Genomic DNA, 57,671 nt, shown 5'->3' on the forward strand with positions numbered 1-57,671 from the left:
GGGGCGGGCGTGCCGAGCGCGAATCGCATCACACTGTTGCGCGACGCCAATGGCGACGGCAGCGCGGAAACGCGCACGGTGTTCCTGCAGGGCCTGCATTCTCCGTTTGGCATGACGCTGGTGGGCAGCGATCTGTATGTCGCCAATTCCGATGGGCTGGTGCGCTTTCCGTATCGCAGCGGCGACACCCAAATCACCGAACCCGGCGTCAAAGTGGTGGATTTGCCGGCCGGCCCGATCAACCATCACTGGACCAAAAATGTAATTGCCAGCCGCGATGGTTCGCGCCTGTATGTAACGGTCGGCTCGAACAGCAATGTCGGCGAAAACGGCATGGCGAACGAAGTCAACCGCGCCGCCATCTGGGAAGTCGATCCGGCAAGCGGCGCTGCGCGCATCTTTGCTTCCGGCTTGCGCAATCCGAATGGCCTGGCCTGGCAACCGCACAGCGGCGCGCTCTGGACTGCCGTCAACGAACGCGATGAAATCGGCAGCGACCTGGTGCCCGACTATATGACCTCGGTCAAGGACGGCGCTTTCTACGGCTGGCCTTACAGCTATTACGGCCAGCATGCCGATACCAGAGTGAAGCCGCCACGGCCCGATCTGGTGGCGCAAGCGATTGCGCCGGATTATGCGCTGGGCGCGCATGCCGCCTCGCTCGGGCTGGTTTTTTATGAGGGCAATTTATTGCCGCAGCACTTTGCCGGCGGCGCATTCATCGGCCAGCACGGCTCCTGGAACCGCAAACCCCGCAGCGGTTACAAAGTGATTTTTGTGCCGTTCGCCGATGGAATTCCAGCCGGCCCGCCTGAAGATGTACTCACCGGCTTTGTCAGTGCGCAAGGCGATGCGCTGGGCCGTCCGGTGGGCGTGGCGGTCGACCGCAGCGGCGCGCTGCTGGTGGCCGATGACGTCGGCAACATCGTCTGGCGAGTGACTCCGGCTGTGGCGAAATAGGATTTCAGCAACCGTAGGATGGGTGAAACCCATCGCTGGTTGAACTTACAAGATGGGTTTCACCCATCCTACGGAATAATATATACATATATATGTATTTTTAATATATCAATTAAACAATGCGGTAATGCATGGTTTTTTGCATATACTCCTTATATTCCAATAGACGAATAAAAAACGGAGACAACGATGCCTGACAATAATGAAGCGCATGCGGCTGCCGGCGGCGGCAATAGCGAGCCATCGTCTTTTCCGCCGATACGCACGATGCCGGCGCTGCGGCCCTTGCACTGGATCGCACTCGGCTGGCGCGACTTGCGTGCAACGGGCGGGCGCAGCCTGTTCTACGGCCTGTGTTTCGCCGCCATGGGTTTGCTGTTGAGCGTGGTGCTGAGGCACGCGCCGGCTTACCTGTCGGCGCTGACCTGCGGTTTTCTGCTGCTCGGACCCTTCCTGGCGCTGGGCGTGTATGACCTCAGTCGCCGGCTGAAGCAACGGCAATCGGGCTTGCTGCCGACGCTATTCTCGATGCGGGGGCGCTGGAGCAATATCGGCGTGCTGGCACTGGTGCTGGCGGTGGTGATGATGGTGTGGGCGCGCGCTTCGCTGATCGTGTTCGCGCTGTTTTACAACCGCGGCATGCCTTCGATCGAGGGCTTTCTGCTGCAACTGCTGTCGGTCGATAACCTGCGCTTCATCAGCGTCTATTTTTTCGTCGGCGGCTTGTTCGCCGGCCTGGTGTTTGCCGTCAGCTGGGTTTCGATCCCGTTGATGCTGGAGCGCGATACCGACGCGGTCACGGCCATCATCATCAGCATCGGCGCCTTGCTGAAAAATATCCCGGCAGCATTGGTGTGGGGTGTGCTGATCATCGCTTTTACCGTGATCGGTTTTGCCACCTGGTATGTCGGTCTGATCGTGACGATGCCGCTGATCGGCCATGCGACCTGGCACGCGTATCGGGAGGTGGTGGGGCCGGCCGCAGAACATTGACGGGAGCGCAGAATTGCCGAATATTATCGGCACAGCGTATGCACGCCACAAAATCACATGCCGGGCGTGCAATCGGCGCAATGCGCGGCGTCGGATACGTGCTCGGTCAACTTTTCGTGCAGATCGCGCAGTGCGGTGCGCAAGCCTTCCTCGATGGTCGGATGGTAAAAAGGCATCTCCAACATCTGGTTCACCGTCATCCTGCTCTGGCAGGCCCAAGCCAGCAGATGCGCCAAATGCTCGGCCCGTGGCTCGACCATTTCGGCACCCAAAAAAAGTTGCGTGCCGGATTCGCCATACAGCCGCAACAGACCGCAATTGCGGTGCATGACGCGGCTGCGACCCTGATCCTGGAACGATACTTCGCCTACCTTGTAGCCGAGCGGTAATTGGTCTCCGGTGCAGCCAATGCTGGCGATTTGCGGTTCGGTAAATGCAATCGCCAGCGCGACCCGGCGCAGGCCCGGCAGCACTTGCGGGTAACGCCCGGCATTGTCGCCCGCAATGCGGCCCTGATCGACCGCTTCATGCAATACCGCACGCGCGCCATTTACGTCGCCGGCAATGAAGATGGCGCTGTTGCCGCATTGCATGGTGTGCGCATTGCAGTGCGGCATGCCGTGCGCGTCCAGCGCCAGACCGCTGTTCTCCAGCGCCAAACCGTCGAGGTTGGGACGGCGGCCGGTCGCCGCCAGCACAAAGCGAAAATGCTCGCTGCGTTCGCTGCCATCGGCGCCATCGGCGTTGCGGGAGCGCAGCAGCACTGCGTCGCCGTCTGGTTGCGCGGACACGATTTCGGTGCACAGACGCAAGTCCAGCTCCGCGCCCAGGCAACAGGTCGCGCAGGCGCGCACCGCAGCATCCTGCAGATGGGCCAGCTGATCACTGCGCCCGAACAGCGCGACCCGCACGCCCAGCCGGTGCAATGCCTGGCCGAGTTCAAGCCCGATTGCGCCGCTGCCGATGACGGCCACCGAGTCAGGCAAATCGTCCCAATCGAATAATGTGTCGCTGGTCGCCAGCTGCGCGCCGAGATGCGCGAGTGGGGCCGGAATCTGCGGGCTGGAACCGGTGGCAATCACGATGCTCCCGGCCGTCACTTCGGTATCCAAACCGACCTGCAAGCGGGTGGCGGCAATGAAGCGGGCTTGGCCGTGCAAGCGCTGGGCCGCCGGGATTTTTTCGATGCCGTCCAGCACGAAACCGATGAAGCGGTCACGCTCGGCCTGCACCCGCGCCATCACGGCCCTGCCGTCGATGCGCAGCGCGCCGCCATGCACGCCAAAGGTGGGTGCGTCGGTAACGGCGTGGGCCGCATCGGCCGCGGCAATCAACAGCTTGCTCGGCATGCAGCCAACCCGCGCGCAGGTGGTGCCGTAAGCGCCGCCTTCGATCAGCAACACCCGCTTGCCGTGCGCCTTGGCCGCGTGATAGGCCGTCATGCCGGCGCTGCCGGCGCCGATGACAGCGACATCCACTTTCAGGATTTTCATGTCAGTTTCCTTGGTCCGGCGCGCAGCGCACAGATACTGCAGCGCACTTTTCGTGGCTTCCGTGACCGCATTGCGCGAGGTTTTACCATGATGATTTGCGGTCTGTTAATTATTCCCTGACCGGTTACACTGACCATATACCATCGACCTGCAGCCAGCAAGCCGGGACGTCAAGCCGGAATTAGACAGTGTAGGTTGGAGCGCTGCCGTCCGGCATGGCAGGTTTTTATAACACTCATCTGTAACACTCAGGCGGTATTTCAAGTCAAAGTTCAGGCCGAATTCAAGGCACCATTTCAGGTCGTAATCAATCACCTCGAAGGAGCATGCGATGCACCACAATCTATTCGACAGTTTCCAATCATTTGACATCCCCGACGCTGGCAAAGCCAATTTTTACAGCTTGGCGGCGCTGGAAACGGCCGGCCTGGGCAAGATCAGCCGCTTGCCGGTATCGCTGCGCATCGTGCTGGAATCGGTGCTGCGCAATTGCGACGGCAAGAGCGTCACGGAAGACCATGTGCGCCAGCTCGCCGCCTGGCAGCCGAACGCACCGCGCCAGGATGAAATCCCGTTCGTGGTGGCGCGCATCGTGCTGCAAGACTTTACCGGCGTGCCGCTGCTGTGCGATCTGGCGGCGATGCGCGGCGCGGCGGCGAAACTGGGCAAAGACCCGACCATCATCGAACCGATGGTGCCGGTGCATCTGGTGGTGGACCACTCGGTGCAGGTCGATCACTACAATGCGCCGGACGCCTTCCGGCTGAATATGGAGATCGAGTTCCAGCGCAACCAGGAGCGTTACCAGTTCCTGAAATGGGGCATGCAAGCTTTCGATACCTTCAAGGTAGTGCCGCCCGGCATCGGCATCGTGCATCAGGTCAATTTGGAATATCTGGCGCGCGGCGTGTGGCAGAAAGATGGCGTGTATTACCCCGACACCTTGGTCGGCACCGACTCGCACACCACCATGATCAACGGCATCGGCGTGGTCGGTTGGGGCGTCGGCGGCATTGAGGCCGAGGCCGCGATGCTGGGCCAGCCGGTGTATATGCTGACCCCGGATGTGGTGGGCGTGCACCTGAGCGGCAAACTGGGCCAGGGCGTGACCGCCACCGATCTGGTGCTGACGGTGACCGAGTTGCTGCGCGGCGCAAAAGTGGTCGGCAAGTTTGTCGAATTCTTCGGCGAGGGCGTGGCGTCGCTATCGGTGCCGGATCGCGCCACCATCAGCAACATGTCGCCCGAGTACGGCGCCACCATCGGCTTCTTCCCGATCGACGACGCCGCGGTGGCTTACCTGACGATGACTGGACGCACCAAGGAAGAGGTGGCTGCGTTCCAGAGCTACTTCAAGGCGCAGGGCTTGTACGGCGTGCCGCAACAGGGCGAGATCGATTACAGCGCCACGCTGACGCTGGATTTGTCCGGCATCACGCCTTCGGTGGCCGGACCCAAGCGGCCGCAGGATCGCATCGCACTGCCTGCGCTGGGGGCAAAATTCGATGCGTTGTGCGTGGCGCCGGTCGAGCAGGGCGGCTTCGGCAAGCCGGCCGAGCAGTTGCGCAGCCGCTATCCGACCAAGTTCGCGCTTGCCAGCGCAACTGCTGCTTCCGCGCCGCCCTCGGCCGGCGGCGGCGATCAGAGCGCAGCGCAGCCGATGCCCGATAGCGAAGTCGAGATGGTGGACGATCATCCGAGCCCGACCCCGCCGCCTTCGGAAGAGAGTGTCTGCAGCTATGTCGACCTCGGCCACGGCGATATCCTGATCGCCGCCATCACTTCCTGCACCAATACCTCCAACCCCGGCGTGTTGCTGGCGGCCGGCTTACTGGCCAAAAATGCGGTGGAGCGCGGCCTGTCGGTCCGGCCCCACATCAAGACTTCGCTCGCGCCCGGTTCGCGCGTGGTCACCGAATATCTGCGCAACGCCGGACTGCTGACTTATCTGGAGCAACTCGGATTCGGGCTGGTCGGCTACGGCTGCACCACCTGCATCGGCAACAGCGGCCCGCTCGACCCATGCCTGGAAGAAATTGTCATCAATCGCGACCTGATTTGCGCGGCAGTGTTGTCCGGCAACCGCAATTTCGAGGCGCGCATCCACGCCAACATCAAGGCCAATTTCCTGATGAGTCCGCCGCTGGTGGTGGCCTTCGCCATCGCCGGACGGGTAAATCTGGATCTGGAGCACGACCCGCTGGGCCAGGGCAAGGACGGCTTGCCGGTGTATCTGAAAGACATCTGGCCGACCCCGGAAGATCTGGCAGCGGTACAGAAATTCGCCAGCGACCCCGCCATGTATCGACGCCTGTATGCCGACTTTACCCAGGACAATCCGCTCTGGAACAGCATCTCCGCCCCGACCGGCGACATGTACACCTGGGCGGAATCGACGTACATCGCCGAACCGCCGTTTTTCGAAGGTTTCGGCACTGCGGCCTTCAAGGTCGGCAACATTGCCGGCGCGCGTGCTTTAGGCATCTTTGGCGACTCCGTGACCACCGACCACATCAGTCCGGCCGGCTCGATCAAGGCCACTTCGCCCGCCGGCAAGTACTTGCTGGCGCATGGCGTGGCGCAGCCGGATTTCAACAGTTACGGATCGCGCCGCGGCAATCACGAGGTGATGATGCGCGGCACCTTCGCCAATGTGCGGATCAAGAACTTGCTGGTCCCGCTGAAAGCCGACGGCAGCCGCACCGAAGGCGGGATTACGCTGCACCAGCCGGACGGCGCACAGATGCCGATCTACGACGCCGCCATGCAATACGTTGCAGATAACGTGCCGACGATGATATTTGCAGGCGAGGAATACGGCAGCGGTTCGTCGCGCGACTGGGCGGCAAAAGGCACCCAGCTGCTCGGCGTCAAGGCGGTGATCGCCCGCAGTTACGAGCGCATCCATCGCTCCAATCTGGTCGGCATGAGCGTGTTGCCGCTGCAGTTCAAGGGGGCCGACAGCATACAGTCGCTGGCCATCAAGGGCGATGAAACCTTTGATCTGACCGGTCTGGACGGCACGCTGACACCCGGGCAGGATCTGACTCTGGTGATACACCGCAAGGATGGCACCAGCCAGGAATGCCAGTTGTTGCTGCGCATCGATACGCCGATCGAAGTGGATTACTACACCCACGGCGGCATCTTGCCGTACGTGCTGCAGCGTCTGGTGGCATAAGCAGAGCAGGGCGAGTGCAACCCGCGCTGAATCGGGAGAGTGTGTTACCGAGAATGCGCGCGGGTTGCACCCGCCCTACCTCCTGGGCGATTCATGCGGCAATTTGCAACTCTTCTACTTCTTTAATCGCGGCTTTAATGATGTCAACCGCGTGGTGCGATTGCGTCACTTCATGATGGTTTGATTCCACTTCGATGAACTTCACGTCCCGGCGGTTGTGCATGCTGTCGATGGTTACCACCCCATCGTTGGCAGTCGCCATCAGGTGGCTGTGGCCCTTGGTGGTGACGATTGCGGTCCAGGGAACCTGCAAGTCGATGCCGCGCCCTTGCGTGACCGGACTGGCTACCGGGTGGATGTCTTTGTAGATCTGTTGCGGGGAAAAGAAATTCAGCGTAAGCGCAGCCTCGGAGCCTCCATACGGAGTCGCCATGGTGACCGCGCCGACCACTTGATCGCCCAGCTTGTCGGCCAGGTGCAGCGCATACAGCCCGCCCAGGCTATGGGCGACAAAGAAAATGTCGGTTTCGTCTTTGAGCCGCTTGAGCATCGCCGCAAGATTGGCGGAAAAGCCGTTTTTGCTGTCATATTCCAAGCAGATCTCATCGTGTCCGACGACTTCCGAGCGGATGAAATTGAATGAATCGCTGCTCGCGCCGTGGCCGTGTAAATAGATTAATTTCATGCTGTGACGCCTTTCACTCAGTGTGGGTTCGGTGCTGGGAGTTTGGCGCTGGCGTCCACGTCAATTTTTGCCTTGGCCGAAGTTTTTGCGTGTCCGGTCCTCCCGGGTTTGCTAGTTTTGATTTGGGTATCGTGCGTATTCGTCTGTGCTGCAGCCGCCGCATCCAGTCCGGTGCCGATGGTGGTGCCGCTGCTGTTATTGATGCTTGCATTCGGATTGAAACCGGATGGCGCAATGCCAACGCCGACCTGCGCATTGGTGGCGGCGCCCAGGCTCAGGCCTTGCGCCACCGCTATGGAGGACATGGAGGCGGCCAATACAAAAGCCAACGGGCCTATGGTTTTTTTGAAAGTCATAAAAAATCCTGAAGTGAAAAAATGCATCACGGATGCAAGAGTTTCGATGGTGATGTGCCCACTAGTTCGGCAAAAGCCCCGACTGCGTGCTGAAATTATGCCAAATATGCATCTATATCTTTGAATTCAAACGAATTTAATGAAATGTAAAGGTATGTAACGCCGGCCTCGCCGGGTTGCGCGCCGTGCATGCATTGGGGGTCGGCGAGGATTAGCTTGCGGCTGGTGGGCAGGGCGTCACCGGGGAGGCAAGCGGTATTGGTCTTGGCGCTGACACTGATCGCTTAACCCGGTTTTCCGTTCCACTGCGCCTCAAACCCCAGGTTGGGGCAGGCACACGAGTGAACTGATCGAAGCTGCCAGCGACAGCCCCGACCAGCGTACGGTGTTTTGCGGCTCATGGATGGCGGTACGGCTATTTTGCAAAAGGCGATATCGGTGCCGCCGGGTTACATGTTCCACCACAGCTACCAGGCCAGCACGCGGGGACCGATCAAGGCTCCCAGCGTTGCCGGAATCAGCATCCCCAATACATACCAGAAGCCGACAAATACTGCGCTCATCTCCGGGCAGTGCAAGCAATACACCGCCGCCGCCGCCGCGCCCGAGGCCAGCCCTGCGGCGGCGCCCGCCAGGCGCAGACGTGTCGGCGCCTGGCCGCGCATGACGTGCAGCGCGGCGGCGAACACAGGCAAGGACATCAGCGTGATGAGCGGCGGACAATAACGCCAGGTGCTGCCCCAGAACAGCCCGGCGCGGGCTTCGGGCGCCGCTTCCAGCAGCGTCGCGCCCGCCACGCACCAGATCAGCAGCACCGGCGCGCCGATCCACAGCGGCAGCCAGGCGGTGCGCGCCCCCGGCGCCGACAAGCGCTTGGCCGCCAGCCAGCCAGCCCAGGCCAGCGCTGCCGAAAACACCAGTTTGATCCAGAAAGCCGGCAGCATCTCTGCCTGTCCCAAGTCCGGGCGCACGCCCAGCACGGTCAGCATGATGGCCGTACTGGCGAGCAAACCGCCCAGCAATGGCAACATGGCGCTGCGCGCCGGTCGCGGGGCGACGCCGACATCCGGGCCGCTGGCTAGCATGTTGATCAAGTCATCCGTTTTCAAGTCATACCTCTTAATGTAGTCGCCAGTGTTTTCAAGCCGCGATGCACCGACACCTTGACGGCCGCCTCCGACATCTGCAGGGCGCTGGCCGCCTCGCGTACGGACAAGCCGTCCAGCTTGGTATAAATGATTGCGTCGCGCTGCTTGTCGGGCAGCGTGGCCAGTAACTTGGCCAGGTCGCGGCGCGCCTCGCCGGCTTCCTGGTCGGCGTTGGAAAACAGCGCGTTCTCGTCGCCCAGCGGTTCGTGCAGGCTGTCACGCCGCGCATGCCGGCGCAGCCAGTCGATCAGTTTGTACTTGGCGATGGCATAGATCCATGCCGTCAGCGGCATGTCGGTGTCGTAGCTGAGGCGCTGATTGTGTATCGCCAACAACGATTCCTGCACCAGATCCTCGACTTCGTCCGGCCAACTGCCCAGACGCCGCCGCAGGAAGGCGCGCAAATACGTCGCCGTCGTCTGCAGGAAGCACCGGTACGCCTGCGCGTCACCATCGAGCCCTTGCAAAAACAACGCATGCAGGCGCAATTCGGTTTGGCGCAGAACAGTTACCTCTGTTATTCGTTGCATCGGCGCCTTAAGTAACAGCATGTGATAAATAAAAATTATTGTAAGAAATTTTCGTCCTACGCTGTAACCAATTTATTGATGGCTTCGAACTACCTGTCACTGTCACCCACAAACAGGCAATGCACCATGAAACCTTCTCTCATGCTCAGTCTCGGCGCCTCGCTCTGCGCCGCGTCGGCATCGTATGCCGGCGGCTGCGAAGTCAAAAGTGGCCCGGCCACCGCCGCTCTGGTTGAACTGTACACCAGCGAAGGCTGCTCCAGCTGTCCACCGGCCGACCGGCAACTGAGCAATCTGCGTCGCCAGCTCGATGCCAATGCGATCGTGGTGCCGCTCGCCCTGCACGTCAGTTATTGGGACCGGATCGGCTGGAAGGATGTGTTTGCGCAAAAAATATTCGACGCGCGGCAAAGCGAGCTGCTGGAAAAACGCCGCAACAAAGTCGTCTACACGCCGCAATTTTTCGTCAATGGCGACGAATTGCGCGACTGGAGCACGGCGCTGCCGGCCGCGATCCGCCGCACCAATGCCAAACCGGCGCCGTTGACGATCAGCCTCAAAAGCACGCCCGCCAACCTGGCGGCGACAACGGCGGCCGGCGCCATGCTGCTGGAGGCAGATGTCGCCGCGGTCGATCCGCACACCGCCGGCGCGCTGTATCTGGCCCTCAGCGAAAGCGGCCTGGTGTCGCATGTGCTGCGCGGCGAAAACGGTGGCGCTACTCTCAGGCATGACGATACCGTGCGCCTGTGGCTGGGGCCATTCCCGCTGGCGCAAGGCAAAACCCGCGTACGCCAGGAAATCAGCTTGCCGGCGGCATGGCATAGCGAACGCGTGCAGGCGGTGGCGTTTGTCCAGAGCGCAGACGATGCGCGCATCTTGCAAGCGGTCAGCACGGCGCAATGCCTGGCCGCGACGTCGGCACGGAGCCTGTGATGGGCCGCGATCCGCGCACCATTCATCCGGGTTGGCTGCGTATCACGCACTGGCTCAACGCCGTCGCCGTCGCGCTGCTGGTGACAAGCGGCTGGCGTATCTACAACGCCACGCGTTTTTTAGATTTCGGTATCCCGGGCGCCATCACGCTGGGCGGCTGGCTCGGCGGCGCCTTGCTGTGGCACTTCGCGGCGATGTGGCTGCTATTCGCCAACGGCATGCTGTATTTGTCGATCAACCTGTTCTCCGGCCGTCTGCGGCGGCAGTTCTTCCCAGTCTCGCCGCGCGAGTTGCTGCGCGACTTGGGCGCGGCGCTGAAAGGCAAGTTGACCCACGCCGACCCGCGCCACTACAACAGTGTGCAGCGGCTGGCCTACCTGTTCGTCATGCTCGATAGCGTGGTCTTGGTGCTGTCCGGGCTGGTGCTCTGGAAATCCGTGCAATTTCCGCTGCTGCGCGAGCTGATGGGGGGGTATGAAGCAGCGCGCCGCGTGCACTTTTTTGCGATGAGCGGTTTGTGCGCCTTCATCGTGGTGCATATCGTGATGGTGGCACTGGTGCCGCGCACCCTGCTGGCCATGCTGCGCGGTCGCTAAGCGCTTGAATCAAGGAAAACAGATCATGAAACTCTTCAAAAAACGTGACATTGTCATCCCCGGCGACGGCGCGGCGATGCTGGCAGACAGCATCGCCAGGATCGCCCAGCCGTCGCGCCGCGCCTTCCTGCAGCGTAGCCTGACTCTCGGCGGCCTGACGTTACTGACTGGCTGCTCGATCGGCGGCCAGGACAGCATCGACCAGGCGCTGACCGGCATCTCGCGTTTCAACGACCGCATCCAGGGGCTGCTGTTCGATCCCACCCGCCTGGCGCCGACTTATCCGGACAGCATGATCACCCGGCCGTTCCCGTTCAACGCCTACTACGGCGAAGACGAGGTCCGCGAGGTCGATGGCGGCGACTGGCGTCTGGAACTGAGCGGCCTGGTGGCCGAGCGCAAGCCCTGGACGCTGGCGCAGTTGCGCGCCATGCCGCAGCAATCGCAGATCACGCGGCATATCTGCGTCGAAGGCTGGAGCGCCATCGGCAAATGGGGCGGCGTGCCGTTCGCGCAATTCCTGCGCCACGTGGGCGCCGACCTGAGCGCGAAATACGTGGGTTTCAAATGCGCCGACGACTATTTCACCAGCATCGACATGGCCACCGCCCTACATCCGCAAACGCTGATGGCGCTCACCTACGACGACCAGCCCTTGCCGCCGCGCTACGGTTTTCCGATGAAGCTGCGCATGCCGACCAAGCTCGGCTACAAGAATCCGAAACACATACAGGCCATTTTTGTCACCAATACCTACCCTGGCGGCTACTGGGAAGACCAGGGGTATAACTGGTTCGGCGGCAGTTGATCGTGCATCGATCGCTGTCCCGGACCGCCTTTAACGCGGTACCCACGTTGTTTAACTTCACCTATCGAGGAACCATCATGAAAAAAATCACCATCGCACTGATCGCCGCTTGCCTGACGATGTCCGGCGCCGTGTATGCGCAGGACGCCATGAAAAAGGACGACATGAGCAAAGGCGTCATGGAGAAAGACGGCATGGCCAAGGATGGCATGAAAAAAGACGCCATGAAAAAGCCCCCCAAGCACAAGATGGCCAAGGACGGCATGAAGAAGGATGCCATGACCAAGGATGAGATGAAAAAGGATGAAATGAAAAAGGACGAGATGAAAAAGGATGAAATGAAGAAATAATCGTGATGCCCGGCTTTCAGGCCGGGCGTCCTCGGATGATGTTGTTCCAGCGGTGAATTGGGTGCCGCAGGTTGGCGCTGAGCTTGCGAAGCGCAACATGCGTTAGCGATATAGGTTCGCTCCACAGGTTGGGGTTTGCAGTCCAACCTGTGCGGCATTTATAAAATAGGGAGTATATGATAAAAATGTCATTTATACGCATACATAAATTGCGTAACAAAAAAATACAATAAGCAGTATATGTTCTCAAGTCCGGCTCCTCCTCTCAAACTTGGCACCCCGCCGCGTGGGCAGAGTTTGGACTACTCTTATAGTGGGCTGAATAATTAAAAATCGTTGTATTCTGAATCCGGTTCGTGTCTTGCGTGGACCATGTTTCGCCACAATGCATTGCGCAACATCGACGATGCAATGGCAGCCACCATCACCACTATCGAGGATCGTCATGCACGCCACCCTGCCATTGCTTCAGGCCACCGAGTTTCCCTCCTTGAGTCGCCATCAACTGACCACTTTGCAAGTCAATCTCGGCTACCGCTGCAATCAGACCTGCGTGCATTGCCACGTCAATGCCGGGCCCAACCGCACCGAGATGATGGATGCCGAAACCCTGGCCTTGATTCCTTCGATACTCACCGCACGCGGCATCGGCACGCTGGACCTCACCGGCGGCGCGCCTGAATTGCACCAGGGCTTCAGACAACTGGTGCAGGCGGCGCGCGCCTTGGGCGTCAAGGTGATCGACCGCTGCAATCTGACTATCCTGTTCGAACCGGATCAGGATGGCCTGGCTGAATTTTTGGCGCAGCATCAAGTGGAAGTGGTCGCATCGCTGCCCTGTTATTCGCTCGCCAACGTCGACCAGCAGCGCGGCGCGGGCGTGTTCGACAAGAGCATCGCTGCCCTGCAGCGGTTCAATGCGCTCGGTTATGGCCGCGCAGGTTCCGGGCTGACGCTCAATCTGGTCTACAACCCGCAAGGCGCTGCGTTGCCTCCGGCGCAAGCGCCGTTACAAGCCGCATACAAGCGCGAGCTGTTCGAGCACTTCGGCGTGGTCTTCAACGAACTGTTCACGCTGGCCAACATGCCGATTCAGCGCTTTGGTTCAACCCTCATTTCGAACGGGCAGTTCAACGATTACATGCGCTTGTTGAAGGAGAATTTCGCCGCGGCCAACCTCGCCAACGTGATGTGCCGCAGCCTGGTCAGCGTCGATTGGCAAGGCTTTCTGTACGACTGCGACTTCAATCAACAGTTGGGACTGGCCTTGCCCGGTACCGGTACCGGTGCCAGTGCCGGTGTCGGGCAAGGACGACCGCATTTGCGCGATCTGCTGACAGATGATCCGATAGGCCGCCCGATCCGCGTCGCCGATCATTGCTATGGCTGCACTGCCGGACAAGGCAGCAGTTGTGGCGGCGCGCTGCACGATTGATGTAGAAACGGAATAAGACCGAACGATGAAAAAACTACTGCTGCTCGTCGTCGTTGCGCTGCTGGTGCTGGCTTTTTTTGCGCTGGATCTGCATCGTTTTCTTACTCTGGACAGTCTCAAGGCAAGCCTGGGACAATTCGAAGTATTCCGGGCCGCTTCGCCAGTGTTTGTCGGGTGCGCCTTCTTTGCGCTGTATGTGGCGGTGACCGCGCTTTCCTTGCCGGGCGCGGTGGTAATGACGCTGGCAGCAGGCGCTTTGTTTGGCTTGCTGGCGGGCACGGTGATGGTGTCGTTTGCCTCCAGCGTCGGCGCGACGCTGGCTTTTTTGACCTCGCGCTATCTGCTGCGTGACGCGATCCAAAACCGTTTCGGCGGCCGGTTAAAAACCATCAACGACGGAATAGCCCGTGACGGCGCGTTCTACTTGTTCACGCTGCGTCTGGTGCCGCTGTTTCCATTCTTCCTGATCAATCTGCTGATGGGGCTCACCAAGATTCGCACCAAAACCTATTACTGGGTCAGTCAGCTAGGCATGCTGGCCGGCACGCTGGTGTATGTGAATGCGGGCACCCAACTGGCGCGGATATCCGGGCTGTCTGGCATTGTTTCGCCCGGGTTGTTGCTGTCGTTCGCACTGTTGGGGGTATTTCCGATGCTATCCAAATGGTTCTTGAAGTTTTTGCAGCGTCGTCGCATGTACGCCAAGTGGCAACGCCCGAAAAAATTCGACCGCAATCTGATCGTGATCGGCGCCGGTGCCGCCGGTCTGGTCAGCGCGTATATCGGCGCTACCGTGCGCGCCAAGGTGACGCTGATCGAAGCGCACAAAATGGGCGGCGATTGCCTGAACTACGGCTGCGTGCCGAGCAAGACGCTGATCAAGTCGGCCCGCATCGCCCATCAGATGCGCGATAGCGAGCGCTACGGACTGGCAGCGGTGGTGCCGGAATTCAGTTTCCGCAAGATCATGGCGCGGGTGCATGAAACCATCCGCGCCATCGCACCGCACGACAGCGCAGAACGCTACACCAAATTAGGGGTGGAAGTGCTGCAGGGTTACGCCCGCATCGTCGATCCCTGGACCGTGGAAGTGACGCTGAACAATGGTGGCAGCCAGCGCTTAACCACCTTAACCACCCGCAGCATCGTCATCGCCACCGGTGCCAAACCGATCGTGCCGCCGCTGCCCGGATTGGCGGATGTCGGCTATGTCACCAGCGATACGCTGTGGGACGAATTTGCCAAGCTGGACGCGCCGCCGGCCCGCCTGGTGGTGCTGGGCGGCGGGCCGATTGGCTGCGAGCTGGCGCAAAGTTTTGCGCGCCTGGGTTCCCAAGTCTCGCAAATTGAAATGACGCCGCGCATCATGATCCGCGAAGACCAGGAAGTCTCCGAACTGGCGCGCAATGCGCTCACGCGTGACGGCGTGGACGTTCTGACCAGCCACAAGGCGCTGCGCTGCGAACGTGAATCTGTGGATGGACGCGAGAGCAAGTTCATCGTCCTCGAACATAACGGCGCCGAGCTGCGCATCGAGTTCGACGCGCTGTTATGCGCGGTGGGGCGCGAGGCGCGGCTGACCGGCTTTGGCCTGGAACAACTGGGAATTGAAACTCAGCGCACGGTGGTAACCAACGATTACCTGGAAACGCTGTATCCCAACATCTTCGCCGCCGGCGACGTGGCCGGCCCTTATCAATTCACCCATACCGCCGCGCATCAGGCCTGGTATGCGACGGTCAACGCGCTGTTCGGCGATTTCAAGAAATTCAAGGCGGATTATTCGGTGATTCCCTGGGCCACTTTCATTGCGCCGGAAGTGGCGCGGGTCGGGATCAACGAACAGGAAGCCCGGGAAAAACGTGTGGCCTATGAGGTCACGCAATATGATCTGGCCGAGCTGGATCGCGCCATCACGGATGGCGCCGCGGATGGCTTCGTCAAAGTGCTGACGGTGCCGGGCAAGGATCGCATTTTGGGCGTGACCATCGTCGGCGAACATGCGGCTGAGCTGCTGGCCGAATTCGTGCTGGCGATGAAGCATGGACTTGGCCTCAACAAGATACTGGGCACGATTCACACTTATCCGACGCTGGCCGAAGCCAACAAATACGTCGCAGGCGAATGGAAACGGGCCCATGCGCCGCAATGGATATTTGCCTGGTTGGCGCGCTATCACGCCTGGAAGCTGGGAGCATAAGCCGTGAAGCTGTCCATCATCGTGCCGGTGCTGAACGAAGCGCAACTGCTGCCAGTGCTGCTGGAACGGCTGTCGCCGCTGGTGAAACTTGGCTGCGAAGTCATCATCGCCGATGGCGGCAGCGAAGATGGCTCGGCCGATTTTGCACAATGCGCCGGCTGCACGCTGGTGCGTTCAGCGCGGGGCCGCGCCCGGCAAATGAATGCCGGCGCGGCGCGTGCAAGCGGGAATGTGCTGTTGTTCCTGCATGCCGATACGCAATTGCCGGATGGAGCCGTGACCTTGGTCGCACAGGCGCTGTCAGGCGGGGAATTTTGCTGGGGCCGTTTCGATGTCTGGATCGCCGGCCGTGCGCTGATGCTGCGCGTGGTCGGACGCATGATGAATCTGCGCTCGCGCCTGACCGGCATCGCCACCGGCGATCAAGCCATGTTTGTCACTCGTGCGGCGTTCGATGCGGCGGGCGGCTTTCCGGATCAGCCATTGATGGAAGATATCGAGTTGTCCAGGCGCTTGCGCACGCTTTCGCGACCGGCCTGCGTCCATCGTTGCGTGACCACTTCGGGCCGGCGCTGGGAGACGCGCGGCGTCTGGCGCACGATCCTGTTGATGTGGCGGCTGCGCTGGCAATACTGGCGCGGCGTCCCGGCCAGCCAATTGGCACAGGCATATCGATGAAACCCGCGATGAAACCGCTTCAGCCTGTCCGTATCGTGATTTTCGCCAAAGCGCCCATGCCGGGGTTCGCCAAGACCCGTCTGATTCCGGTGCTTGGCGCACAGGGCGCGGCCGATCTGGCGCAACGCCTGTTGGCGCACACGCTGCACAAAGCCATCGCCGCCGATGTGGGCCAGGTTGAACTCTGCGTGACTCCGTCGGCGACAGACCTTGCGTGGCGGAAAATCGCGCTGCCGGATGCGGTGCAATGGTCGGATCAGGGGGAAGGCGATTTAGGAGAAAAAATGGCGCGTGCGGCGCAACGCGTGCTGGAGGGTGGCACATCGGCTGGCGAATCGATCTTGCTGATCGGCACCGACTGCCCGCAACTCAGCGTTGCTTACTTGCAGCAAGCCGCTGATGCATTGCTGCGCACCGATGCCGCGCTGTTTCCCACCTTTGATGGCGGCTATGCGTTGTTGGGCCTGAACCGGTTTCATCCATCCTTGTTCGCAGATATTGCGTGGAGCACCGACAGCGTTGCCTTTGAGACGCTGCGCCGGCTGGGGCAACTGGGCTGGAGCGTGCATAGCCAACCCATGTTGCACGACATCGACGAACCCGCCGATTTGCAGTGGCTGCCAAAAACATGGCTGGAGGCGGCGCAGGTGTGACAGAGTGGCGGGACAGCATACAAGGATAAGCGTCAAGCGTATCCGCTCCAATATACGCTCCAACGGTTGCATGACTTCGTGGTTCAGGTGCTGCCATTGTTCTTTCTTTATCAGGATGGTTTATGTCTTTCACCCGCTTGTTTTTGCTGACCCTGTTCGCGATGCTGTCTTTTGCCGGCAATTCGGTGCTATGCCGTCTTGCTTTTCGACAGACATCCATCGATCCCGCCAGCTTCACTGCGATACGTTTGCTGTCCGGGGCGCTGATGCTGACCTTGCTGGTCCATTTTCGTCGTGGCGCGGCCGCCGGCAAACCTGGCGGCAATCACGGCATTGGCGGCAACTGGCCGTCAGCATGTGCGTTGTTTGCCTACGCCGCCGGTTTTTCGTTTGCCTATACCAGTTTGACAACCGGCACCGGAGCCTTGTTGCTGTTTGGCGCGGTGCAGGCGACCATGATACTGGCAGGCTGGTGGTCCGGAGAGCGGCTCAATGCGCGCCAGGTGAGCGGCTTGCTGCTGGCCTTTGCCGGACTGGCTGCCGTCATGTTGCCGGGTTTGTCGGCACCGCCGCTGGGAGCCGCATTGCTGATGCTGTCGGCCGGCATCGCCTGGGGCATCTATTCGCTGCGTGGGCGCGGTGTGGTCGATCCGGCCGGCGCCACAGCCGGCAATTTCTTGCGCGCCGCGCCCTTGTCTGTACTGCTGAGTGCCGCGCTGCTGGCGCAACAGCAACTGGATGGATTGGGAATACTGTATGCAGTGCTGTCCGGTGCGATTGCTTCGGGCCTCGGTTATGCGCTCTGGTACGCGGCCTTGCGCGGATTGACGGCGACCCGTGCTGCCGCGCTGCAATTGAGCGTGCCAGTCATTGCGGCGTTGGCGGGCTTGCTGTTCCTGCAGGAGCCGATTACCTGGCTTCTGATGCTGGCCTCGGTGGCGATTCTGGGCGGCATCGCGATGGTGGTGTTCGACCGGCGGCTAGTGGCCTGATCAAAAAACTGACTATGGTTCAAACCCCGTCCGAAAGAAAGGTGAGCGACTAAGGAGCGACTCGTCGGGAGGGGATTCAAAGCCCAAAGCCCTTCCAACAGTGCTTAACAGTGCCTAGCAGTGCTTATTACCGGTCATAGGCCGGTCTGACGAATTGGTCCGGCTGTCAGTCATGCACCACGATGCCCACGGCCGGGTCGATGGCTTCATTCCAGGGCGCTTGCGCGATCCGGCTGCGCGCGAGTTCGCGCCCCGCCGTCCAGCGGGCTGCGATGCCGGCTGGCGTAAAGTCGATATCCTTGGTGTGATTTTCCCTTTCCAGTGCGGGCGTGCGCAACGGCAGTACGTGCATCACGGTGCCGCAGCCCCATCCGAGCAGTTCCCTGGCCTGCGGCGTGGTGCGTACGTTTTCCGGCAACAGGCGGCCCAGTTCGCGCACCACATGGCGCAGATGGTGAAGCTGTTGCTGACGCGCGGTGTGGCTCTCCGCCCGGCTGGAATACAGGATTTCCTTCTGGCGGCTGAGCACCTGCTCAATGGTGTGCGGGACTTCGTTTTCCTGCTGCCACAGGCGGGTGGCGAAGATCACGGAGTCGCGGCGCGGATTGTCGTCCATCACGACTTCGATCGGGGTATTGGAATAGATGCCGCCATCCCAGTACGGTTCGCCGTCGATCATGACGGCGGGGAACGCGGGCGGCAGCGCCCCCGAAGCCATCACATGATCGATGCCGATCACTTCATCGCGGCTGTCGAAGTAGCGCATGCGGCCGGAACGCACATTCACCGCGCCCAGCGTCAGCCGCATCGCACCCGCACCCTTGGCGATGCGGTCGAAATCGACCAATTCGCCGAGCGTGCGGCGCAGCGGTGCAGTACTGTAAAAGCTGGCTTCAGTCACGCCCAGCGACGTCTGGGGGCTGAACCATGCGCGCGGATTCGGCCTGAAGAAACCTGGAATTCCTTGCGCTAGCGTGCCCAGGTTATGCATCAGATTGCCGATGCCAAAGGCGTTCCAGTGCGTGGAAGACGACACGCCACTGGCGACCAGATCCCAGAATTCCTTCAGGCGGGCAACCCGGTGCTGCGGCGCATTGCCGGCGATGATGGCGCCGTTGATGGCGCCAATCGAGGTTCCCACCACCCAGTCCGGTTCGATGCCCGCTACGTGCATGGCTTCATACACGCCGGCCTGAAAGGAGCCCAGCGCGCCGCCGCCTTGCATCACCAGCACCACCTGGCCGGGCAGTTTCGGCTGCGCCGCCTGCAGCCCGGCCTTGCCGGAATGCGCCGCCGTCCTTGTTTTGGGATGTGCCATCGGTCAATTCCTTGGTTGGAAACGGTTGGGGCCGCGCGGATATGCCGCCGCGCCAGGCGCATTATTTCTTGCAAGACAGTGCGAAAGATGCAGCAATAAAAATATACTTGATTGTGTATTATATTTTACGCAATGATTACATGCGGTAAATGATGTTTTATATAAAATTACAGGGGAGTATATGTGCTTTGCATAAAATATCTGCGTGATGGCGCTTATCTTTTGCGCTCGCTGGCATCCATCTCCTGTTGCATTTTCTGGAAAGTTTCGCTGTCGATTTCACCTTTTGCATAACGTTTTTTCAGGATGTCGAGAGGCGATTCAAGCGGGAGAATTTTCCCCTGGCCATTACGCGTGATCAGCCATCGCACGATCAGCACCACAGCCGCGAGGATGACACCCCAGAATAAAACACATAACAGCCCCATGCCGCCCATCATCCAGCCTCCTTGCCCGTTGTTCATCATGTTCATCATGTTTGCGTCTCCGGTTGCCCATTAGGGAAAATCTGTCGATTTATGATTATTCAGCCTGCCAAATAACTGATGACGCACTTCACAAGCAGAACGATCCGGAATCGGTAGGTCGGAAAAGCGCAGCGCCTTCCGACAATCAAGCCGTAACGTCGGAAGGCGCTGCGCTTTTCCGACCTACAAAACTTACCCGGCGCAGCAGGACAATTGTGTCACATCCTTGGTGAATGTTTGCGCGCACAGCTTCAGGCTCTCCACCATCGTCAGGTAGGGGAACAACTGGTCAGCCAAATCCTGCACGGTCATGCGGGCGCGGATGGCGATGGCCGCGGTCTGGATGATTTCGCCCGCTTCCGGCGTGACTGCCTGCACGCCCAGCAGACGCAGGCTTCCGGCTGCGGCGACCAGTTTGATGAAGCCGCGCGTGTCGAAGTTGGCCAGCGCACGCGGCACATTGTCCAGCGTCAGGGTGCGGCTCACGGTTTCGATCCCGGCCAGCTGCGCCTGCGCTGCGCTTAAACCCACCGTAGCAACTTGCGGGTCGGTGAACACCACTGACGGCATTGCGCTCAGATCGAGGGCGGCCTCGCCACCGGTCATGTTGATCGCTGCACGGGTGCCTGCAGCCGCTGCCACATAGATGAATTGGGGTTGGTCGGTGCAGTCGCCGGCCGCAAAAATGTGCGGGCTACTGGTGCGCATGCGCTGGTCGATGACGATGGCGTGTTGCGCGTTGACGCTGACACCGGCCGCTTCCAGCCCCAAATCGCGCGTGTTGGGTACCCGGCCGGTGGCTACCAGCAGCTTCTCAGCGCGGACTTCGCCATGCTCGCTGGCGAGCACAAATTCGCCGTCCGCGTAGGCCACATGGCTGACCTGCGTGTGTTCCAGCACTTCGATGCCTTCGGCGCGAAAGGCTGCTGTGATGGCTGCGCCGATGGCCGGATCTTCGCGCAAGAACAAGGTGTTGCGCGCCAGGATCGTCACCTTGCTGCCGAGTCGCGCGAACGCCTGGGCCAGTTCCAGCGCCACCACCGAGGAGCCGATCACGGCCAGCCTGTGCGGAATGGCATCGCTCACCAGCGCCTCGGTCGAAGTCCAGTACCGCGTGTCCTTCAGACCTGGGATCGGCGGCACGGCCGCGCTGGCCCCGCTAGCAACCAGGCAGCGGTCGAAGGCAATCGTACGCTCGCCGCCTGCGGTCATTTGCACCATCAGGTGCCCGCTGTCCTTGAAACGCGCCGCGCCGCGCAGCACGGTGATGGCCGGGTTGCGCTCCAGAATGCCTTCATACTTGGCATGCCGCAGTTCCTCAACGCGCGCCTGCTGCTGCGCCAGCAACGCCGGGCGGTCGATGACGGGTGCGCTGGCAGTGATGCCGCCATCGAATGGACTGCTCTGCCGCAGATGCGCGATATGCGCCGCACGGATGAATATTTTGGACGGTACGCAGCCGATGTTGACGCAGGTGCCGCCGATGGTGCCGCGCTCGATCAGCGTGACCTGGGCCCCGAGTTCGGCCGCCTTGAGCGCCGCCGCCATTGCAGCGCCACCGCTGCCAATGATGGCAATCTGCAACTGGCTTCCACTCTTGTCTGTCGCAGCCATTGCACCCGAGTCGGGGTCAGTGGCCAGTTTGACGTCCATGGCGCAAGAGGTGCCGCTCATGTCGTCGACTTTTATTTCAATCATTTTCGCCGCCAGTACCGTGCCAATCACGCCGGCCCGTGTCAGTGTCTTGGAGTTTTGCATGCATTTTCCCTTTTGAGATTGTCGCGGATGACTTAAGCTTACTTCCGTAGTCATGTACGGAGTCAAGCGATATGGAAAGCAATCTTGAAAATCTGACCATCGGCACCTTTGCCAAGGCGGCCGGGGTCAACGTGGAAACCATCCGGTTTTATCAACGCAAGGGCCTGTTGCCGCAGCCGGACAAGCCCTGCGGCAGCATTCGCCGCTACCTCGACTCGGATGTGGCGCGTGTGAAATTCGTGAAGTCCGCGCAGCGCCTGGGCTTCAGCCTGGACCAGGTTGGCGGCTTGCTGAAGCTGGAGGATGGCATGCATTGTGGCGAGGCCGCAGAAATCGCCGCCCATCGTCTGGCCGATGTCCGTGCGCGCCTGGTGGACCTGGCGCGCATGGAGACGGTGCTATCGCAACTGATTGGCGCCTGTCATGCACAGAAAGGGAGTGTTTCTTGCCCGTTGATTGCCTCGCTGCAAGGCAATGGGCTGGCTTGATCTATCCGATCCGCCCGCCCACTGTCGAGGCCGATGCGTGATGAGAACTTTGGTAACGGTAACGGGAGCGCCGGGCGTTTGCCCGGCTCTTTCATTTCTGCGCCAGGCAAACCGCCGAACAGGCGCTCGGCGTTTCCTGGCGCAACAGTTGTTCGAACTCCGCCAGCGCCAACGGCTGGCTGCACAGGTTGCCCTGATAGGCCGGGCAACCGCGCCCGGCCAGGAATTGGCGCTGGGCTTCGGTCTCCACCCCTTCCGCGATGACTTCCAGACCCAGGCCGTGTGCCAGCGCCACAATGGTGCTGACGATGATGGCATCGTCGGTGTCGCTTAACACATCGCACACAAAGGAGCGGTCGATCTTCAGCTGGTCCAGCGGCAGGCGCTTCAGGTACGACAGGGATGAATAACCGGTGCCAAAATCGTCCAGCGCGAAATGCATCCCGCGCGCTTTCAGCAGACGCATCTTGTCGATGGTGTCTTCCACGTCTTTCAGCAGCAGGCCCTCGGTCAGTTCCAGCTTCAGCTGTTCAGGATTGGCGCCGGTACGCTCCAGCACGGCCAGCACCTGCATCACAAAATCTGGCTGATACAACTGGCGCGCACTGACATTGACCGCCAGCGTCAGGTGCGCCATTTCGGCCTGGGCAGCCCAGTTGCTGAGTTGGGCGCAGGCAGTTTCCAGCACCCACTGGCCCAATGGCAGGATCAGACCCGACTCTTCGGCCAGAGCAATGAAATCGCCTGGCAAAACCAGGCCGCGCTGCGGGTGCTGCCAGCGCAGCAAGGCTTCGGCACCCGTCAGGCGTCCAGCCGCATCCACTTGCGGCTGGTAATACAGCGCGAATTGAGAGTCCTGCAGCGCCTGGCGCAGGTCGGCCTCCAGGGCGGCGCGCGCCGTGACCACGGCCTGCATGTCCGGGTCAAAGAAGCGCAGGGTATTGCGGCCGGCCGCTTTGGCTTCGTACATGGCCAGATCGGCCCGCTGCAACAGCGCATCCACGCCGCCCAAGTAATGATTGAACAGGCTCACGCCAACGCTGGAGCTGCTGTGATAAACATGGTCGGCCAGCAGATAAACCTGATTCAGCGCGGCAAGGATTTTTTCACCGACGGCTTTGGCCTGGGTCGCGGCGGCGTGCGGCAGCGCGCTTAAGTCTTCCAGCATCACCACGAACTCGTCGCCGCCCAGGCGCGCCACGGTGTCGCCCTCGCGCACGCAGTTGCAGAGCCGTTGCGCCACCTGTTGCAGCAGCAGGTCGCCCTTGTCATGGCCCAGGGTATCGTTGACCGTCTTGAAATTATCGAGGTCGATGAACAGCAATGCGCCCTCATGTCCGCTGCGCTCGCTGGCCACCAGCGCCTGACGCAGCCGATCCAGCAGCAAGCGCCGGTTGGGTAGCCGGGTCAGCGGGTCAAAGAAAGCCAGATGCCGGATCTCGTTCTCCGCCGCCTTGCGGGTGGTGATGTCGGTCAGGGTGCTGACGTAGTGGCTGACCTCGTCCACGGAATTTTTTACCGCCGTGATGGTGAGCTGTTGCGGATACACCTCGCCGTTCTTGCGGCGGTTCCAGATTTCACCTTGCCAGGACCCGCACCGCGCGATGCTTTCCCGCATCGCCGCATAGAAAGGCGCATCATGCCGCCCCGAACTGAGCAGCTTGGGCGTCTGGCCCACCGCGTCGTCAGTGCTGTAACCGGTGATCTCGGTGAAAGCATGGTTGACGCGCTGGATCACTTGATGGGCATCGGTGACGAACATGCCTTCCTGCGATTCGAAGGCGGCAGCGGCGACGCGCATCTGCTGTTCGGCCCGTTTGCGCTGCATGATGTTGCGCTGTATCCGTCTGTGATGGAGCGAGAAGACAATGCCTAAAGTCAGCATCAGCAGACTGGCCAGGGACGCCTGCAATAACAGCGCGGCTCGGGTTTGCCGGTGGGTGGAAAGCATTTCCGTGGTTGCAATTCCGGCCGTTACCGCGATTTGATAGGGCGCCACCAGTCTGAAGAAAAAGGTGCGCTCGATGCCGTCCACAACGCGGGTAGTAAAAGCGCCGCTCTTTTGCCCCTGCGCGATGTGCGACAACACCGGAGCCTCAGGGGCGTTGATGCCAAAGTTTTCTTGGCCGCCGGCTCTTTTGGCGCGAATCACGCCATCCAGGCCGAACAGTGCCGCCACCCCATCCCGGCCCAGATCGAGATCGCGGTAGAAGCGGGTGAAATAGCCCGGGTCGAGCGACACCACCGCCACCCCGCCAAAAGTGCCATCCTTGCGGTTGATGCGGCGTGAAAGCTGGATCGACCACTTGCCAGAGGCCCGGCCGAGTACCGGTTTGGAGATGAGTAATTTTCCAGTATCTGCCGCGAGATGAACCTTGAAATGTTCCCGGTCCGACAGGTCCATCGGGCTCTTGATCGGAAGGTTGCTCAATTGAAGCATTCCATTGGAATCGATGACACCGACCTGATTGAAGATGTCGGTATCGATCACGCCCTGTTGCGTCAGCGTTTTCAGATCCAGCTTGACGCCGATTGCTTCATAGCGCGCCATCACGAAACGCAGCGTCTGGTCGGCGCTGCGGAAGGTGCGCACCGCATGTTCCTGGGTCACCCTGGTCAGGTTGGCGAGATCGTGCTCGGTATCTGCGATGGTTCTGGCCCGGTCTGCCGCGATCAGCGAACAGACGTGCAGCCAGGCGGCGGCGATCAGCAAGGCGACCACCAGCCATGCGGCGATATGCGGTAGCCAGTGACGATGGCACTTGAATCTCTGCGGCGTGTTTGGCATAAGCCCTTGGTGGCGTGGAGCGCGATTTGACCGGCATCGGTGCAAAATTTGTATGACAACAGCGTGGAACTCAACTTTACTCCGGGCAACAGTGTTGCGTGGGAAATGGTGCGTTGCGGTTTGCTTTGCGTCAATAGTCTGGCGGATTGGCGGATTGGCGCATTCCGCTGTCAATCCGGGGAAAATGCCGGTGCTCCGCATCGCACCATTTTGTTCACAGAGGGTCGCGCTATCGCGGTACCAGCCGGGTTCGATTTTGTTGGTCGGGAATGGGGCGGTGTGACAAGCCGAAACCGGAGCGGCGCCAGGCGCAGCCTTTGGTGCGGCCAATGGAGGAGTCGTGCGTGATGTTTTTGCAGGCCGGGCCCGCTACGCGATACCGGGTCCAGGTCTTTCCAGTCCGGCGCGTATTGGTGGCAGTTTCGTTTGTAAGCGAGCAGGTATCGTCACGGTAGCCGGTGCATTACAGGGTTTTCATGCTGCGACTTGCAATTCTTCTACTTCTCTGAGAGCTGCTTTGATGATGTCCACCGAGTGGCGCGATTGCGTCACTTCATGATGGTTTGATTCCACCTCGATGAACTTCACGCCGCGGCGGCAGCGCATGCTGTCGATGGTTACAACCCCATCGTTGGCCGACGCCATCAGGTGACTGTGGCCCTTGGTGGTGACGATTGCGGTCCAATGCTGGGGGACCTGCAAGTCGATGCCGCGCCCTTGCGTGACCGGACTGGCTACCGGGTGAATGTCTTTATAAATCTGCTGCGGGGAAAAGAAATTCAGCGTAAGCGCAGCCTCGGAGCCTCCATACGGAGTCGCCATGGTGACCGCGCCGACCACTTGATCGCCCAGCTTGTCGGCCAGGTGCAGCGCATACAGCCCGCCCAGACTATGCGCGACGAAGAAAATATCGGTTTCGTCTTTAAGCTGTTCGAGCATCGCTGCAAGATTGGCGGAAAAGCCGTTTTTGCTGTCATATTCCAGGCAGATTTCATCGTGCCCGGCGATTTCCGAGCGGATGAAATTGAATGAATCGCTGCTCGCGCCGTGGCCGTGTAAATAGATTAATTTCATGCTGTGACGCCTTTCACTCAGTGTGGGTTCGGTGCTGGGAGTTTGGCGCTGGCGTCCACGTCAATTTTTGCCTTGGCCGAAGTTTTTGCATGTCCGCTCTGCTTGATTTTGGTGGTTTTGAGCGGGGCATCGTGCGCATTCGCCTGCGCGGCGGCCGCCGTATCCAGCCCGGCGCCGATGGCTGCCTCGCTGCGGTTATTGATGCTGGCGTTCGGATTGAAACCGGAGGGCGCGCTACCGACGCCGACCTGCGTATTGGCTGCGACACCCAAGCCCAAGCTTTGCGCCAGTGCTATGGAGGACACGGATGCAGCCAATACAAAAGCCAACGGGCCTATGGTTTTTTTGAAAGTCATAAAAACTCCTGAAGTGAAAAAACGCATCATGGATGCAGGAGTTTCGATGGTGATGCGCGCCACTAGTTCGGCAGAAGCCCACGCAGCCGCCTGAAATTATTCCGAATATGCATCTATATCATTGAATTTAAACGAATTTAATGAAGTGTAAGGGTGTGTAACGCCGGCCTCATCAGCGTCTCGTGGAACGCCGTAATGATGTTGTTTCAGTCGTAAGTCGGGCCCCGTAGATTGGCGCTGAGCGGTGCGAAGCCCAACCTCCGTCAGCGCTAGTGGTGAATTTCGCCTGTTGGGTTTTGCAGTCCAACCTACAATATATTTATAAAAATAGGGAGTATGTGATAAAAATGGCACTTATCTGCATGTATCTATTGCGGGATTAAAAAATACAATAATCAGTATGCGATTATTGCCAGATCCGGCTTCTGCTCTAGAACTTAGCGCTGATGCAGCTTGCGCCCCGCCGCATACGTAGCAAAAACGCTGCGATCGTCGCCCAGCAAGGCAAACGCGAACAGCAATTCTTCCAGGCTTTCAGTGCGTGCGCTGCGGCGCGCCAGCAGCTTTGTTGCCTGCGGGTCGAGCACGATGAAGTCGGCTTCGGCGCCTGCTGCGAAGTTGCCGATGGTGCCTTCCAGCTGCATGCTGCGCGCAGCGCCCAGCGTGGACAGGTAAAACATGCGCAGCGCCGACAAGCCAGTGCCGCCCATGCGCGCCACCTTGAAGGCTTCGTTCATGGTCTGCAGCATCGAGAACGCGGTGCCGCCGCCGACGTCAGTTGCCAGCGACAGCAGCACTTGCGCCGCATCGGCCCGGGCGAAATCGAACAAGCCGCTGCCGAGAAACAGGTTGGAAGTGGCGCACACCGCAATCGCGGATTGGGTTTCGGCCATGCGCCTGAAATCGGCGTCGTCGAGCCAGATGCAGTGCCCGAACATCGCGCGCGGGCGCAGCAGGCCGACACGATCGTAGACGTCCAGATAGCTGCGCGCGCCGGGGAATAACTGCTTCACCCAAGCCACTTCATCGAGGTTTTCGGCGACGTGGGTTTGCACATACGTATCGGGATAAGCGCGCGCCAGTTCGCCGGCAAGTTGCAACTGCGCATCGGTTGAAGTCGGCGCGAAACGCGGCGTGATCGCGACCAGCTGGCGGCCGCGTTTATGCCATTTTTTGATCAGCGCTTCGGTATCGCGCGCGCCGCTCTCGGCGCTGTCGCGCAGAAATTCCGGACAGTTGCGGTCCATCAGCACCTTGCCGGCCACCATCCGCAAATTGCGCTTTTCGCTTTCGGTGAAAAATGCCTCGACCGATTCCGGATGCACGCTGCAATACACCATCGCGGTAGTGGTGCCGCAGCGCAACAGCTCGTCGATAAAGAAGGTCGCCACTTCGGCCGCATGCAGCGGGTCGGAAAACTGCCGTTCGGCCGGAAAGGTGTAGCGCTCCAGCCACGGCAGCAAGCCGGGCGCGGGGGAAGCGATGATATCGGCCTGCGGATAATGCAGATGGGTATCGATGAAGCCGGGCACAATCAGCTTGCCGCGATAGTCCACCACAACCGTATCCGGCGTCAGGCCGGAATGCAGCTGGGCATAGTCGCCGGCAGCGGTGATGCGGCCATCCGCAACCAGCAACAGACCGTCCTCATGCCATTGGTGGGAATCGGCATTGAGGGCCGGATCGGCGGTGAAATGCAGAATGCTGGCGCGGTAGGCTTGCAGCCTGGGTTCGTTTGCAGTGGCGATTGCCATGAATTATTCCTTCATCCTATTTCTAATAAACAACCGGCTGTTTTTCTGTAGGTGCGAATTTATTCGCATTTCCCAGCACGGATAAATCCGCAGCTACAACCACATGGCATCCCAATGGGGATAATCGCCGATATTTTTTACCAGTCCGGCGCGCAGCGGATTGACGACGATGTAGCGGGCAATGTGCCGGACATCTTCCTCTTTGCGCACCGCATGGTCATAAAATGCTTTCTGCCACAAAGCGCCCTGGCGATTCAAATGTCTATTCACGCGGTGTGCGGAACGCGCTTTGAAGCGTTTTACAACCGACGGCAGGGAAAAATTTTCTCCTAACTGAAACAGCCAATGCACATGATCCGGCATGATGACCCAAGCCAGGGAATTGACCGCGCCGCTGTCGTGCAGTACACGCATTTCTGCCATCACTAAACGCGCGCAGACAAAGTTTTTGAAATAATATTTTTCTCGTTCCGCTAGTACGGCGGTTATGAAATAGGCTCTCCCACGTTCGTTGAAACGGCCTGTTCGTAGATCGTCATAGGACATGGCTTACCTTGATGCGTGCGAATAAATTCGCACCTACGGGTTGATCGTTATCTATGATTCGATCCGCTTCTATGGTCTTTTTTAGTTCGACATCCCACACCCCCAGCAATTGCGCGGCAACTGAGGCGGCGATCACTGCCGGCTGCTTGCCGCTGATGCCGGGCAGGCCAATCGGGCACACCATGCGCGCCAGGGTTTCTGGTGCAATTCCGCGTTGCTGCAGCCGATGGGCGAATTGGGCGCGCTTGGTGCGGGAGCCGATCAGGCCAAACCATTGCACATCATTGCGTTGCGCGATGCGGCGCAGGATGTGTTCGCTCAGGCGTTGGTCCAGCGCATGTTGATGCGTCATCACCAGAAAGCAGCTGTCCGGCGCTGCGGCGTCGATTGCCGCTTCGGGCGTGTCGGTCGCTTCGATCTGGACGTTGGCGGGCAGCGCGGCCGGGAACAGGTCTTCGCGCTGATCGATCCAGCTTACGCGGCACGGCAGTTCAGACAGCGCACGCACCAGCGCCGCACCGACATGACCGGCACCGAACAGCACAAGATGGGGACGCGGCGACAGGCAGGCATCGACCAGCCAGCGTTTGCCGGCGGCGTCACGCTGAATCCGATTGGTGGGGCTGGCGTCCAGTGTTGGCTGGAAGTTAGGTGCCGCGTCCTGCAGCGGCGCAGCATCGGCACCGAGCAAGGTGGCCGGCGTGACAGTATCAAGCGCCAGCAAGCGCCAACTGTCCTGACCGTATTGCAGCCTTTCGGACAATACCTGCTGCCATTGCGTATTCGCGCTGATACGCTCGAACGCCAAATGTACTACGCCGCCGCAGCATTGGCCGAGGCTGGGGCCGAGCGCAAAACGTTCCAATCTACGTTCTGCTATTAGCGTACCGGCAGGCAGGCGCAGCATGTCGCGTGCGATGCCGCAAGCTTGCAGCTCCAGATGGCCGCCGCCGATGGTGTCGCATTGGGTGGCGGCTGTAACCAGCATTTTGGCGCCGGCTTCGCGCGGGCAGGAGCCTTCTACTTGCGCCACGGTGATTAGTACCGCGGGTGTGTTCAGATTGGTGAGGAACTGTAGCCAACTTATAGTCATTGGATTGATTTTCTCCCCTCGCCCACTTGTGGGAGAGGGGCTGGGGGAGAGGGAGGTCGATCATGCACCGGCTTGCAATACGCACGAGAAAAACGTCCATGAAGTGTGATCGATGGCATCACGCTGAATGACCGCCCTCTCCTCAGCCCTCTCCCGCTTGCGGGAGAGGGAGTAAAGGCGCAGCCACCGCTTCGACCGTTTTCAGAATTTCCTCGCTGGTGGCCGGTGCATTCAGCGGCGGGTTGATCCGATAATCCGCCACGCTGGCAATCGCGTCGCGGATCGCGAAGAAGACCGAGAACGGCAGCAACAGCGGTGGTTCGCCGGCGGCTTTGGAGCGGTGGATGCTGTCTGCCACGTTGCGATTTTTGAATAGCTTGACGCGGAAATCTTCGGGACAGTCGGAGATGGCCGGGATCTTGTAAGTCGACGGCGCATGCGTCATCAGCTTGCCTTCTTTATTCCACCACAATTGTTCGGTAGTGAGCCAGCCCATACCCTGGATGAAACCGCCTTCCACCTGGCCCAGATCGATTGCCGGATTGAGCGAATTACCGACGTCGTACAGCAGATCGGCGCGCAGCAATTTCCACTCGCCGGTCAGCGTATCGACAACTACTTCCGACACCGCCGCGCCATAGCAAAAGTAGGAAAACGGATTGCCGCGCATGGTGCTTGGATCCCATTGCAAGCCGGGCGTCGCGTAGAAACCGTCCGACCATAGCTGGATGCGCGCCAGATAAGCGCTTTGCACCAGTGCGGCAAACGGGACGCTGTGGCCGTTGCTGGTGACAACATCGTCGGCGAAGCGCACTTCAGCCGCATCGCCGCCGTATTGTTGTGCCGCAAATGTCGCCAACCGCGCGCGGATCTGGCCTGCCGCATCTTGCGCCGCCTTGCCGTTCAAGTCGGCACCGGTGGAGGCGGCAGTCGCTGATGTGTTGGCGACCTTGCTGGTGTCGGTTGCCGTGCAGCGCACCCGCGCCAGCCGGATGCCGAGTTCCTGCGCCACCACTTGCGCCACTTTGGTGTTGACGCCCTGGCCCATTTCGGTGCCGCCGTGGTTGACCAGCACCGAGCCGTCCAGATACACATGCACCAACGCGCCGGCCTGATTCAAATGAGTCAGATTGAACGCGATGCCGAACTTGACCGGCGTCAGTGCGATGCCTTTTTTCAGCACCGGATTGGCGGCATTGAAGCTGCGGGTGGCGGCGCGACGGGCGCAATAATCGCTGCTGGCTTCCAGTTCGGCCACCAATGTATGGATCACGTTATCGACCACTTTCTGGCTGTAGGGGGTGACGTTTCTGCCGTCGGCGTCGTCAACGCCGTAAAAATTAATCTTGCGCACGTCCAGCGCATCCATGCCCAGCGTGCGGGCGATGTCGTCGATTGCGTATTCGATTGCGATTGCGCCTTGCGGGCCGCCGAAACCACGGAAGGCGGTGTTCGACTGGGTGTTGGTCTTGCCGCACAGCGCATGGATTTCCACTTCCGACAAGTAATACGCATTGTCGAAATGGCACACCGCACGGGTCGCCACCGGCCCGGACAGATCGGCCGAGTAACCGGCGCGCAATACCATCTCCACCTTGGCTGCGAGGATGCGGCCGGTCGCATCGAAGCCGACTTCGTATTCGTAATAAAAGCAGTGGCGCTTGCCGCTGACCATCATGTCGTCGTCGCGGTCGGCGCGCAGCTTGACCGGGCGCTGCAGCTTATGCGCAGCGATTGCCGCCACCGCCGCCCACTGCGCCGATTGTGATTCCTTGCCGCCGAAACCGCCGCCCATGCGGCGGCATTCGACCGTGATGTTGTGTATCGGCAGGCCCAGCGCATGGGCGACTACATGCAGCATTTCGCTGGGATGCTGGGTCGAGCACAGCAGCAGCATGCCGTGCTGTTCTTTCGGGATCGCGGTGGAAACTTGCCCTTCCAGGTAAAAATGTTCTTGCCCGCCGACTTCCAGCGTGCCCTTGACGCGCTGCGGCGCAGACGCCAGCGCCTTGGCCGCATCGCCGCGCTGCAAATGCATCGGCGGCAGCACGTAGGACTCTACGGCGCGGGCCGCTTGCGGCGTCAAAATCGCCGGCAATGTTGCATAGTCGATTTTTGCCAGCCGTACCGCCCGGCGCGCCAGGTCGTGACTGGTGGCAATCACGGCGAAGATCGGCTGGCCCGCATATTGCACCAGGCCGTCGGCCAGAATCGGGTCGTCGTGGAGGATCGGGCCGCAATCGTTCAGTCCCGGAATATCGGCCGCAGTCAGCACCGCGACTACGCCGGGAGCGGTTTTGACAGCTTCCAGATCAATTGAGCGGATGGTGGCGTGGGCCTGTTCCGACAAGCCCAGCGCTGCATGCAGCGTGCCGTGCAGTTCCGGCGCATCGTCGGTATAGGTGGCTTCACCCAGCACATGCAGTACCGCCGATTCGTGCGGATGCGGGCGGCCGATTTCGGTCCCGATTTTGGTCAAAGTAGTGCAGGCCTCCGTGCCTGCATCGGTCGTATCACTACGCACCGGCTTGCAGGCACGCAGGCCTGCACTACTAAAAACATTGAGTAGCGGTGCATCCGGCCGCGTTTCCAGCCAAAAACGGCGCAGCAAATTTTGCGCAGCCTTCATCCGGTAGCTGCCGGAGGCGCGCATGTCGGATAGCGGCGCGTAATCGTCGGCCATTGCCGCCGTCGCGTTTTGCAACGTGGCTTCATTCCAGGGCTGGCCTTGCAGCGCGGCTTCTGCTTTTGCCGCGCGTTTCGGCGTCGGGGCCATGCCGCCAAAAGCGATGCGCGGGTGTTGAATAATGCCGTTGTCGAGGGCGATGGAAAATGCCGCGCAGACCGCCGAAATATCCTGATCGAAGCGTTTCGCCAGTTTGTAGGTGCGAAAATGCCGTCCGGCTTGCGGCAACGGCACCCGTACTGCAGCAACGAATTCGCCGCTTTGCAGTGCATTCTTTTGGTAGCCAAGGTAAAAATCTTCCAGCGGCAAGCTACGTTCTCCATTGCCGCCGTACAGTACGATGTGCGCACCGAGCGCAATCAGAAAAGGCATCGAATCGCCAATCGGTGAACCATTCGCGACGTTGCCGCCCAGTGTGCCGACATTGCGGATCGGTTCCGAGGCGAAGCGTTGCCATAGCTCGGATAACTCGTTTGGATAATGCCGGCACAGCGCCGCGTAAGCGTCGTTGAGCGTGACGCCGGCACCGATGACCAACTGACCATTTTGTTCGGTCACGGTTTGCAATTCGGCGATGTGCCCGATATAAATCAGAGCATGCAAGTCGCGCAATTGCTTGGTGACCCACAGCCCGATATCGGTAGCGCCAGCCAGAATGTGCGCGGCCGGATATGCTGCGCGGGCGGCAATCAGCTGCGCCAGCGTGCGCGGTGCGACGAAGGTTTGGCCACTGTTGCTGTAGTTAAACGTGTCGTCGCGTTGCAGAGTTTGCAGCGTCTGCGCCAGTGCGGCGCTGTCAAAATGCACCGGCGGCAATTGGCCCATGCGCTGTGCTGCGGCGATGATGGGCCGGTAGCCGGTGCAGCGACACAGGTTGCCGGACAGCGCGGTGTCGATTTCGCGCCGTGACAGCGCAGCCGTTTGGCCTTCGTGCCGCAGGTACACGCTCCATAGCGACATCACAAAACCCGGCGTGCAAAAGCCGCATTGCGAACCGTGACACTCCACCATCGCCTGCTGCACCGGATGCAGGCTGCCGTCGGCCTGCTGCAAATCTTCCACCGTGAACAGGGCGCGGCCATCCAGCGTCGGCATCAACTGGATGCAGGCATTGACCGCTTTCAGCGCGAGTTCGCCATTGTGCAATGCGCCGATGACCACCGTGCATGCGCCGCAATCGCCCTCGGCGCAGCCTTCCTTGGTGCCGGTGCAATGCAGGTCTTCGCGCAGATATTGCAGAATGGTCCGGGTCGGCGCGACATCCTGCACGCTCTGGATTGCGCCGCGATGGTAAAAACGGATAGCTTCGGACATGGCGGTTCCACTGGTGTTTGACTGGTTCAATTGGTTTTTGCTATATTAATATGAGTATATTTTATAGCCGCAATAAATGTATGCGGGAAATGCCATAAAAAATGTGATACTCCCTATTTTTTAAGAAACGCGCTGCGCCCCGATGCTGGTTCGTGCCTTTCGCGAGCAATCCGTAACATCTGCACTTCAAGATTAGCACCTGTACGCAATACGGTTACATCCGCATCTTAATATTAGGCATCTGGAATAAAATAGCGGACTTGCGCAAGGTTGCTGTAAGTTTGTGCAACAAAATATTCCTCCCAACCTGTCCAAACCATGACCAATCGATGACCAATCGCCTTGAGTTGCATCAAATCACCAAGCGCTACCCGTCGGTGGTGGCTAACGATGGCATCGATTTGATCGTCAAACCGGGCGAAATTCATGCGGTGCTGGGCGAAAACGGTGCCGGCAAATCGACTTTGATGAAGATCATTTACGGCGCGGTCAAGCCGGATGCCGGACGCGTGCTGTGGAATGGCGCCGAAGTCGAAATCGCTAATCCGGCTCAGGCGCGTGCGCTCGGGATTGCGATGGTGTTCCAGCATTTTTCGCTGTTCGATACCCTCACCGTGGCAGAAAATATCGCGCTTGGTTTACCGTCGGACACCAAGCTGGACGAGTTGGCGCAGCGCATTTCCAGCACGGCGGCGCAATACGGGCTGGAGCTGGAGCCGCAACGCCATGTGCATACACTGTCGGTGGGCGAATGCCAGCGGGTCGAAATCGTGCGGGCGTTGCTGGCCAAGCCGCAATTGCTGATCCTCGACGAGCCGACTTCGGTGCTGACGCCGCAGGCGGTCGAAAAGCTGTTCGAAACCTTGCGCCAACTGGCGTCCGAGGGCTGCAGCATTTTGTACATCAGCCACAAGCTCGATGAAATCCGGGCGCTGTGCCACACCTGCAGCGTGCTGCGCGGCGGCAAAAATACCGGCGTCTGCGATCCGCGCACGGAAACCGCAGCCAGCCTGTCGCGCCTGATGATCGGGGCCGAACCGCCCACCATTCAGCGGCAAATGCGCACGCCGGGCGCGACTATGCTGGAAGTCAAGCAACTGTCGCTGGCAAAAAGCCATCCGTTCGCCACCCCGCTGTCCGACATCAGTTTTACGGTGCGCACCGGCGAAATAGTGGGCGTGGCGGGCATTTCCGGCAACGGCCAGCAAGAATTGCTGGCGGCGCTGTCGGGCGAGGATCGGCGCGCAAAACCGGATGCGATTGTGTTGCAAGGCAAACCGGCCGGCAATCTGCCGCCGGGTTTGCGGCGTCGGGGCGGTTTGGGTTTTGTGCCGGAAGAACGGCTCGGGCGCGGCGCGGTGCCCGACATGTCGCTGGCCGACAACGTGCTGCTGACGCTGCAAACGCCGCTGACGATTCGCTTCGGCCTGATCCGCAATAGCGTGCTGGTGCAGCGCGCCGCCGACGTGATCGCCCGTTTCAAGGTCAAGGCCGGCGGACCGCAGGCGGCGGCGCGCAGTCTGTCGGGTGGTAATTTACAAAAATACATTGTCGGCCGCGAAGTCATGCGCGGCCCCAAGGTGCTGATCGTGGCGCAACCGACCTGGGGCGTCGATGTCGGCGCGGCGGCGCAAATCCGCGCTGAACTGGTGGCCTTGCGCGACGCCGGTTGCGCGTTGCTGGTGATTTCAGAGGAGTTGGACGAATTGTTTGAAATTTCCGATCGGCTGGTGGTGCTGGCCAAGGGCAGGATGTCGCCATCGATTGCTACCGCTGATGCGACGGTGGCCTTGATCGGCCAGTGGATGAGCGGTTTGTGGGATCAGCGGCAGGAGGCTAGTCATGGTTGATGAGCGCGGTGAAAAGACCGTCCCAGCATCCGCTGCCTCCCTCTCCCCCAACCCCTCTCCCGCGAGCGAATCGCATGGCGATTCGGGCACCACAAAAAACCATGCCGGGCGAGGGGAGCGAAGTGCGCCGCTGCGTGATTCTCGCTTCAGATGGCGACTGCGATTAGAGCCGCGCGCCAATCCCTCCACCTTGATGTCGTGGCTGTCGCCGTTGCTGGCGTTGTTGCTGACGGTGTTGTGCGGCGCGATTTTGTTCGCGGCGCTGGGCAAGAGTCCGCTCGCCGGCTTGTCGATTTTTTTCCTGGAGCCGCTCAAGGATCTGCGCGGCTGGTCTGAAGTCGGCATCAAGGTCGCACCGTTATTGCTGATTGCGGTCGGACTGGCGATTTGTTTTCGCGCCAATGTTTTCAATATCGGTGCCGAAGGGCAACTGGTGGTCGGCGCTGCGGCCGGTGGGGCGGTCGCGCTGTATTTCGATGATGGTAGCGGCGCCAGCGGCGGCGCGGCCATGATCGCCGTCGTGCTGCTGGCCGGCATGCTGGGCGGGATGGCGTGGGCGGCGATTACCGCTTTTCTGCGCGACCGTTTCAATGCCAATGAAATTCTGGTGTCGCTGATGCTGGTGTACGTGGGCCAATTGCTGCTGAGTTTTCTGGTGCATGGCGCGCTGAAGGACCCGGAGGGCTTCAATTTCCCGCAATCGAAGCTATTTTCCGACGACTTCCTGCTGCCGATTGTGCTGCAGGGTACGCGCCTGCATCTGGGGATCGTGCTGGCGTTGCTGGCGGCGCTGGCCGGCTGGCTGTTTCTGAGTAAAAGCATCGCGGGCTACGGGATTCAGGTCGGCGGTGCGGCACCGATGGCGGCGCGTTATGCGGGCTTTTCGTCGCGCAAATCGTTATGGACTTCGATGCTGATTTGCGGCGCACTGGCTGGTCTGGCGGGCGTCTGTGAAGTGCTGGGGCCGATCGGGCAAATCACGCCGTCGGTATCGCCCGGTTATGGTTTTGCCGCCATCATCGTCGCCTTTGTCGGGCGACTGCATCCGATTGGCGTGATTTTTTCCAGCTTCATCATGGCGCTGTTTTATATCGGCGGCGAACTGTCGCAGTCGCGTCTGGGCATGCCGAACGCAATCACCGGCGTGTTTCAGGGCATCCTGCTGTTTTCGCTGCTGGCTTGTGATGTCTTGATCAATTACAAAATCCGCTGGAGCAAATAATGGACGCCTCTTTATCATCACTCGCATCCTTGATCGCCTCCAGCATCAACGCCGGCACGCCGCTGATGCTGGCTGCGCTCGGTCTGCTGATCAACGAAAAGGCCGGGGTCGTCAACCTCGGTGCGGAAGGCATGATGCTGGTGGCCGCGATCATCGGTTTCGCGGTTGCAGTCGATAGCGGCAGCCCGGCGCTGGGCTTTGTTGCCGGCGCTGCTGCCGGCATGCTGCTGGCGGGATTTTTCGCCTGGCTGACGGTCTGGCTCGGCACCAATCAGTACGCCACCGGGCTGGCGCTGACGCTGTTCGGCGGCGGCGCGTCGGCGTATATCGGCATTGCGTATGTCGGCAGTAGTTTGCATAACGTCGCTTCTGGCATTCCTTTTCTGGAAAACATGCCATTCCTGGGCCGTGCGTTGTTCCGCCAGCATCCGATGGTGTATCTGTCGCTGCTGCTGTGCGCTGCCATTGCCTGGTTCTTGTACCGCAGCCGCGCCGGATTGGTGCTGCGCGCAGTCGGCGAATCGCCGTCTTCTGCCCATGCGCTGGGCTATAACGTGCGCCGCATCCGGCTCGCCGCGCTATTGTTTGGCGGCGCTTGTTGCGGTCTGGCCGGCGCTTTTTTGTCGCTGGTGTATACGCCGCAATGGGTCGAAGGCATGACGGCGGGGCGCGGCTGGATCGCGCTGGCGCTGACCACTTTCGCCACCTGGCGTCCGGCGCGGGTGCTGATCGGCGCTTACCTGTTTGGCGGCGTCACCATCCTGAGCTTTTACATCCAGGCCAAAGGGGTGGCAATCCCCGCGCAATTACTGTCGATGCTGCCGTATCTGGCCACCATCGTGGTGCTGGTGCTGATTTCGCGCAATGCGAACTGGATCAAGCTCAACATGCCGGCCTCGCTGGGCAAGAATTTCAATCCGCATAGCGGATGAACGGATGAGCGGCGCAGCGATAAAAATCAGGGCCGGCGGGCTCCGGGGCATGGCAAAAAAACAATGATCGATTGAGCGCTATAATATCCGGCCACGCTGAAAGCGATAGCGAGTCGTTTGATTTACCGGTAAAGAAAAATGAAGCCTGAAAGCATAGCGAGATACGATATCGGCCTGCAAAATGAGATCGCCGAACTGATCATTCAGGGTTTGAATCTGGACCTGAGCGCCGCCGCGATCAATCCGGACGAGCCGCTGTATGGCGATGGTTTGGGACTGGATTCAATCGATATACTTGAGGTCGCGCTGTTGATTTCCAAGCGTTATGGAATCCAGTTGCGCGCCAACAACGATGACAATCACCGCATTTTCACTTCGCTGCGCAGCTTGACGCAATACATCAGCGCGCAGAAACCGGCCTGATGTCTGCGGCGCTCAGACTCGGGCGCGGGATCGCAATCGTCGCGCTGGGCGTAGCGTATGCGTGTCTTGCGCACTATACGAATAGCCGCAATGGAACTGAAACGCTGGGCACCGTATTGGCGCTGGCGCCGATTGTGCTGGCGCTGCTGGCAATGGCCTGGCAAGCCCGTCATCGGATCGCCGCACTGTTGATATTTTGCCTCTGTTTTGCGGCACTGTTTGCTGGATGGAACATGCTGACCCAGCATTTCGCCCGGATTTACTGGCTTGAACACGCCGGCTCCCAACTGATGCTCTGCCTGGGCTTTGCGCGCACCCTGAGTCCCGGTCGGGAACCGATGTGTTCCTATTTTGCAAGAATGATCGATGGCCCGCTGACGCCGCAACTTGCGCGTTACACCAGACAAGTTACCAAGGCTTGGGCGATTTTTTTTGCTTTGATGGCGGCTGCTTCGACGCTGCTTTTCGTGGCAGTCGCGCAGTCGACATGGTCGGTATTTGCCAACTTCTTTACCGCGCCGCTGATTGGCCTGATGTTTGTGCTGGAGTTTGGCGCAAGGAAAGTCCTGCTGCCGGATATCCGGCACGGGCACATTCTCGATACCCTCAAAGTCGTCTGGAAAGTGCCTTCCCGTTAATCTCGCACCAAAAAATATCATGTCAACCTTGCCACTGATCACCCATAAACGTGCCGATAGCGTGATCGCCTGGCGCGACGGCTGCGCGGTGAGCGCCGCCCAATTTCTATTCGACGTCGCGCAACTGCGTGAAAAATTGCCTGCCGGCAGCCACATGCTGAACGCCTGTAATGATCGTTACCGGTTTGCCGTTGGCCTGGCTGCGGCGCTGCTGAGCAAAAAGATAAGCTTGCTGCCGCCGGCGCAAACGCCGGAAATGATCGGTCAGTTGCAGCGCTTTGCGCCGGATGCATTTTGCCTCACCGATCGCAAGGACTGCGCGATCGCGTTGCCGCAGTTGCAATTTCCCGCACTGGCAGCGCTGCCGGAGGCACATGAGCAAGACTTCGCGGCGCCTGAGGTCGATAGCGGGCAAGCGGTCGCCTATGTGTTTACCTCGGGTTCGACCGGGGCGCCTGGTGCGCACCTGAAAACCTGGGGCGCGCTGGTGCGTAACGCGCAGTCGGGCGCACGCCTGTGCGGCTTGAACGATGGCCGCCAGCACACGGTGATCGGCACCGTGCCGTCGCAGCACATGTTCGGCTTCGAATCGACGGTGCTGATGGTGATGCAAAGCGCAAATGCGCTGGCTGCCGGAGACGCGTTCTATCCGGCCGATATTTGTCATACGATCGCTTGCGTGCCGCGGCCGCGTATGCTGGTATCGACCCCGGTCCATTTGCGCGCACTGCTGCAGGCAGGATTGCAGGTGCCGGCGCTCGACCTGATTCTGTCGGCCACCGCGCCATTGTCATTGGCATTGGCGCAACAGCTGGAAGCTGCGTGCCAGGCGCCGTTGCTGGAAATTTACGGCAGTACCGAAACCGGTCAGATCGCCGCCCGCAATCCGACCCGGACCCAGCAGTGGCAATTACTCGACGGCGTCCGCCTGACCCAGCAAGACGGCGTCAGCTGGGCTTGCGGCGCGCATCTCGAATCCGCGACGCCGCTGCAGGATGTGATTGAGCAAATAGATGAACGTCACTTCCTGCTGCACGGGCGTACTGCCGACCTGGTCAACATTGCCGGCAAGCGCAGCTCGCTGACGTATTTGAATCTGCAATTGAATGCGATTGCCGGCGTCGTCGATGGCGCTTTTTTTATGCCGGACCAGGTAGCGCCCGATGGCGTGACGCGCTTGACCGCCTTTGTCGTCGCTCCTGCATGCACGCCGGCGACGCTGATGACGGCGCTGCGGGCGCGGGTGGATGCGGTGTTCCTGCCGCGCCCGCTGATCCTGGTCGATGCATTGCCGCGCAATGCGACCGGGAAATTGCCGCGCGAAGAGTTGAAATTGCTGGCGCTTGCCCAATCCGGGTCAGCCGGCCAGCTGCCATTGGCAATTGCGGCCGATCATCCGGTATTCGCAGGCCATTTCCCCGGCGCACCGATCGTCCCGGGCGCGCTGTTGCTCGATCTGGCGCTGCAGGCGATCGGCCAGCGCGTCGGGGCCGACCTGTCTGCCTGTCAAATCAACGCGGTCAAGTTTCTCAGCCCGGTGCGCCCGGGCGAGCCGGTATCGGTGCGCTACGAAACGCTGAGCAATGGCGTGAACAGTGGCGCGAGCAATGGCGCGATTCAGTTCGACATCCTGAGCGCGGAGCGTAAAGTCGCGACCGGCTCGATTCGCGTGCCGGCTGAAACGAGTTAAGCACATGCAGTCGTCACCACACAATCCGCCCGACTGGCAACATGCGCCGGAGCGCGGCAATCTGCTGTTGCTGCGCACCATGTCTTGGATTTCGCTGCGGCTGGGCCGGCCTGCGGGGCGCGTGGTGCTGCGCTTGGTTGCCGGCTATTTCCTGCTGTTTGCCCCGGCCAGCCGAGCCGCTTCGCGCGATTATCTGGGCCGCATCCTGCAGCGCCCGGTGCGCTGGAGCGATATCTACCGGCACTTTTTCTGTTTTGCCGCTACCGTGCACGACCGGATCTATCTACTCAATCAGCGCTTCGACCTGTTCCAGATCGAGGTCGAGGGTGAAGCGCTGATCCAGCAGGCGCTAGCGGATGCGGATAAACAAGGCCTGTTCCTGTTGGGCGCCCACATGGGCAGCTTCGAAGTCATTCGCGCTCTGGGTGAGCGGCATGCCGGCTTGCAGGTTGCGATGGTCATGTACGAAGAAAATGCGCGCAAGATCAACCGGATGCTGGCCGCCATCAATCCGGCCGCGCAGCAGGAGGTGATCGCGCTGGGTAAAGTGGATTCGATGCTGAAAGTCAATGCATGCCTGCAGCAGGGCAAGGTCATCGGAATACTGGCCGACCGCACGCTGGGCGACGACGTGATGCAGCCGGTGACGCTGCTGGGCGGCAGCGCAAACTTGCCGCTGGGACCATTCCGGATGGCGGCAATCCTGCGTCGCCCGGTGTTTTTCATGGTCGGTCTGTATCTGGGGGGAAACCGCTACCAGATACACTTTGAGCAACTCGCCGATTTTTCCTGCACTGCGCGCGGGCAGCGCCAGATCGAGATGCAGCGGGCGCTGGCGCGGTATGCCGAATTGCTGGAGAAATACTGCCGGCGCGCGCCGTATAACTGGTTCAATTTTTACAATTTCTGGCAATCTACACCGGCCAAGAGCAAATAGCTGACGTGACGCATGCCCAGTATTTATTGGAGTATATTTTATATCCGCAATGAATATATGCGGAAAATGCCATAAAAATGATGATACTCCTTATTTTTTTCGAAGCGCGCGGTGGCCTGAGGTCGGTTCGTGTCTTGCGTGGACAATGCGTAACCAATACGTAACATCAATAAACAGGATGGATTCATGAAGGCTGCTGCGTTACCACCGATGTTCCGCAATACGATCGCGTTTCTGCTGCTGGCTAGCGCCATGCTGCAGCCGCAACAGGCGTTGGCCGCCGGCTGGAACCTTGACCAGTTGATGCAATCGCTGGCGCTGGCGAAATCGGGCCGCGCCACGTTCGTCGAGAAAAAAACCCTTGCGATGCTTGATCGGCCGCTGGAATCTTCCGGCGAATTGCAATATATCGCGCCTGACATTCTGGAAAAACGCACGATCAAGCCGAAGCCGGAAACCATGCGGGTCGAAGGCGATGTCATGACGATAGTGCGGGGACGCCAGAAATTCACCTTGTCATTGCAACAGTACCCGGAGCTGGCCGCTTTCATCGACAGCATCCGTGGCACGCTGGCAGGCGACCGCAAGGCGTTGGAGCGCGCATATACACTGAAACTGGAAGGCGGCGCGCAGCGCTGGCTGCTGTCGTTGTCGCCAACCGATGCCAAGATGGCGACGCAGATTCATTTGATCCAGATCACCGGCAGTGCCGATGATGTGCGCAGCATCAACGTCATCCAGACCGACGGCGATCGTTCGCTGATGACGATCGATCGGATCGCAGCGCAATGAAGCTGCAGTCGCGCCGGATCGCGCTCTTTGCCTGGCTGCTGGGGGTGGCGCTTTGTTGCGTGGTGATTGCCCGCACCACGTTCATCAACGACCTGTCAGGATTTCTGCCGCAATCGCCGACCAAGGAACAGCAGGTCTTGCTGGATCAGTTGCGCGAAGGAGTGGTGTCGCGGCTGATCTTGATCGGGATCGAAGGCGGTGACACGGAGTTGCGTGCGGCACTGTCCAAGGAAACTGCCAAACGCCTGCGCGCCGAGCCGGCCTTTGTGACGGTGAATAACGGCGAGCCGCTGAATGCCGAAAGAGACCAGGCGTTCTTGTTCGGCAACCGCTATTTATTGAGTCCGGCGGTCACGCCCGAGCGATTTTCCGTTGCCGGCTTGCACGGAGCAATCGGCGACACCATCGATTTGCTGGTTTCTCCGGCCGGCCTGTTGATCAAGCCGCTGCTGCCGCGCGACCCGACCGGCGAGATCGTGCAGTTGCTGGGCCAGATGAACGGCGTAAATCAGCCGCGCATGCAGCATGGCGCCTGGGCTTCGCAGGATGCCGCGCGGGCGCTGCTGCTGGTCCAAACCCGCGTCGCCGGGGCCGATACCGATGGCCAGCAACAGGCGATGCAGCAAATCCGGCACGCCTTCGATGCGGCGCGCCAGCAACACGGCGCAAGCGCGGCGGCAGTCAAGCTGGTGATGACTGGGCCGGGCGTGTTTTCGGTGCTGGCGCGCCAGACCATCAAAAGCGAGGTCACCCGCCTGTCCGTCATCAGCACTGCCATCATCATCACTTTGCTATGGCTGGTGTACCGTTCATTGACCGCGTTGGCGCTCGGCCTGTTGCCGGTGATTTCCGGTGCATTGGTGGCGGTGGCCGCGGTCAGTCTCGGATTCGGCGCGGTGCACGGCATTACGCTCGGCTTTGGCACCACGCTGATCGGCGAGGCGGTCGACTATTCGATCTATCTTTTCGTGCAGTCGCGGCAATCGAGTGTTGGAGGCAGCAGTACCCCGACCGACTGGGTTGCCGATTTCTGGCCGACGATCCGGCTTGGGGTGCTGACTTCGATCACCGGTTTTGCTTCGCTGTTGCTGTCGAGCTTTCCCGGGCTGGCTCAGCTCGGCCTGTATTCGATTGCCGGCTTGATCGCGGCCGCGACGGTGACCCGATTCGTGTTGCCGCATCTATTGCCCGACAATTTCCGGATTCGCGACGTGTCCGCCATCGGACGCAGATTATCCGGCGTCACGCGGCGCGCGAGCGCATTGCGCTGGCCCTTGATGCTGCTGATCCTGGCGGCGGCGGTGGTCGTCGTGCTGCACCGCACTACGCTGTGGAATCCGGAACTGTCTTCCCTGAGCCCGGTGTCGCAGGCGGATCAGGCCACCGATGCCGGTCTGCGCGCGGATATGGGAGCTCCGGACGTGCGTTACATGGTGGTCCTGTCCGGTGCAGACCGGGAAGCGGTATTGCAGTCGGCTGAAAAGATTGCTGAGCATTTACAGCCATTGGTGGAGCAGGGCGTATTGGCCGGATTTCAAAGCCCCAGCCAATATCTGCCTAGCGTGGCGACGCAACGTGCGCGGCAGGCCAGTTTGCCGGGCCCGGAACTGAGGCAGCGGCTGCAGCAGGCAACCATCGGCCTGCCGGTGCGGGCCGAACTGTTCGCGCCCTTTGTCGCCGATGTGGCAACAGCCAAAAGCCGCGCGCCATTGCAGCGCAGCGATTTAAACCATACCTCATTGGCGCTGGCGCTCGATTCCCTGTTGTACCAGCGCGGCAGCGGCTGGAATGCGGTGCTGCCATTGACAGCCGCCGCGCCGTCCGGCATGGGCATTCTGGCCGCACCGGTGCGCGCCGCGCTGGCCATGGCTGGCCAGCCGAATGCACTGTTGGTCGACTTGAAAGCGGAGTCCGATCATTTGTATCTGGGCTATTTGCGCGAGGCCATCCTGTTGTCGTCGGCCGGTTTGGCCGGCATCGCGCTGTTGTTATGGTTCACCTTGCGCTCGCCGCTAGCGGTAATCCGCGTGATGGCGCCGCTGTTGGGCGCCATAGTCACGGTGGTCGCCGGGCTGGCCTTGTGCGATCAGCGCCTGACGATCCTGCATCTGGTGGGGCTGTTGCTGATCGTCGCGGTGGGTTCCAACTATGCATTGTTTTTCAATCAGCCAGGCAGTGCCGCGTCCGCTTCCGGCAGCCACCCTGCGCCCGGCATCACGCCGCAAACCCTGACTTCCTTGGTGTTTGCCAATCTGACCACGGTGGCCGGCTTTGGCTTGCTGGGCTTCTCGCAAGTACCGGTACTGCAGGCGATCGGCACTACGGTTGGGCCCGGCGCTGTGCTGGCACTGATTTTTTCGGCGGTTTTTGCCAGCCAGAAGTCGAATGATGCCAAATAAGCCAATGCGCTGGCGACCGACAGCGCTGGTCAGCAGCACTTTTTTGCTGCATCTGGCGCTGCTGGCGACGATTGTTGCGTTACCCCACCTCTGGTGCTGGGTACTGGCGATCATCTTGGCCAACCACGTGCTGATCACGCTGGTCGGCTTATGGCCGCGCAGCACCTGGCTCGGCCCGAACTGGACCCGATTGCCGCCTGCCTCTGCCGCCCAAGGTGAAATTGCGTTGACCATCGACGATGGGCCGGACCCGGACGTGACGCCGCAGGTACTCGAAATGCTGGATCGCTACCGCGTCAAGGCAAGTTTTTTTTGCATCGGCGACAACGCGGCCCGTTATCCCGATCTTTGCAGAAACATCGTCGAACGCGGACATACGGTTGAAAACCATAGCCAGCGGCACCGCCACAATTTTTCGCTACTCGGCCTCTACGGCTTGCGGCGCGAGATACAAGCCGGGCAGCACACGTTAAGCGCGATCACCGGCTGCGCGCCAATGTTCTTCCGGGCCCCGGCTGGTTTACGCAATATCTTTCTGGACCCGGTGCTGGCCAAACTTGGATTGCGTCTGGCTAGTTGGAGTGCACGCGGTTTTGACACCAACACCACGGACCCGGCGCTGGTCTGCCGCAGATTGACGCAAAACCTGAAGGCGGGCGACATCTTGCTGCTGCACGATGGCAACTGCGCACGGACCGACGCCGGGGTGCCGGTGATCATCGCGGTGCTGCCGCTGTTGTTTGACGCCGCAGCCAACGCCGGCCTGCATTTCGTCACGCTGCCAAACACAGTTCAATCGATTTAGTTTGCTAGAATCGCGACACACCCACTGACGAGTCGCTCTCTTGCTGCCTTGAAACCGCTCTTACTTTCGCACTTCACGGCCACCAGTTGTCTCGGTCGCGGCCTTTCCCAGACCCTGGAGGCGCTGCGCCAACGCAAAAGCGGGCTGCAGCTTTGCGATTTCGATATCGTCGATCTCGACACCTATATCGGCGCGGTCGCCGGCGTCGACGACGTCAGGCTGCGGGCCGACTTGCAGGCGTTTGACTGCCGCAACAACCGTCTGCTGCAACTCGCGCTGGAACAAGACGGTTTTGCCGATGCGGTAGCAACGGCGATCGGACGCTACGGCCGCCAGCGGGTCGGCGTGTTTCTGGGCACCAGCACCGCAGGTATCCTGCAAACCGAACTGGCTTACCGGCGGCGCGATAGCGTGACAGGCGCGCTGCCGGCGGATTTTCATTATGCGGAAACCCACAATACTTTTTCGGCAGCCAAATTTGCGCAGCGTTATTTCGGCTTGAGCGGGCCGGCCGCGGTGGTTTCTTCCGCGTGTTCTTCCAGTGCCAAAGTATTCGGTTCGGCGCGGCGCATGATCGAAGCCGGCATCATCGATGCGGCGCTGGTCGGCGGCGTCGATTCGTTATGCCTGACCACGCTGTATGGCTTCAATGCGCTGGGCCTGATCTCGGCCCAGCCTTGCCGTCCCTATGACGCCGGGCGCAACGGCATCTCGATCGGCGAAGCTGCTGCGCTGGTGCTGCTGGAACGGCTGCCGGACAGTATCGATGCCGACGCCGTGCTGTTGTTGGGGATCGGCGAGTCGAGCGACGCTTACCACATGTCGTCGCCGCATCCGGACGGCCTGGGTGCGAAAATCGCCATGCAAAATGCGTTGACCAGCGCCCATCTGTTGCCCGCGCAGATCGATTACATCAATCTGCATGGCACTGCCACGCTCAGCAATGACGCTTCGGAAGGGCGGGCGGTGGCCGCCTTGTTCGGTACCTCGACTCCTTGCAGTTCCACCAAGGGCGCGACCGGACACACGCTGGGAGCCGCCGGCGGACTCGAAGCGGTGATTTGTGCATTGGCGCTGCAACATGGCTTGATGCCGGGCGGCATCAACACCCGCCAGCGCGATCCTGATTTGCCAGTGAATTACTTGCTGGACAATCGTGCGCAACGGGTCGATCGGGTTCTGAGCAATTCTTTCGGTTTTGGCGGCACCAATTGCAGCCTGATTTTCGGCCGCGCTAATTAAGTCTTCCAGCATGCATACTCTGACCGCTTATATCGACGGCATCGGCCTGCTCGGCCCCGGATTCAATGACTGGCCCAGCGGCCGCGCTATTTTGACCGGACAAGCCGCTTACCAATATCAGCCGACCGTGCTGCCGCCTGCGGCCGCATTGCCGCCGGCAGAGCGGCGTCGCTGCGGCCCGATCGTCAAGCTGTCGCTGGCGGTCGGCTTCGAGGCCGCTGCTGCGGCCGGACTCGACTGCGCCGGATTGCCGACCGTGTTTTCCGCTTCCAGCGGCGATGGCGAAAATTGCCATCAAATTTGCCAGATGCTGGCCTCCGATGACCGTCAAATTTCGCCGACCCGATTCCACAATTCGGTGCATAACGCGGCGTCCGGCTACTGGGCCATCGCGGCCAAGTCGATGGCGTCGTCGTCGGTGCTATCTGCGTACGACGCCAGCTTCGGAGCCGGCCTGCTGGAAGCCTTGAGCCAGGTGGTGGTCGACCATGCCAGTGCATTGCTGATTGCCTGCGACAGCACGTATCCGGAACCGCTGCACCAGGTCAGACCGATTCCGGACGAATTCGGCGTCGGTCTGGTGCTGGCGCCACAGCGCAGCGCCAACTCGCTGGCCAGGATCAGGGTCTGGCTGACATCCGGTCCGGCCGACCAGCTGACCGACATCGCACTGGAAAATCTCAGAACCGCAATCCCGGCCGCGCGCGGCCTGCCGCTGCTGCGCGCGCTCGCGAACCGCGCATCGACCACGCTGGTGCTCGATTACCTGGGGACCACCCGGCTTGCGGTGGAGATCGAATCGTGGGCCTAGTGGACCTAGATCATGCGTGGATTGCTGCGCACATCCCGCATCAGGGCCAGATGTGCCTGCTGCATCGGGTGCAAGACTGGGATGCGCAAGCTGTGCGCTGCAGCGCAATCAGCCATCGGGCGGCCGACAATCCGTTGCGCTTGGATGGGCGGCTGGGCGCTGCCTGCGGCATCGAATACGCGGCCCAGGCCATGGCAGTGCACGGCGCGCTGCTGGCGTCACAAGTGGCACCGGCGAAAGTAGGCTTCCTGGCCAGCGTCCGTGCGGCCAGATTGCATGTCGGCCGGCTCGACGATATCGCCGCCGATCTGACGGTGGAAGCCAGGCAATTCAGCAGCGATGGCAATAATGTCTTGTACGATTTCTGGGTCCGCGCGGAAGGCCGCATCCTGCTGGAAGGCAGAGCGGCGGTGATCCTCAATGCGCTCCAGCCGGCGGCAGACCATCAACCATGACCCCTTCACCCCTTCCACCGTTGCAAGCGGGACCACATCCATGAAACAAGCTCTTGTTACCGGCGGCAGCGGCGCGATCGGCGCTGCGATCTGCCGCAGTTTGGCGGCCGATGGTCACCATGTGCTGGTGCATGCGAATTCCAGGCCGGCGCAGGCGCAGGCGGTGGTGGACGCGATCAGCGCGCAGGGCGGCAGCGCCGAAGTGCTGGTGTTTGACGTCACCGATGCGGCGGCAGTCGCCGCTAGTCTGCAGCCGCGAATTGAGATCAAGCCGATCCAGATCCTGGTCAACAATGCCGGGATTCACGACGATGCAGTGTTTCCGGGCATGCAGCTGGAGCAATGGCAGCGCGTGATCGACGTTTCGCTGCACGGTTTTTTCCACGTCACCCACACCCTGATGATGCCGATGATCCGCAGCCGGTGGGGCCGCATCATCAATATGTCATCGGTGGCCGCACTCAGCGGCAACCGCGGCCAGGTGAATTATTCCGCCGCCAAAGGCGCACTCAACGCCGCCACCAAGTCGCTGGCGCTGGAACTCGCCAGTCGCGGCATTACCGTCAACGCGGTGGCGCCGGGAATTATCGACAGCGAAATGAGCCGGAGCGCATTCGATGCGCAAGCGATAAATCGCATGGTGCCGATGAAACGCGCGGGCCAGCCGGAGGAAGTCGCCGATTTGGTGAGTTTTCTGGCCTCGCCGCGCGCAGCGTATATCACCGGCCAAGTCATTTCGATCAACGGCGGACTGTTGTGATGCTGCTAGCGCAGCTTGCGCACCAGCAATAGCGGCAGGCGCAGCAGGAATCCCAGCAACAGGCGGCTGTGCATCCAGCTCAGCAGCAGGTTGTCGCGCAGATAGCGGAAATGCGACACGCCGCCTTCTTCGACGCTGAAATAGCGCACCGGTGCCGCCAGGTTGAGCGGCTTGACGCCGTGCCAGCACAGCCGCACCACCGCTTCCGGATCGAAATCGAAGTGGCGCATCCAGGGCTGACGCCGCATCACCGCGCGCAACGGCGCAATCGGATACACCCGGAACCCGAACAGCGAATCGCCGATGCCGGCCCACAAGGTTTCCAGGTTGGCCCACCAGTTCGAGATCTTCCTCCCCTGCACGCGCAGACTCGGCGCGCTGGCGTCGAACTGCGGCAGGCCGAGCACCATGCAGCCGGGTTCGGATTGCGATGCAGCCATGAAGGCGGGAATCAGTTCGGCCGGATGCTGGCCATCCGAATCCATCGTCAGCGCATGGGTAAATCCAAGGGCGGCGGCTTGCTCCAGGCCATGCAATACCGCTGCGCCTTTGCCGCTATTCTTCGGCAAGACAATGACCCGCAAGCCGGCGTCGCTGGCAGCCATTGCCTGCAATTGCGCGGTGGTGCCATCGGTGCTGCCGTCGATCACCAGCCAGACCGGGTTCCAGTGTTGCCGCGCTGCGCGCACTGTCTCATACACTTTCGGGCCGGGGTTGTAACTTGGAATCAGAACCAGGTGGGTCAGGGAGGGAGAGCTCATCGAAGCGGACGCTAAAAATAGGTTAATCGGCAGCTGCCGGGTCCGGTGGCGCAGCAAGCTGACTGGCAAAATACTGGCTTAATTCTGCCATCAATGCGGCGCTGTTTTCAGGCGCAGAGAAACGCTGGCCCACCCGCACCCGGTAATGCATCGGCAGCCGCGGTTTTTTGAACAGCGGCCATTGCTTGCTCAGAAATGGCGAGTCGGTTTCAATCAAGACCGTCTGCACCGGCGCTTGGGCGCGGCGTGCGATCACGCCTACGCTGGCTGTCAGAGGGCCGATCGGGCGTCGCACGGTACGGGTTCCTTCCGGAAACAGCAGCAAGTGGCTGCCGCGCTGCAAGTCCTGCACCGCCAGCACCACCATCTTGCGTGACGATGCGTTGCTGATGTAGCGTGCCAGACGGGCGCCGCCGCCGAGAAATATATTGCTGAGGATTTCGGCTTTCATGATGCAGGCGACGTCTGGCAGGCGCGACGCAATCAAGACTACATCCCATAACGATGGATGATTGGAGGCAATAATCAGGGATTTATCCTTGCGCAGTGCATCCAGTTCGCGCAAATCGAAATGGAAACGGCCCGATAGCTTCAACGCAGCCAAAGTCAGCCGGAACACCGTCATGATCGCCAGCCGTCCCAGCGCACGCCCCAGCCGGGCCGGCAACAGCGGATACAAGACAAGGGCAAGCAGCGACCAGAGCAGCAGCAGCAAGCCGACCCAGACCAAACCAACCCAGCAGACCAGGTAATCGTAAGCCGTCAGCAATATACTCATTTCATTTCTACACACCATGCTTTGCGCATCGGAGCGTCACCCTGTAAAAAAGCGATTAATGCATCCGATAAGCGCTCAGCAGAAGGTTTTTTTGAATTCGGCATGATACAACATGGGCCTGATCCTGCTGCCATTGTTGCCCGCCAGTGCTTGCGACTAGCGCGCAGCTAGCAACGACAAGCAGTTAAGATGCGTGAAGCTGGGTGAAGCTGAAACTCCGCCGCCAAAGCTATTTTTGGCAATCTATTGCAAGCTGTACTGACAAAAACCCATCTTTCGAAAGATTATTCAAATCATGACTAAAAATCTTGTGCGCGACGTGCTGAGCGCAATCGCGATCTTGCCCGTGACAGCTGTTTGCGTGTCGGCCACCGCTGCTCCACTGAAAATCGGCTTCGTGTATGTCAGCCCGATCGGCGAAGCCGGTTGGACCACCCAGCACGACCTGGCGCGCAAGGAAATGGAGAAAAACCTGGGTGCAAAAATCACCACCAAGGTGGTCGAGAACGTACCCGAAGGAGCGGACGCCGAGCGCGTGATCCGCGATCTGGCGCAACAGGGCAACCAGTTGATTTTCACTACTTCATTCGGCTACATGAACCCGACGCTGAAGGTTGCCAAGCAGTTTCCGGGGGTGAAATTCGTCCACCTGACCGGTTACAAGACCGCCGCCAACGTCGCCACCGCCAATGCGCGCTTTTATGAAAGTCGCTACCTGGCCGGCGTACTGAGCGGCAAAATGAGCAAGACCGGGGTGGCCGGCTACGTCGGCGCGTTCCCGATTCCCGAAGTGCTGCAAGGGATTAACGCGTTCACCCGCGGCTTCCGCAGCGTCAACCCGAAAGCCGAAGTCAAGGTGGTCTGGGTCAACAGCTGGTTTGATCCGGGCAAGGAACGCGATGCGACGCTGACCCTGATCGGCCAGGGCGCCGACGTGCTCACCCATCACACCGATTCCACCGCCGTGATGCAGGCCGCCGAAGAGAAGGGCAAATACGCGGTCGCCTACCATTCCGACATGAAGAAATTCGGCCCCAAGGCACAAATCGCCGCCGTCACCCACCACTGGGGCAAGTATTACACCCAGCAAGCGCAAGCTGTGATCGACGGCAGCTGGAAAACCAGCGCCACCTGGGGCGGCCTCAAGGCTGGCATGGTCAAGCTGGAAGGTTACGGCCCGGCGGTGCCGAACGACGTGAAACTGTTCGTCCAAGCCAAGGAGAAGGAAATCGTGGCCGGCACCCTGAGCCCGTTTGACGGCCCGGTCAAAGACAACGAAGGCAAGGTCAGGCTGGAAAAAGGCCACATGAACGATGACGGCCTCAACAAGATGAATTATTTCGTCGAAGGCGTAGCCGGCAAATTGCCTAAAAATTAATCGCAGCAAAGGGCGCAGTGCTGCAACCAGCGGCGCCCCGTTTTTAGTAAACAATGGAGTATGCCAAAAAATACATGATTTACCGCATATATTCATTGCATCATTAAAAAATACTGGCTGATTTAATTTTAATGCTCAAGGCGCTGAGCAGCCACAAGGAATTTCGCGGAAATAACCTTGGCAGATTGCCCTTGCGCGTATGCACTGCCGGGCTGGCGCACCGCACAACCGCACATAGAGCGCTGCGCTCAGGCGTTCGGTTAAGCCGATCTGGCGCTCAACGCCTGGCGCTGCAAGCGGTCAAAGTCGAGCGATAGTCGAGCGAGAATCGGCCATCTAAAAAGTCCGTACGGCAATTGACCTGTGTCAATGATTCCTGTAAAAGTTGGGAGCGCCGCCGTTCCAGCATGCCAGCAGCACTGCCCGGTTGATATCCATGCCGCGTCAGGGGCCTGCCGGACTGCGTGAAGCGAAGCGAAAATTAGCTGCGCGCTGGCAGATCATATTGCCACCACAGCACGTTTGCCAGTTCTGGCTGTTCCACCACCCGAAGGAGAATTTTTCTTGGTCAAGACTTTATTTGCGGCCGCCATTGCCGCCGCGTTCACCGTCTCGCTGCCGGCCGTAGCGCAGCAGAAATACCAACCTGAATATCGTTTGTCAACCGTGCTCGGCACCGCTTTCCCGTGGGGCAATGGCGGTCAGCGTTGGGCCGATCTGGTCAAGGAAAAAACCCAGGGCCGCATCAATATCAAGATGTATCCCGGCACCTCGCTGGTGGCGGGCGATCAGACCCGCGAATTCACCGCGATCCGCCAAGGCGTGATCGATCTGGCGGTGGGCTCGTCGATCAACTGGTCGCCGCAGGTCAAGGAGCTGAACCTGTTTTCGCTGCCCTTCCTGATGCCGGATTACCGCGCGATCGATGCGCTGACGAAGGGCGAAGTCGGCCGCGATCTGTTCAAGGTGATCGAAAAAAATGGCGTGGTGCCGCTGGCTTGGGGCGAAAACGGTTTTCGCGAAATCAGCAATTCCAAACGTGAAATCCGCACTCCGGCCGACATGAAAGGCTTGAAATTCCGGGTGGTCGGCTCGCCGCTGTTCAACGATACTTTCACCGCGCTGGGCGCCAATCCGACCCAGATGAGCTGGGCCGATGCGCAGCCGGCGCTGGCCTCGGGTGCAGTCGATGGCCAGGAAAACCCGATCTCGGTGTTTACCGGCGCAAAAATCCACGCGGTGGGGCAAAAATACCTGACGGTCTGGGGTTATGTCGCCGATCCGCTGATCTTCGTGGTCAGTGGCAAGGTGTGGAAAAGCTGGAGCAAGGCTGACCAGGAGGCGGTACGCGCTGCCGCAATCGAAGCCGGCAAGGACGAAACCGCGCTCGCGCGCAAAGGATTGACCAGCGCCAACAGCGGCATCTACAAGGATGTCGCAGCTCTGGGCGTGAAAGTCACACACCTGGCGCCGGCCGAAGTCGATGTATTCCGCAAGCTGACCAAGCCGACGTATGACAAATGGTCGAAGACCATCGGCACCGATCTGGTCAAAAAAGCAGAAGCGGCGATTGCCGCCCGCAAGTAACCGGTTTGCGCCGTCGTAGCGCCCCGTTCGCCACGGGGCGCTTTTTGTTTGAGTCCCCTCGCCCGCTTGCGGGAGAGGGTTAGGGAGAGGGATTTAGCAAATATTCCGGCCGCCTTATTTTGGAATCCTGCCAAGCCTGAGCCTTGTTTTAGCCCACCTTGGCTTTTGCGAGCACCCTCTCCCCGGCCCTCTCCCGCTTGCGGGAGAGGGAGCTTCCTAGCTGGCAGAACAGTAAGTGCGCTGCTCCCTACACCCGTTTAAACCCTGAATGAAATGACCGATCCAATGAGTGATCCATCCGACCCCTCCCACCCGACCGAGGAAGCCCCGCGCGTGCCGGTCAAGATCGAAGAATTCTGTGCCGCGCTGGCGCTGGCGCTGATTTGCTGCATCACCTTTGCCAATGTTCTGGTGCGTTATTTCACCGATGTCTCGTTTGCCTTCACCGAAGAATTTTCAATTTTCCTGATGGTGGTGCTGACCCTGTTCGGCGCTGCTGCCGCGTTTGCCCGCGACACCCACATTCGCATGACGTTCATCACTGAACGCTTGCCGCGCAAGCTGGCGCGCGTGCTGGAATATCTGGTGCTGGCGCTGGGTGCGCTGATGTTCGCAATCATGGCCTGGTATGGCACTTTCCTGTTCTGGGATGACTGGCAGTACGACACCACGTCGCCCGGCATCGGCATCCCGCAATGGATTTACACGCTCTGGCTGCCGCTGCTGTCGGCGGTGATTTTCCTGCGCATCATCGGCCGCATGCTGCGTTTTAGCCGGCAATCCAGCCCGATAGATCGGAGTGCAGCATGATCGCCGAAGGCAGTCTGATTTTATTCGCCGGTTTCGCGCTGCTGCTGGCGATCGGCGCGCCGCTGGCGATCGCGCTCGGCATCACCGGCACCGCGGTGATTCTGATCGAAGGCCTCGGTATCATGGCGGTGCCGACCAACGCCTATGGCGGCATCGCCAAATATCCGCTATTGGCGCTGCCGGTGTTCGTGCTGGCCGGCATGATGTTCGAGCGCGCCGGCGTGGCGCTGCGGATCGTGCGCTTCGCCTCCGCCATCGTCGGCAAGCGGCGCGGCGGCCAGGGCGTGGTGGCAATTCTGGTCTGCATGTTTTTGGGCGGGATTTCCGGCTCCGGTCCGGCCGACGCCGCCGCGGTGGCGATGGTAATGATTCCGAGCATGTTCAAGCAGGGTTATCCGAAGGCGTTTTCGTCCACGCTGATCGCCGCCGCCGGCTCCACCGCGATCCTGATTCCGCCCTCGATTGCACTGATCGTATATAGCGTGCTGGTGCCGGCCGCGTCGGTGCCGGCGTTGTTTGCCGGCGGCATGTTGCCCGGCATTCTGGCCGGATTGGCGCTGATCGTGCCAACCCTGTACCTGTCGCGCAAGCATGGCTGGGGCTCGGCCTCGGAAGAAGAAACGCCGCGCTTGTGGGATAGCTTCAAGGAAGCGATCTGGGGCTTGCTGGCGCCCGTGATCATTCTCGGCGGCATGCGCACCGGCCTGTTCACGCCGACCGAGGCCGCGGTGGTGGCCGCTTTCTACGGTTTCTTCGTCGGCGTTTTCGTCTACCGCACGCTGGACCTGCACAAGGTATATCGGGTGCTGGTCGAATCGGCCGAAATTTCGGCGGTGGTGCTGATCATCATCTCGCTGGCCGGCGTATTCGCCCATGCCGGCTCGACCCTCGGCGCCTTCGATGCGTTCGCCAAGCTGCTGCTGGGTTTCGCCGGCAATGAAGCGCTGATGCTGGTGATGATCAGTGTGATGCTGCTCATCGCCGGCATGCTGCTGGATGCGGTATCGATTTTTCTGGTGTTCCTGCCGATCCTGCTGCCGATCATGTTGATCTATGGCTGGGACCCGGTCTGGTTCGGCATCGTCATCACGATGAACATGGCGATCGGACAATTCACGCCGCCGATGGCGGTCAACCTGATGGTCACCACCCGCATCGCCGGCGTTTCGATGGAATCGACGGTGCGCTGGGCGCTGTGGATGGTGGGCGCGATGCTGGGGGCGATGGCGCTGGTGATGGTGTTCCCGCAACTGGTGCTGTGGCTGCCGCGTTTGCTGGGCTACTAACCAGGATATTTGCTGGATGGCGCACATCCTGCAGCGGCAAGCCGCTCCGGGTTTGTGCCGGCATGGACGGCGCGCACCATAGCATTGACGTGCCGCAAAGGATGGCGCGCCAAATGCAGCACACTTATCAAAACAACATGATAAGGAGCCAGCCATGCATCTCGCCATACAACTTCCCGATTTCGATATGCTGGCGTCGTTGTATCGGGACGACCCTGAATCCTTCGAAGCGTTTCGCCGTCACGTCTTGCGCGAGGTGGTCGATGCCGCGCCGCCGGCCCAGCGCCCCACTCTTGAACTGTTGTTAAGTCATCTGGAGGCGGCCCGCACGGAAGCTGCCACGCCGATGGAAGCGACAATTATCGCTTTTCGCATGATGCAGAATTCGGTTGGCCAACTGCACACACTCTGGGAGCAAACTCAGGAGGCGGTCGCCAGCTTGCAGACTTCGATAATTATTGCCCAGGTGCGTAAATAACCAGGACCGGCCGGGCGGTGACGCCTGGTGCCGATTGCGCCAGGCGTAAATTATTCTGCTGATGCAACCCGGGACCCTGGAATCAGGCAAAATAGCGCACTCTGCCGGCAGGCACATCTTATTCTGAGCGCAGAACCGAACTGAACCTAATCTAACCGATGCCTGATATTTTCGCCTTACCTTCCGCCCCCGGCAATGCCGACGCAGCGCGCCGCCTTTTATTGCAAAAAATCAGCCAGAGCGAGGATTTGCCGGCGCTGGCCCGTACCGTGGCGCGGGTGGTGCAGCTGTCCTCGTCGGACGACGAAGCGCAAAGCGAGCTGACTTACTTTATTCTGTCCGACGTGGCGTTGACGCAGAAAATCCTGCGCCTGGCCAATACGGTGTTTTACCGCACTGCCAACAGCACCCAGGTGACCACCATTTCGCGCGCGATCTTCGTGCTCGGTTTCGATCTGATCAAAACCAGTGCGCTGGCGATGCTGCTGGTGGATCGCCTGTCGGACCGGCAGCACGCGCACAGCATCCACGCCGAATTGATGCAGGCGCTGTATGCCAGCGTGATCGGTCGTGAAATGGCGCGCAAAAGCCCGTATCAGGGCGGCGAGGAAGCCGCCATTAGCGCGCTGTTCAAGAATCTGGGCCGCCTGCTGATGGCCGCGCACGACCATGCGCTGTACAGCAAGTTGATCGACCTGATCGAAGTCGATGGCTGGTCGCCGGCTCAGGCCTCCATGCAGGTGCTGGGATGCAGTCTGGACACGCTGGCGGAATCGGTGTTGACGGAATGGCAAATCCCGCATGAGATTATCCGGTCCCTGGCGCCGCTGGCTGCCGGGGTGCCGAAACCTGCCAAAAACCGGCAGGAATGGATGCAGCAGGTTGCCGCCTTCAGCGCCGAGGCCGCGCAATTGCTGCCGCGCCTTGGGACAGGTGCAGGGGCTGCGACTGCAGCCGAGCGCAGCGTCGCCCTGCTGGAGCGCTACGGCAAAGCGCTGAATCTGGACCCGAATGGCCTGGATCAGTTATTCAATGCCGTCAGGCGCGAGATCAATACGCTGCTCGAATCGATGCAGCTGGAACTGGCGCTGCCGGCCAGCCCGGCACCGGCGCTGGCAGCTACCGCAGCGCCGGCAGCGCTGCAGACGCTGCTGGACGACATGCGGATGGTGCGCGTGGAGGATGCCGGCGACGGCCAAAACTGCAGCCACTACCCGAGCGGCAAGCCATTCAATGCCAGCGCCCGGTTGCTGGCCGGAATGCAGGATGTGACGCAAGTGATGGCGTCCGGTCGCAGCAAGGTTAATGAACTGATTTTGCTGGCGATGGAAACCCTGTACAGCAGCATGGGGTTTCGCTTTGCCGCGCTCTGCATCAAGGACCAGAAGAGCGGGCAATACCGCGCCCGCATGACCATTGGGGAAAATCACATCGTGCGCCAGGCCGGCTTCGTGTTCCCGCTGGCGTCCACTGGCGACATCTTTCATCTGGCGCTGGACAACGACGCCGACCTGATGATCGCCGACGCCACCACCAGCAAGATTGTGGCTTTGCTGCCCGCCTGGCACCGCACACTGCTCACTGACACCCGCAGTTTCATCGTGCTGCCGCTGGTGGTGCGCTCGGTTCCACTCGGACTGTTTTATGCCGACCGCAGCGCACTGGCGCCGGAAGGTGTGACGCCGGATGAAGCGGCTCTGATCAAGGCCCTGAAAGGGCAAGTGCTGGCGGCGCTGCAGGCGCGGTAATTGCCATCCAGCGTCTATCCAACGTCAACCCGGCGTCGCAGATCGCCACTGCGCTGTACCGGCCGGCCTGCCATCGGTTATCCTTGCATTCGTTCCATTAACATCAGGGCTGCGCACTACTTGCACCTTCTTGCGTGCGCCCGCAACCTGAAAAAGACCCGAAAACTATGGCAAATTACGTCTATACAATGAATAAGGTCGGCAAGATCGTGCCGCCCAAACGTCAAATTCTGAAAGACATTTCGTTGTCCTT

Annotated in this window: 50 protein-coding genes and 2 pseudogenes (2 of these 52 cut by a window edge); 34 read left to right on the forward strand and 18 right to left on the reverse strand. The window is 60.4% G+C overall.

All coding sequences use genetic code 11. The features are described from left to right. Both KGFNPO_RS00280 and KGFNPO_RS00285 read left to right on the forward strand, forming a co-directional pair. Positions 1-960 carry the 3' portion of a PQQ-dependent sugar dehydrogenase gene (locus KGFNPO_RS00280; protein ID WP_472632578.1) on the forward strand. Its footprint begins 381 nt before the window's first position, so only the last 960 of its 1,341 coding nucleotides appear in the window; its start codon lies beyond the left edge, outside the window; its stop codon occupies positions 958-960. Between the two features lie 189 nt (positions 961-1,149). Then, positions 1,150-1,953, forward strand: coding sequence for a DUF2189 domain-containing protein (locus tag KGFNPO_RS00285; RefSeq protein WP_472632579.1), 804 nt, complete (start codon positions 1,150-1,152; stop codon positions 1,951-1,953). Positions 1,954-2,006: 53 nt separating this feature from the next. Here KGFNPO_RS00285 and KGFNPO_RS00290 read toward each other — a convergent pair whose 3' ends face one another. Continuing rightward, on the reverse strand, positions 2,007-3,446 hold the full coding sequence (locus KGFNPO_RS00290; protein WP_472632580.1) for a dihydrolipoyl dehydrogenase: 1,440 nt from the start codon (positions 3,444-3,446) through the stop codon (positions 2,007-2,009). 331 nt (positions 3,447-3,777) lie between these two features. On the opposite strand from KGFNPO_RS00290, the gene KGFNPO_RS00295 reads away from it, so the two are divergent. Next, positions 3,778-6,627 (forward strand): aconitate hydratase, encoded by a 2,850-nt coding sequence (locus KGFNPO_RS00295; RefSeq protein WP_472632581.1) that lies wholly within the window; start codon positions 3,778-3,780, stop codon positions 6,625-6,627. A gap of 91 nt (positions 6,628-6,718) precedes the next feature. On the opposite strand, the gene KGFNPO_RS00300 is transcribed toward KGFNPO_RS00295, so the two are convergent. From KGFNPO_RS00300 to KGFNPO_RS00315, 4 genes are all read right to left on the reverse strand, one after another. Continuing rightward, a complete protein-coding gene (locus tag KGFNPO_RS00300; protein WP_472632582.1) occupies positions 6,719-7,312 on the reverse strand; it encodes an alpha/beta fold hydrolase in 594 nt (197 codons plus the stop codon). Between the two features lie 17 nt (positions 7,313-7,329). Beyond that, entirely contained in the window at positions 7,330-7,668 is a 339-nt protein-coding gene (locus KGFNPO_RS00305; protein WP_472632583.1) for a hypothetical protein, read from the reverse strand. Positions 7,669-8,135: 467 nt separating this feature from the next. After that, positions 8,136-8,777: an NrsF family protein gene (locus KGFNPO_RS00310; protein ID WP_472632584.1), complete on the reverse strand. Its 642-nt coding sequence runs from the start codon at positions 8,775-8,777 to the stop codon at positions 8,136-8,138. Continuing rightward, on the reverse strand, positions 8,774-9,346 hold the full coding sequence (locus tag KGFNPO_RS00315; RefSeq protein WP_472632585.1) for a sigma-70 family RNA polymerase sigma factor: 573 nt from the start codon (positions 9,344-9,346) through the stop codon (positions 8,774-8,776). The genes KGFNPO_RS00310 and KGFNPO_RS00315 overlap by 4 nt, the downstream gene beginning before the upstream one ends. Before the next feature lie 126 nt (positions 9,347-9,472). Between KGFNPO_RS00315 and KGFNPO_RS00320 the strand changes: the two genes are divergently transcribed. The 9 genes from KGFNPO_RS00320 to KGFNPO_RS00360 all read left to right on the forward strand — a co-directional run bounded on the left by KGFNPO_RS00320 (position 9,473) and on the right by KGFNPO_RS00360 (position 17,994). Further along, on the forward strand, positions 9,473-10,282 hold the full coding sequence (locus KGFNPO_RS00320; protein ID WP_472632586.1) for a DUF1223 domain-containing protein: 810 nt from the start codon (positions 9,473-9,475) through the stop codon (positions 10,280-10,282). Beyond that, complete coding sequence (locus tag KGFNPO_RS00325) at positions 10,249-10,878, forward strand: cytochrome b/b6 domain-containing protein (RefSeq protein WP_472632587.1); 630 nt, start codon at positions 10,249-10,251, stop codon at positions 10,876-10,878. Before KGFNPO_RS00320 ends, KGFNPO_RS00325 begins: the two co-directional genes overlap by 34 nt. 25 nt (positions 10,879-10,903) lie before the next feature. Continuing rightward, positions 10,904-11,686, forward strand: coding sequence for a molybdopterin-binding protein (locus KGFNPO_RS00330; protein WP_472634530.1), 783 nt, complete (start codon positions 10,904-10,906; stop codon positions 11,684-11,686). A 77-nt stretch (positions 11,687-11,763) separates the two neighbouring features. After that, a complete protein-coding gene (locus KGFNPO_RS00335) occupies positions 11,764-12,036 on the forward strand; it encodes a pentapeptide MXKDX repeat protein (RefSeq protein WP_472632588.1) in 273 nt (90 codons plus the stop codon). A gap of 445 nt (positions 12,037-12,481) precedes the next feature. Next, complete coding sequence (gene arsS, locus KGFNPO_RS00340; protein ID WP_472632589.1) at positions 12,482-13,471, forward strand: arsenosugar biosynthesis radical SAM (seleno)protein ArsS; 990 nt, start codon at positions 12,482-12,484, stop codon at positions 13,469-13,471. A 25-nt stretch (positions 13,472-13,496) separates the two neighbouring features. Next, complete coding sequence (locus tag KGFNPO_RS00345) at positions 13,497-15,671, forward strand: FAD-dependent oxidoreductase (protein ID WP_472632590.1); 2,175 nt, start codon at positions 13,497-13,499, stop codon at positions 15,669-15,671. A gap of 3 nt (positions 15,672-15,674) precedes the next feature. Then, positions 15,675-16,349: a TIGR04283 family arsenosugar biosynthesis glycosyltransferase gene (locus tag KGFNPO_RS00350; RefSeq protein ID WP_472632591.1), complete on the forward strand. Its 675-nt coding sequence runs from the start codon at positions 15,675-15,677 to the stop codon at positions 16,347-16,349. A gap of 8 nt (positions 16,350-16,357) precedes the next feature. Then, positions 16,358-17,002 (forward strand): TIGR04282 family arsenosugar biosynthesis glycosyltransferase, encoded by a 645-nt coding sequence (locus KGFNPO_RS00355; protein ID WP_472632592.1) that lies wholly within the window; start codon positions 16,358-16,360, stop codon positions 17,000-17,002. 122 nt (positions 17,003-17,124) lie between these two features. Beyond that, positions 17,125-17,994, forward strand: a complete 870-nt coding sequence (locus KGFNPO_RS00360) for a DMT family transporter (RefSeq protein ID WP_472632593.1) — start codon at positions 17,125-17,127, stop codon at positions 17,992-17,994. 166 nt (positions 17,995-18,160) lie between these two features. Here the strand turns inward: KGFNPO_RS00360 and KGFNPO_RS00365 are convergent, their stop codons facing one another. From KGFNPO_RS00365 to merA, 3 genes and pseudogenes are all read right to left on the reverse strand, one after another. After that, positions 18,161-19,312, reverse strand: a complete 1,152-nt coding sequence (locus tag KGFNPO_RS00365; protein WP_472632594.1) for a patatin-like phospholipase family protein — start codon at positions 19,310-19,312, stop codon at positions 18,161-18,163. A 215-nt stretch (positions 19,313-19,527) separates the two neighbouring features. Beyond that, positions 19,528-19,788: an SHOCT domain-containing protein gene (locus KGFNPO_RS00370; protein WP_472632595.1), complete on the reverse strand. Its 261-nt coding sequence runs from the start codon at positions 19,786-19,788 to the stop codon at positions 19,528-19,530. 183 nt (positions 19,789-19,971) lie between these two features. Further along, positions 19,972-21,390, reverse strand: a pseudogene (gene merA / locus KGFNPO_RS00375) (mercury(II) reductase); the annotation flags it as partial. Between the two features lie 218 nt (positions 21,391-21,608). Here merA and merR point away from each other — a divergent pair. Beyond that, entirely contained in the window at positions 21,609-22,025 is a 417-nt protein-coding gene (gene merR, locus KGFNPO_RS00380) for an Hg(II)-responsive transcriptional regulator (protein WP_472632596.1), read from the forward strand. Between the two features lie 91 nt (positions 22,026-22,116). Here the strand turns inward: merR and KGFNPO_RS00385 are convergent, their stop codons facing one another. The 8 genes and pseudogenes from KGFNPO_RS00385 to xdhA form a co-directional block, all read right to left on the reverse strand. Further along, positions 22,117-24,813 carry a bifunctional diguanylate cyclase/phosphodiesterase gene (locus KGFNPO_RS00385; RefSeq protein WP_472632597.1) on the reverse strand — a complete coding sequence of 899 codons (2,697 nt, stop codon included), beginning with the start codon at positions 24,811-24,813 and terminating at the stop codon, positions 22,117-22,119. A gap of 474 nt (positions 24,814-25,287) precedes the next feature. Continuing rightward, positions 25,288-25,887, reverse strand: a complete 600-nt coding sequence (locus KGFNPO_RS00390) for an alpha/beta fold hydrolase (protein ID WP_472632598.1) — start codon at positions 25,885-25,887, stop codon at positions 25,288-25,290. 17 nt (positions 25,888-25,904) lie between these two features. Beyond that, positions 25,905-26,243 carry a hypothetical protein gene (locus KGFNPO_RS00395; RefSeq protein WP_472632599.1) on the reverse strand — a complete coding sequence of 113 codons (339 nt, stop codon included), beginning with the start codon at positions 26,241-26,243 and terminating at the stop codon, positions 25,905-25,907. 437 nt (positions 26,244-26,680) lie between these two features. After that, complete coding sequence (guaD, locus tag KGFNPO_RS00400) at positions 26,681-27,997, reverse strand: guanine deaminase (protein WP_472632600.1); 1,317 nt, start codon at positions 27,995-27,997, stop codon at positions 26,681-26,683. 93 nt (positions 27,998-28,090) lie between these two features. Continuing rightward, positions 28,091-28,543 (reverse strand): REP-associated tyrosine transposase, encoded by a 453-nt coding sequence (locus tag KGFNPO_RS00405; protein WP_472632601.1) that lies wholly within the window; start codon positions 28,541-28,543, stop codon positions 28,091-28,093. Then, positions 28,533-29,636: a xanthine dehydrogenase accessory protein XdhC gene (xdhC, locus tag KGFNPO_RS00410; RefSeq protein ID WP_472632602.1), complete on the reverse strand. Its 1,104-nt coding sequence runs from the start codon at positions 29,634-29,636 to the stop codon at positions 28,533-28,535. The genes KGFNPO_RS00405 and xdhC overlap by 11 nt, the downstream gene beginning before the upstream one ends. Before the next feature lie 142 nt (positions 29,637-29,778). Beyond that, complete coding sequence (xdhB, locus tag KGFNPO_RS00415) at positions 29,779-32,115, reverse strand: xanthine dehydrogenase molybdopterin binding subunit (protein WP_472634531.1); 2,337 nt, start codon at positions 32,113-32,115, stop codon at positions 29,779-29,781. A 117-nt stretch (positions 32,116-32,232) separates the two neighbouring features. Beyond that, positions 32,233-33,636: pseudogene (gene xdhA / locus KGFNPO_RS00420) on the reverse strand (xanthine dehydrogenase small subunit); the annotation flags it as partial. Positions 33,637-33,965: 329 nt separating this feature from the next. Between xdhA and KGFNPO_RS00425 the strand changes: the two are divergent. The 14 genes from KGFNPO_RS00425 (at position 33,966) to fabG (ending at position 48,592) form a co-directional block, all read left to right on the forward strand. Continuing rightward, complete coding sequence (locus KGFNPO_RS00425) at positions 33,966-35,486, forward strand: ABC transporter ATP-binding protein (RefSeq protein ID WP_472632603.1); 1,521 nt, start codon at positions 33,966-33,968, stop codon at positions 35,484-35,486. A gap of 193 nt (positions 35,487-35,679) precedes the next feature. Continuing rightward, entirely contained in the window at positions 35,680-36,708 is a 1,029-nt protein-coding gene (locus KGFNPO_RS00430; protein WP_472634532.1) for an ABC transporter permease, read from the forward strand. Then, positions 36,708-37,640, forward strand: a complete 933-nt coding sequence (locus tag KGFNPO_RS00435) for an ABC transporter permease (RefSeq protein WP_472632604.1) — start codon at positions 36,708-36,710, stop codon at positions 37,638-37,640. The genes KGFNPO_RS00430 and KGFNPO_RS00435 overlap by 1 nt, the downstream gene beginning before the upstream one ends. Before the next feature lie 138 nt (positions 37,641-37,778). Further along, on the forward strand, positions 37,779-38,063 hold the full coding sequence (locus KGFNPO_RS00440; protein WP_472614245.1) for a phosphopantetheine-binding protein: 285 nt from the start codon (positions 37,779-37,781) through the stop codon (positions 38,061-38,063). Then, complete coding sequence (locus KGFNPO_RS00445; RefSeq protein ID WP_472632605.1) at positions 38,063-38,701, forward strand: COG4648 family protein; 639 nt, start codon at positions 38,063-38,065, stop codon at positions 38,699-38,701. The genes KGFNPO_RS00440 and KGFNPO_RS00445 overlap by 1 nt, the downstream gene beginning before the upstream one ends. A 19-nt stretch (positions 38,702-38,720) precedes the next feature. Further along, positions 38,721-40,391: an AMP-binding protein gene (locus KGFNPO_RS00450; RefSeq protein ID WP_472632606.1), complete on the forward strand. Its 1,671-nt coding sequence runs from the start codon at positions 38,721-38,723 to the stop codon at positions 40,389-40,391. A gap of 4 nt (positions 40,392-40,395) precedes the next feature. Beyond that, a complete protein-coding gene (locus tag KGFNPO_RS00455; protein WP_472632607.1) occupies positions 40,396-41,328 on the forward strand; it encodes an LpxL/LpxP family acyltransferase in 933 nt (310 codons plus the stop codon). A gap of 186 nt (positions 41,329-41,514) precedes the next feature. Next, complete coding sequence (locus KGFNPO_RS00460) at positions 41,515-42,120, forward strand: LolA-related protein (RefSeq protein WP_472632608.1); 606 nt, start codon at positions 41,515-41,517, stop codon at positions 42,118-42,120. Then, entirely contained in the window at positions 42,117-44,519 is a 2,403-nt protein-coding gene (locus KGFNPO_RS00465; protein ID WP_472632609.1) for an MMPL family transporter, read from the forward strand. Before KGFNPO_RS00460 ends, KGFNPO_RS00465 begins: the two co-directional genes overlap by 4 nt. Continuing rightward, a complete protein-coding gene (locus tag KGFNPO_RS00470; RefSeq protein ID WP_472632610.1) occupies positions 44,509-45,324 on the forward strand; it encodes a polysaccharide deacetylase family protein in 816 nt (271 codons plus the stop codon). Before KGFNPO_RS00465 ends, KGFNPO_RS00470 begins: the two co-directional genes overlap by 11 nt. Positions 45,325-45,372: 48 nt before the next feature. After that, positions 45,373-46,566: a beta-ketoacyl-[acyl-carrier-protein] synthase family protein gene (locus KGFNPO_RS00475; RefSeq protein ID WP_472632611.1), complete on the forward strand. Its 1,194-nt coding sequence runs from the start codon at positions 45,373-45,375 to the stop codon at positions 46,564-46,566. A 10-nt stretch (positions 46,567-46,576) separates the two neighbouring features. After that, positions 46,577-47,377 carry a beta-ketoacyl synthase chain length factor gene (locus tag KGFNPO_RS00480; RefSeq protein ID WP_472632612.1) on the forward strand — a complete coding sequence of 267 codons (801 nt, stop codon included), beginning with the start codon at positions 46,577-46,579 and terminating at the stop codon, positions 47,375-47,377. Beyond that, a complete protein-coding gene (locus tag KGFNPO_RS00485) occupies positions 47,365-47,832 on the forward strand; it encodes a hotdog family protein (protein ID WP_472634533.1) in 468 nt (155 codons plus the stop codon). The genes KGFNPO_RS00480 and KGFNPO_RS00485 overlap by 13 nt, the downstream gene beginning before the upstream one ends. A 40-nt stretch (positions 47,833-47,872) precedes the next feature. Next, a complete protein-coding gene (gene fabG / locus KGFNPO_RS00490; RefSeq protein ID WP_472632613.1) occupies positions 47,873-48,592 on the forward strand; it encodes a 3-oxoacyl-ACP reductase FabG in 720 nt (239 codons plus the stop codon). A gap of 5 nt (positions 48,593-48,597) precedes the next feature. Here the strand turns inward: fabG and KGFNPO_RS00495 are convergent, their stop codons facing one another. Beyond that, positions 48,598-49,353, reverse strand: a complete 756-nt coding sequence (locus KGFNPO_RS00495; protein ID WP_472632614.1) for a glycosyltransferase family 2 protein — start codon at positions 49,351-49,353, stop codon at positions 48,598-48,600. Between the two features lie 22 nt (positions 49,354-49,375). After that, a complete protein-coding gene (locus KGFNPO_RS00500; RefSeq protein ID WP_472632615.1) occupies positions 49,376-50,131 on the reverse strand; it encodes a lysophospholipid acyltransferase family protein in 756 nt (251 codons plus the stop codon). A gap of 295 nt (positions 50,132-50,426) precedes the next feature. Here KGFNPO_RS00500 and KGFNPO_RS00505 point away from each other — a divergent pair, with 295 nt between their 5' ends. The 7 genes from KGFNPO_RS00505 to ettA all read left to right on the forward strand — a co-directional run. Beyond that, the gene (locus KGFNPO_RS00505; RefSeq protein WP_472632616.1) at positions 50,427-51,509 is read left to right on the forward strand and encodes a BMP family ABC transporter substrate-binding protein; all 1,083 of its coding nucleotides are present in this window, start codon (positions 50,427-50,429) and stop codon (positions 51,507-51,509) included. A gap of 564 nt (positions 51,510-52,073) precedes the next feature. Next, positions 52,074-53,096 carry a DctP family TRAP transporter solute-binding subunit gene (locus tag KGFNPO_RS00510; RefSeq protein ID WP_472632617.1) on the forward strand — a complete coding sequence of 341 codons (1,023 nt, stop codon included), beginning with the start codon at positions 52,074-52,076 and terminating at the stop codon, positions 53,094-53,096. 285 nt (positions 53,097-53,381) lie between these two features. Further along, complete coding sequence (locus tag KGFNPO_RS00515) at positions 53,382-53,906, forward strand: TRAP transporter small permease (protein WP_472632618.1); 525 nt, start codon at positions 53,382-53,384, stop codon at positions 53,904-53,906. Further along, positions 53,903-55,192 carry a TRAP transporter large permease gene (locus KGFNPO_RS00520; protein ID WP_472632619.1) on the forward strand — a complete coding sequence of 430 codons (1,290 nt, stop codon included), beginning with the start codon at positions 53,903-53,905 and terminating at the stop codon, positions 55,190-55,192. Before KGFNPO_RS00515 ends, KGFNPO_RS00520 begins: the two co-directional genes overlap by 4 nt. A 154-nt stretch (positions 55,193-55,346) precedes the next feature. Continuing rightward, the gene (locus KGFNPO_RS00525) at positions 55,347-55,670 is read left to right on the forward strand and encodes a DUF3135 domain-containing protein (protein WP_472632620.1); all 324 of its coding nucleotides are present in this window, start codon (positions 55,347-55,349) and stop codon (positions 55,668-55,670) included. 158 nt (positions 55,671-55,828) lie between these two features. Next, on the forward strand, positions 55,829-57,418 hold the full coding sequence (locus KGFNPO_RS00530) for an HDOD domain-containing protein (RefSeq protein WP_472632621.1): 1,590 nt from the start codon (positions 55,829-55,831) through the stop codon (positions 57,416-57,418). A 167-nt stretch (positions 57,419-57,585) separates the two neighbouring features. Continuing rightward, on the forward strand, positions 57,586-57,671 hold the 5' end (the start) of the coding sequence (ettA, locus tag KGFNPO_RS00535) for an energy-dependent translational throttle protein EttA (RefSeq protein WP_472632622.1). It continues 1,582 nt past the right edge of the window; the window shows 86 of its 1,668 coding nt (coding positions 1-86); it begins with the start codon at positions 57,586-57,588; its stop codon lies beyond the right edge, outside the window.

It is taken from the genome of Gelidimonas diazotrophica, assembly GCF_055694025.1.

Coding starts and splice junctions, on each gene's coding strand:
- KGFNPO_RS00425 (WP_472632603.1), top strand. CDS start 33,966: ATGACCAATCGCCTTGAGTTGCATCAAATCACCAAGCGCTACCCGTCG.
- KGFNPO_RS00395 (WP_472632599.1), bottom strand. CDS start 26,243: ATGACTTTCAAAAAAACCATAGGCCCGTTGGCTTTTGTATTGGCTGCA.
- KGFNPO_RS00445 (WP_472632605.1), top strand. CDS start 38,063: ATGTCTGCGGCGCTCAGACTCGGGCGCGGGATCGCAATCGTCGCGCTG.
- KGFNPO_RS00405 (WP_472632601.1), bottom strand. CDS start 28,543: ATGTCCTATGACGATCTACGAACAGGCCGTTTCAACGAACGTGGGAGA.
- KGFNPO_RS00365 (WP_472632594.1), bottom strand. CDS start 19,312: ATGGCACATCCCAAAACAAGGACGGCGGCGCATTCCGGCAAGGCCGGG.
- KGFNPO_RS00290 (WP_472632580.1), bottom strand. CDS start 3,446: ATGAAAATCCTGAAAGTGGATGTCGCTGTCATCGGCGCCGGCAGCGCC.
- KGFNPO_RS00385 (WP_472632597.1), bottom strand. CDS start 24,813: ATGCCAAACACGCCGCAGAGATTCAAGTGCCATCGTCACTGGCTACCG.
- KGFNPO_RS00495 (WP_472632614.1), bottom strand. CDS start 49,353: ATGAGCTCTCCCTCCCTGACCCACCTGGTTCTGATTCCAAGTTACAAC.
- KGFNPO_RS00455 (WP_472632607.1), top strand. CDS start 40,396: ATGCAGTCGTCACCACACAATCCGCCCGACTGGCAACATGCGCCGGAG.
- KGFNPO_RS00530 (WP_472632621.1), top strand. CDS start 55,829: ATGCCTGATATTTTCGCCTTACCTTCCGCCCCCGGCAATGCCGACGCA.
- KGFNPO_RS00300 (WP_472632582.1), bottom strand. CDS start 7,312: ATGAAATTAATCTATTTACACGGCCACGGCGCGAGCAGCGATTCATTC.
- KGFNPO_RS00355 (WP_472632592.1), top strand. CDS start 16,358: ATGAAACCGCTTCAGCCTGTCCGTATCGTGATTTTCGCCAAAGCGCCC.
- KGFNPO_RS00470 (WP_472632610.1), top strand. CDS start 44,509: ATGCCAAATAAGCCAATGCGCTGGCGACCGACAGCGCTGGTCAGCAGC.
- fabG (WP_472632613.1), top strand. CDS start 47,873: ATGAAACAAGCTCTTGTTACCGGCGGCAGCGGCGCGATCGGCGCTGCG.
- KGFNPO_RS00370 (WP_472632595.1), bottom strand. CDS start 19,788: ATGATGAACATGATGAACAACGGGCAAGGAGGCTGGATGATGGGCGGC.
- KGFNPO_RS00505 (WP_472632616.1), top strand. CDS start 50,427: ATGACTAAAAATCTTGTGCGCGACGTGCTGAGCGCAATCGCGATCTTG.
- KGFNPO_RS00360 (WP_472632593.1), top strand. CDS start 17,125: ATGTCTTTCACCCGCTTGTTTTTGCTGACCCTGTTCGCGATGCTGTCT.
- KGFNPO_RS00525 (WP_472632620.1), top strand. CDS start 55,347: ATGCATCTCGCCATACAACTTCCCGATTTCGATATGCTGGCGTCGTTG.
- KGFNPO_RS00440 (WP_472614245.1), top strand. CDS start 37,779: ATGAAGCCTGAAAGCATAGCGAGATACGATATCGGCCTGCAAAATGAG.
- xdhC (WP_472632602.1), bottom strand. CDS start 29,636: ATGACTATAAGTTGGCTACAGTTCCTCACCAATCTGAACACACCCGCG.
- KGFNPO_RS00515 (WP_472632618.1), top strand. CDS start 53,382: ATGAGTGATCCATCCGACCCCTCCCACCCGACCGAGGAAGCCCCGCGC.
- KGFNPO_RS00450 (WP_472632606.1), top strand. CDS start 38,721: ATGTCAACCTTGCCACTGATCACCCATAAACGTGCCGATAGCGTGATC.
- KGFNPO_RS00295 (WP_472632581.1), top strand. CDS start 3,778: ATGCACCACAATCTATTCGACAGTTTCCAATCATTTGACATCCCCGAC.
- KGFNPO_RS00480 (WP_472632612.1), top strand. CDS start 46,577: ATGCATACTCTGACCGCTTATATCGACGGCATCGGCCTGCTCGGCCCC.
- KGFNPO_RS00345 (WP_472632590.1), top strand. CDS start 13,497: ATGAAAAAACTACTGCTGCTCGTCGTCGTTGCGCTGCTGGTGCTGGCT.
- arsS (WP_472632589.1), top strand. CDS start 12,482: ATGCACGCCACCCTGCCATTGCTTCAGGCCACCGAGTTTCCCTCCTTG.
- KGFNPO_RS00315 (WP_472632585.1), bottom strand. CDS start 9,346: ATGCAACGAATAACAGAGGTAACTGTTCTGCGCCAAACCGAATTGCGC.
- KGFNPO_RS00390 (WP_472632598.1), bottom strand. CDS start 25,887: ATGAAATTAATCTATTTACACGGCCACGGCGCGAGCAGCGATTCATTC.
- KGFNPO_RS00285 (WP_472632579.1), top strand. CDS start 1,150: ATGCCTGACAATAATGAAGCGCATGCGGCTGCCGGCGGCGGCAATAGC.
- KGFNPO_RS00435 (WP_472632604.1), top strand. CDS start 36,708: ATGGACGCCTCTTTATCATCACTCGCATCCTTGATCGCCTCCAGCATC.
- KGFNPO_RS00335 (WP_472632588.1), top strand. CDS start 11,764: ATGAAAAAAATCACCATCGCACTGATCGCCGCTTGCCTGACGATGTCC.
- KGFNPO_RS00325 (WP_472632587.1), top strand. CDS start 10,249: ATGCCTGGCCGCGACGTCGGCACGGAGCCTGTGATGGGCCGCGATCCG.
- KGFNPO_RS00465 (WP_472632609.1), top strand. CDS start 42,117: ATGAAGCTGCAGTCGCGCCGGATCGCGCTCTTTGCCTGGCTGCTGGGG.
- KGFNPO_RS00460 (WP_472632608.1), top strand. CDS start 41,515: ATGAAGGCTGCTGCGTTACCACCGATGTTCCGCAATACGATCGCGTTT.
- KGFNPO_RS00330 (WP_472634530.1), top strand. CDS start 10,904: ATGAAACTCTTCAAAAAACGTGACATTGTCATCCCCGGCGACGGCGCG.
- guaD (WP_472632600.1), bottom strand. CDS start 27,997: ATGGCAATCGCCACTGCAAACGAACCCAGGCTGCAAGCCTACCGCGCC.
- KGFNPO_RS00320 (WP_472632586.1), top strand. CDS start 9,473: ATGAAACCTTCTCTCATGCTCAGTCTCGGCGCCTCGCTCTGCGCCGCG.
- KGFNPO_RS00500 (WP_472632615.1), bottom strand. CDS start 50,131: ATGAGTATATTGCTGACGGCTTACGATTACCTGGTCTGCTGGGTTGGT.
- KGFNPO_RS00430 (WP_472634532.1), top strand. CDS start 35,680: ATGTCGTGGCTGTCGCCGTTGCTGGCGTTGTTGCTGACGGTGTTGTGC.
- KGFNPO_RS00305 (WP_472632583.1), bottom strand. CDS start 7,668: ATGACTTTCAAAAAAACCATAGGCCCGTTGGCTTTTGTATTGGCCGCC.
- KGFNPO_RS00520 (WP_472632619.1), top strand. CDS start 53,903: ATGATCGCCGAAGGCAGTCTGATTTTATTCGCCGGTTTCGCGCTGCTG.
- merR (WP_472632596.1), top strand. CDS start 21,609: ATGGAAAGCAATCTTGAAAATCTGACCATCGGCACCTTTGCCAAGGCG.